The 52,957-nt window shown below is 69.3% G+C and carries 38 protein-coding genes; 21 read left to right on the top strand and 17 right to left on the bottom strand.

What is annotated here, in order from left to right:
* Nucleotides 1-671 precede the first annotated feature (671 nt).
* Nucleotides 672-3,764 (bottom strand): heparinase II/III domain-containing protein, encoded by a 3,093-nt coding sequence (locus tag HG543_RS56770; protein ID WP_169344963.1) that lies wholly within the window; start codon nt 3,762-3,764, stop codon nt 672-674.
* A gap of 234 nt (nt 3,765-3,998) precedes the next feature.
* On the bottom strand, nt 3,999-5,915 hold the full coding sequence (locus tag HG543_RS12530; RefSeq protein WP_169344962.1) for a DUF6055 domain-containing protein: 1,917 nt from the start codon (nt 5,913-5,915) through the stop codon (nt 3,999-4,001).
* A gap of 477 nt (nt 5,916-6,392) precedes the next feature.
* On the opposite strand from HG543_RS12530, the gene HG543_RS12525 reads away from it, so the two are divergent.
* Entirely contained in the window at nt 6,393-7,154 is a 762-nt protein-coding gene (locus HG543_RS12525; RefSeq protein WP_211193890.1) for a DUF2314 domain-containing protein, read from the top strand.
* A gap of 18 nt (nt 7,155-7,172) precedes the next feature.
* Complete coding sequence (locus tag HG543_RS12520) at nt 7,173-7,529, top strand: type II toxin-antitoxin system PemK/MazF family toxin (protein WP_169344961.1); 357 nt, start codon at nt 7,173-7,175, stop codon at nt 7,527-7,529.
* A gap of 10 nt (nt 7,530-7,539) precedes the next feature.
* Here the strand turns inward: HG543_RS12520 and HG543_RS12515 are convergent, their stop codons facing one another.
* On the bottom strand, nt 7,540-8,793 hold the full coding sequence (locus HG543_RS12515) for a PucR family transcriptional regulator (protein ID WP_169344960.1): 1,254 nt from the start codon (nt 8,791-8,793) through the stop codon (nt 7,540-7,542).
* Between the two features lie 132 nt (nt 8,794-8,925).
* Between HG543_RS12515 and HG543_RS12510 the strand changes: the two genes are divergently transcribed.
* Both HG543_RS12510 and HG543_RS12505 read left to right on the top strand, forming a co-directional pair.
* Nucleotides 8,926-10,449 carry a flavin-containing monooxygenase gene (locus HG543_RS12510; RefSeq protein ID WP_169344959.1) on the top strand — a complete coding sequence of 508 codons (1,524 nt, stop codon included), beginning with the start codon at nt 8,926-8,928 and terminating at the stop codon, nt 10,447-10,449.
* Nucleotides 10,446-11,393 carry an alpha/beta fold hydrolase gene (locus HG543_RS12505; protein WP_169344958.1) on the top strand — a complete coding sequence of 316 codons (948 nt, stop codon included), beginning with the start codon at nt 10,446-10,448 and terminating at the stop codon, nt 11,391-11,393. The genes HG543_RS12510 and HG543_RS12505 overlap by 4 nt, the downstream gene beginning before the upstream one ends.
* Nucleotides 11,394-11,414: 21 nt before the next feature.
* On the opposite strand, the gene HG543_RS12500 is transcribed toward HG543_RS12505, so the two are convergent.
* On the bottom strand, nt 11,415-11,828 hold the full coding sequence (locus tag HG543_RS12500) for a toxin-antitoxin system YwqK family antitoxin (protein WP_169344957.1): 414 nt from the start codon (nt 11,826-11,828) through the stop codon (nt 11,415-11,417).
* Between the two features lie 208 nt (nt 11,829-12,036).
* Here HG543_RS12500 and HG543_RS12495 point away from each other — a divergent pair, with 208 nt between their 5' ends.
* Nucleotides 12,037-13,953, top strand: coding sequence for a coiled-coil domain-containing protein (locus HG543_RS12495; protein ID WP_169344956.1), 1,917 nt, complete (start codon nt 12,037-12,039; stop codon nt 13,951-13,953).
* A 196-nt stretch (nt 13,954-14,149) separates the two neighbouring features.
* Nucleotides 14,150-15,517, top strand: a complete 1,368-nt coding sequence (locus HG543_RS12490; RefSeq protein ID WP_169344955.1) for an NAD(P)/FAD-dependent oxidoreductase — start codon at nt 14,150-14,152, stop codon at nt 15,515-15,517.
* Between the two features lie 66 nt (nt 15,518-15,583).
* Here HG543_RS12490 and HG543_RS12485 read toward each other — a convergent pair whose 3' ends face one another.
* Nucleotides 15,584-16,204 carry a glutathione S-transferase family protein gene (locus HG543_RS12485; protein WP_169344954.1) on the bottom strand — a complete coding sequence of 207 codons (621 nt, stop codon included), beginning with the start codon at nt 16,202-16,204 and terminating at the stop codon, nt 15,584-15,586.
* A 409-nt stretch (nt 16,205-16,613) separates the two neighbouring features.
* On the opposite strand from HG543_RS12485, the gene HG543_RS12480 reads away from it, so the two are divergent.
* The 7 genes from HG543_RS12480 to HG543_RS12450 all read left to right on the top strand — a co-directional run bounded on the left by HG543_RS12480 (nt 16,614) and on the right by HG543_RS12450 (nt 27,376).
* Nucleotides 16,614-18,908 (top strand): patatin-like phospholipase family protein, encoded by a 2,295-nt coding sequence (locus HG543_RS12480; protein WP_169344953.1) that lies wholly within the window; start codon nt 16,614-16,616, stop codon nt 18,906-18,908.
* Nucleotides 18,909-18,946: 38 nt separating this feature from the next.
* The gene (locus HG543_RS12475) at nt 18,947-19,414 is read left to right on the top strand and encodes a DUF6232 family protein (protein ID WP_169344952.1); all 468 of its coding nucleotides are present in this window, start codon (nt 18,947-18,949) and stop codon (nt 19,412-19,414) included.
* A gap of 146 nt (nt 19,415-19,560) precedes the next feature.
* A complete protein-coding gene (locus HG543_RS12470; protein WP_169344951.1) occupies nt 19,561-20,160 on the top strand; it encodes a TetR/AcrR family transcriptional regulator in 600 nt (199 codons plus the stop codon).
* A 134-nt stretch (nt 20,161-20,294) separates the two neighbouring features.
* Nucleotides 20,295-21,407 (top strand): efflux RND transporter periplasmic adaptor subunit, encoded by a 1,113-nt coding sequence (locus tag HG543_RS12465; RefSeq protein WP_169344950.1) that lies wholly within the window; start codon nt 20,295-20,297, stop codon nt 21,405-21,407.
* A gap of 45 nt (nt 21,408-21,452) precedes the next feature.
* Entirely contained in the window at nt 21,453-24,581 is a 3,129-nt protein-coding gene (locus tag HG543_RS12460; RefSeq protein ID WP_169344949.1) for an efflux RND transporter permease subunit, read from the top strand.
* A 246-nt stretch (nt 24,582-24,827) separates the two neighbouring features.
* Nucleotides 24,828-26,129, top strand: coding sequence for a TolC family protein (locus tag HG543_RS12455; RefSeq protein ID WP_343073335.1), 1,302 nt, complete (start codon nt 24,828-24,830; stop codon nt 26,127-26,129).
* 14 nt (nt 26,130-26,143) lie between these two features.
* Entirely contained in the window at nt 26,144-27,376 is a 1,233-nt protein-coding gene (locus HG543_RS12450) for a POTRA domain-containing protein (RefSeq protein ID WP_246356966.1), read from the top strand.
* Nucleotides 27,377-27,616: 240 nt separating this feature from the next.
* Here the strand turns inward: HG543_RS12450 and HG543_RS54455 are convergent, their stop codons facing one another.
* Nucleotides 27,617-32,413, bottom strand: a complete 4,797-nt coding sequence (locus HG543_RS54455; protein ID WP_211193889.1) for a hypothetical protein — start codon at nt 32,411-32,413, stop codon at nt 27,617-27,619.
* 279 nt (nt 32,414-32,692) lie between these two features.
* On the opposite strand from HG543_RS54455, the gene HG543_RS12440 reads away from it, so the two are divergent.
* Nucleotides 32,693-33,742 (top strand): hypothetical protein, encoded by a 1,050-nt coding sequence (locus tag HG543_RS12440; RefSeq protein ID WP_169344947.1) that lies wholly within the window; start codon nt 32,693-32,695, stop codon nt 33,740-33,742.
* A gap of 22 nt (nt 33,743-33,764) precedes the next feature.
* Here HG543_RS12440 and HG543_RS12435 read toward each other — a convergent pair whose 3' ends face one another.
* Nucleotides 33,765-37,247: a DUF924 family protein gene (locus tag HG543_RS12435; RefSeq protein WP_169344946.1), complete on the bottom strand. Its 3,483-nt coding sequence runs from the start codon at nt 37,245-37,247 to the stop codon at nt 33,765-33,767.
* 159 nt (nt 37,248-37,406) lie between these two features.
* A complete protein-coding gene (locus HG543_RS12430; protein ID WP_246356965.1) occupies nt 37,407-38,645 on the bottom strand; it encodes a hypothetical protein in 1,239 nt (412 codons plus the stop codon).
* 687 nt (nt 38,646-39,332) lie between these two features.
* Between HG543_RS12430 and HG543_RS12425 the strand changes: the two genes are divergently transcribed.
* Together HG543_RS12425 and HG543_RS12420 are read left to right on the top strand one after the other, a co-directional pair.
* On the top strand, nt 39,333-40,073 hold the full coding sequence (locus HG543_RS12425) for a dienelactone hydrolase family protein (protein WP_169344944.1): 741 nt from the start codon (nt 39,333-39,335) through the stop codon (nt 40,071-40,073).
* 97 nt (nt 40,074-40,170) lie between these two features.
* Nucleotides 40,171-41,886 (top strand): SEL1-like repeat protein, encoded by a 1,716-nt coding sequence (locus HG543_RS12420; protein ID WP_169344943.1) that lies wholly within the window; start codon nt 40,171-40,173, stop codon nt 41,884-41,886.
* Between the two features lie 31 nt (nt 41,887-41,917).
* On the opposite strand, the gene HG543_RS12415 is transcribed toward HG543_RS12420, so the two are convergent.
* Nucleotides 41,918-42,610, bottom strand: a complete 693-nt coding sequence (locus tag HG543_RS12415; RefSeq protein ID WP_169344942.1) for a TetR/AcrR family transcriptional regulator — start codon at nt 42,608-42,610, stop codon at nt 41,918-41,920.
* Between the two features lie 146 nt (nt 42,611-42,756).
* Between HG543_RS12415 and HG543_RS12410 the strand changes: the two genes are divergently transcribed.
* Entirely contained in the window at nt 42,757-43,965 is a 1,209-nt protein-coding gene (locus HG543_RS12410; protein WP_169344941.1) for a hypothetical protein, read from the top strand.
* A gap of 162 nt (nt 43,966-44,127) precedes the next feature.
* Here the strand turns inward: HG543_RS12410 and HG543_RS12405 are convergent, their stop codons facing one another.
* The gene (locus HG543_RS12405) at nt 44,128-44,694 is read right to left on the bottom strand and encodes a hypothetical protein (protein WP_169344940.1); all 567 of its coding nucleotides are present in this window, start codon (nt 44,692-44,694) and stop codon (nt 44,128-44,130) included.
* A 43-nt stretch (nt 44,695-44,737) separates the two neighbouring features.
* On the bottom strand, nt 44,738-45,316 hold the full coding sequence (locus HG543_RS12400; protein ID WP_169344939.1) for a hypothetical protein: 579 nt from the start codon (nt 45,314-45,316) through the stop codon (nt 44,738-44,740).
* A gap of 264 nt (nt 45,317-45,580) precedes the next feature.
* Between HG543_RS12400 and HG543_RS12395 the strand changes: the two genes are divergently transcribed.
* From HG543_RS12395 to HG543_RS12380, 4 genes are read left to right on the top strand one after another with little or no spacing between them, the layout of a single operon-like run.
* Nucleotides 45,581-45,919, top strand: a complete 339-nt coding sequence (locus tag HG543_RS12395) for a metalloregulator ArsR/SmtB family transcription factor (protein WP_169344938.1) — start codon at nt 45,581-45,583, stop codon at nt 45,917-45,919.
* The gene (locus HG543_RS12390; protein ID WP_169344937.1) at nt 45,906-46,472 is read left to right on the top strand and encodes an SRPBCC family protein; all 567 of its coding nucleotides are present in this window, start codon (nt 45,906-45,908) and stop codon (nt 46,470-46,472) included. The genes HG543_RS12395 and HG543_RS12390 overlap by 14 nt, the downstream gene beginning before the upstream one ends.
* A 20-nt stretch (nt 46,473-46,492) precedes the next feature.
* Nucleotides 46,493-46,906 (top strand): DoxX family protein, encoded by a 414-nt coding sequence (locus tag HG543_RS12385; protein ID WP_169344936.1) that lies wholly within the window; start codon nt 46,493-46,495, stop codon nt 46,904-46,906.
* Nucleotides 46,907-46,942: 36 nt separating this feature from the next.
* Nucleotides 46,943-47,404, top strand: a complete 462-nt coding sequence (locus HG543_RS12380) for a DUF1801 domain-containing protein (protein ID WP_169344935.1) — start codon at nt 46,943-46,945, stop codon at nt 47,402-47,404.
* A gap of 193 nt (nt 47,405-47,597) precedes the next feature.
* On the opposite strand, the gene rnk is transcribed toward HG543_RS12380, so the two are convergent.
* The 6 genes from rnk to HG543_RS12355 form a co-directional block, all read right to left on the bottom strand.
* Nucleotides 47,598-48,008: a nucleoside diphosphate kinase regulator gene (gene rnk / locus HG543_RS12375; RefSeq protein ID WP_169344934.1), complete on the bottom strand. Its 411-nt coding sequence runs from the start codon at nt 48,006-48,008 to the stop codon at nt 47,598-47,600.
* A gap of 60 nt (nt 48,009-48,068) precedes the next feature.
* A complete protein-coding gene (locus HG543_RS12370) occupies nt 48,069-48,539 on the bottom strand; it encodes a CBS domain-containing protein (RefSeq protein WP_169344933.1) in 471 nt (156 codons plus the stop codon).
* A 402-nt stretch (nt 48,540-48,941) separates the two neighbouring features.
* Nucleotides 48,942-49,067, bottom strand: coding sequence for a DUF421 domain-containing protein (locus HG543_RS55215; protein WP_216673641.1), 126 nt, complete (start codon nt 49,065-49,067; stop codon nt 48,942-48,944).
* Complete coding sequence (locus HG543_RS12365; protein WP_169344932.1) at nt 49,046-49,240, bottom strand: hypothetical protein; 195 nt, start codon at nt 49,238-49,240, stop codon at nt 49,046-49,048. The genes HG543_RS55215 and HG543_RS12365 overlap by 22 nt, the downstream gene beginning before the upstream one ends.
* Before the next feature lie 191 nt (nt 49,241-49,431).
* Entirely contained in the window at nt 49,432-50,943 is a 1,512-nt protein-coding gene (locus tag HG543_RS12360; RefSeq protein WP_169344931.1) for a DUF8189 domain-containing protein, read from the bottom strand.
* Between the two features lie 249 nt (nt 50,944-51,192).
* Entirely contained in the window at nt 51,193-52,476 is a 1,284-nt protein-coding gene (locus HG543_RS12355) for a LamG domain-containing protein (RefSeq protein ID WP_169344930.1), read from the bottom strand.
* Between the last annotated feature and the right edge of the window lie 481 nt (nt 52,477-52,957).

The following is a 52,957-nucleotide window of genomic DNA, read 5'->3' as shown; positions in this document are numbered from 1 at the left end:
GCTGGGAGGGGATGGGGGCCTCGGAGGACCTGTACGAGATGAACGCTGCGCGAGTCGGCGGCGAAGCGGTCCGTGCGCGGCTCCGGGCATGTGCGCGCCGAGGAACAGGCGAGGACGGGGAGGATGTCGGTGGGCAGCTGCTTCCGGCGCCAGGACAGCAAGGCGGGCTACGCCCAGCAAGCAGGTGCGCCAGGAGGCCGAGGGCGACATCCGCCGAATCGCCTGGGGGACTTCGAGAGGGAGCTGACGCGTCCGGAGAAGCACCTGGCGTGGTGCGCGACGCGGAAGCGCTTCCACTTCACCTTCGTGCACTGGCATCCGGACTCGCCCCGGCCGGAGGCGTTGGGCGGTCGGACAACACGTCAGTCGCCGCGGGAGGTGCTGGCGCACGCAGAGCGCGTGGGGCGCGCTGGCACCGGGAAGCGTGCGGGTGGGTGAGGAGCTCATCTGGGGAGAAAATCAATCCCATGGGCGGGTGCTCAGGACGGCGCTGACGGCGGGGGGGACGCCGGTGCCGAGGCGGGCGAATGCCTCCGCCCGCGGGGCCTTACGACGTCCTGGCTGAATCAGGCGCGACGTTGTGCAGCCCGGCTTTCACTCCGCTGCCGCGGGACTCCTTCCATGACGTCGCTCGTCAGGCCCTGACCCGACTTCGCTGAAGGAGGTTGGCGTCAGCGGGCCGGCACCAGCACCACGCCCTGCGCGGAGCTGCGGTACGTGCCGGTGGTCGAGGGCGTCAGCGTCACCTGGCTCAGCGAGGTGTTGATGATGAGCTGGACGTTCAGGGCATAGAGCGTGTTGGGGAGCAGCCCCGTCACGATCATCCGGTTCCGACCCAGCCCCTCGATGCGGAGGCCGTGCGAGCTCTGCTGGAGGCCGCGCTGGGGGAAGACGACGACGAGCGAGTTCCCCAGCAGCACCGCCTCGGTGCCAGCATCCGCGGTGAGGCGGCGCGCCGGGGGCGGAGCCGTGACACCCTCGTCCGCCACGCTGATGACGTGGAGGAACTGCGCCGTCTCCTTGCCCTGGGTGTCCACCACCTCGACGCGCCAGGCGCCCACGTCGGGGTCCTGGGCCAGGGTGGCCTCGCTCTTCGTGGTCGCGAAGTTGCTGAACGAGGCCGTGCCGCAGTCCTGCGGGTTGGAGGACACGGCGAAGCGGTAGTCCGGCCCGTTCGGCGTGAAGCCGCCAATCTTGCAGAGGCCCGGCGCCGCCGGCAGCAGCGTCTGGAGGAAGGCGACGGCGCCGCCGTTGCGCACCTCGGTGACGGGTGTCACGCCCGGCGAGACGGCGAAGACGCCGGGCACGTTCGCGAGGTGGCCGTTGACGCGGGGCTCGTTGACGCTGTGCCAGAGCACGCTCTTGCGCAGCCCCTGCTTGCCGGCCGCCACCTGGACGCTGTCGTAGACGACCGTCACCGGCTTGGACCAGAAGCCCGGCTGGCGCAGGAACAGCACGTGGCGGAGGAAGCCGGACGGCTGGGCGAGCTTCGCCTTGGCATAGGCGCGGCTCGCGTCGCCCACGGAGAAGGTGAAGTCCGCGCCATGCTCGTAGCGCACGATGCCCGCCAGCGAGTTCACGCCACTCGGGCGGATCTGCTCGTAGGTGGGGTAGTGCACCTTGCCATCGGCGTACCACTGGCCGCCGTCGTTCGCCCGGTCGGCCCCCATGTAGAAGCGCTCGGTGGGGTCGAACACGGTCAGGGTGTTATGGGCCACGCTGCGCGTGTAGTAGTTGTGCCAGTGCCCGCTGCCGTAGCTGTCGTAGTAGCCGCTGTCGACGAGCAGCGGCGCCCGGTAGAACAGCGACAGGCTGTTCTGGTCCAGGTGCTGGTGATTGCTGCTGGTGAAGGCGGCGGAGTGGAACTCCAGCAGGGTGGTGGTGGGGGCGAACCGCCAGCTCTCGCGCATCACCACGTGGCCGGTGGGTCCGAAGCTGCGCGACAACGGCAGCGCATCCGGTGACTGCCGGGGCCTGCCCGGGCGCCACAGCAGCAGGTCCCACAGGCCGCCCCCCGAACGGCGAGGCAGGATGTGGTCCTCGTAGAGCCACTGGGCGACGGGCGCCGTGGCCGTCGAGCCGTGGTGCGAGCCGTACAGCGCCGCCACGGCGAGCGTCTCGTCCCACTCGCCCGCGAAGGTGTCGCCGGCCTTCGGGAAGGACGCCGGGGCATTGGTTCGCATGCCGTAGAGCCAGAACAGGAACTGGCGCTGGGCGAACGTGGGCACGGGCGGAGGCGTGGCCCACTTGAACGCCGTGCGGAACACCTCGGACGCCTCGGAGTTGCTCGCGCCGTAATACCACCCCATCTGGTGGCCACCCTCGGAGCCCACCCACTCGCGCACCCGATTGAAGCCCTTCTCGAAGTGCTCGTACGCCATCGACAGCATCGGCTGGACCTGCGAGTGCTCGGGGGCGATGGCGGCGAGCGCCAGGGCAATGGCCGTCACGTTGCCCCGATGGTGGCCGGACAAATAGAAGGGCGCGATGGTGGGCTTCGAGCCATGCACCGCCGGATCCCAGCCCTCCATGATGGGCGCCTCCTGGCACTTGAGGCCGGTGGTGACGCCGCTGAGGATGGGCTGCCTGCCGCAGAAGGTCTCTCCCAGCGGGTAGAGACCGTCCGTGCCCTTCGCGGTGATGGTGCCGATGATGGCCGCGGCGAGGTTCTGCGTGTAGCGCCCGGTGAGCCCCGCGCCCCGCACGTCGTTGGTGGACATGGCCCCGTACATCCAGTCATACAGCACGCCCATCGCGGCGACCCGGCCGCGCATGGAGTACTCGCCGCCCTCCAGATAGGGCACCTGCAGGAGCTTGCTCGCGTAGTTGAGGCCCGCATCCCGGAAGCGGGCCTCGCCCGTTATCAGGTGGGCCAGGGACAGGGCCTCGGCCACGTCCTGCACGTGGGAGGGGTGTGATGGCTCCGTGCCCGTGAGCACCACCGGGCTGGGGCAGGTGTTGGGGTCCGTCTTGACGGTGCACTGGTCATAGAGCCTCTTCGCGTAGCTATCCGCGCTGGAGCGCAACATGAACCAGGCCCGGTGCAGGTTCGCGTCGATGGCGGGGTAGCTGACGGTCGTGTTCAGCGCCGCATCGGTGACCTGGACGCCGGTGACCTGCTCTCCGTCGCGGCCGCGGAACTCGAGCCGCTGGCCATCCGGCCACCATTCCACGAAGGCGCCGGTGCTGCTCAGCCGGTACCAGCTCAGGTTGATGACAGGGCGGCTGTCGACCTGGACGCTGGCGGTGTGCGCCACGGCGTCCCAGCTGATGCGCAAGGTGGCGGGCACGTTGACGGGGAGGTCGACGCTCGTCACGGCGACGTACTTCCCCAGGGCCTTGAGCTCCGCGTACTGGGGCAGCCGTTGGTCCACCTGGAATCCAATCTGCAAGCCCACGGTGGGCGGGGACGCCGACGGCTTGTCATAGCTGGAGACGTGGCGGACGAAGATGCTGTTGCGGTCCGTGGCGTAGCTGTCGAAGAGCTGCACGGCGACGGGCTGGCCCGTGGTGTCGATTTCTGGCGGGGACTGGGGGGAGAGGAAGCGCGGCGTCACGGTGAACTGCAAGGAGCCACGGGTGGGGAACGTCCGCCGCGGGATGCTGTTGCGCAGCTGCGCCAGCCGCTCCGGAGTCAGCATCACGTGGGGGTGGGTGATGTGAACAGGCGGGAGGCCCACCGTGCCGGCGTCCGTGGTGCCGCCATCGGCGAACGGGGTGACGACGTCGGTGACCGCCTCCGCGGGAGTGTCCACGTCGGACACGTGCCCGAGGTCATCCCCTGGCTCGCAGCCGGCGAGAGCGAGTGCGGACAGCAGGAAGGATATGAGTTTGAGGTGGCGCATGAGGACCCCTGACTGCCTGTTTCAGCAGTGCGGCGGTAGGTGCCATCCAGGTGCGGAGGCGTAAATACGACCCATGGCCGCGCGAGATGCAACGGGGCGGACGCCTCATGCAGTCGTCCGCCCCGCGTGACATGTTTCAACTTCCCGGTGGCGCTACGGACGCCACGTATACGGTGGCGCGATAGTTACATCCGTCGTGTTCGATGCGGACGGCGTGCTCGCGTCGACGAAGCCGTAGTACGTGCCGCTCGACTTGTTCAGGCCGACGCCGCGGTACTCGATGTCACCGATGAGTCGCGCCGTTCCCGACACCGCCTGCTGGCCCTCGTAGAAGCCCAGCGGGTAGAAGGTCGCGGCCACCCGGGCCGAGCCGCTGACGCTGAAGCCATTCGTCAGCACGGAGAGGCCGGTGACGGTGCCGCCGGAGACGTTGCCCGAGAGGACGGTGGCGTGGTCCTCGATGCGCGCCGTGCCGCTCACGGTGCCGCCGAGCACCTGCGCGTAGGGGCCCACGTACACGCTCGTGGGGACGCCGCTGACGACGCAGCCACCGCCGTTGGAATGACGCTGCGTTCCCGAGGGGCAGGCGGCCTGTGTGCCATTGACGAACCCTTCGGGCCAGGCGTTCGCGAGCTGCACCATCCACGGGTAGCGGTGAATGGTGTTGTAGGGCTGGTCCCAGACAATCTGCTTCTGCACCGACGGGGTGCCCACCACGACGAGGAACAGCGCCTCGCCGGGGGTGACGCAGAAGGTGAGCTCACCGTCCGCGCCGCGCTGCAGGGGGCTGTAGCGCGGCGTGGTGATGGCGCTGTCCGTGGCGACCAGGCCCCAGCGCCAGTCGGAGTCCGCGCCGGTCTGCGTGACGCCGCGGAACGTCACTGTCACGCTGGTGGCGCCCGCCTCCGGGTAGAGCCGCACGATGTTGTAGCCCCAGCGCTGCGGCGCCCAGGCGGACGGCGTCACGAAGCGCCGGTTCGTCGCGTAGCTCGCGTCCAGCGGGTCGAGCTGCGTCAGCCGCAGGCGCCGCTCGGGCCGCGTCTTGCTGGTGATGGAGCCGTACCGCGAGCGGTACGTCGGCCCCTGGTTGCCGCCGGCCGTGGGAGGCGGGTCCTTGTAGTCCCACGTCACGTTGTGCATGGCCCACTCGCCGAAGAAGTCGTTGAGCTGGCCGATGTTCCAGCCTCGCGTCTTCATGATTTGCGAGAACGGGTCGTTGCTCGGGCTGGCCGTCCAGATTTCGTTGACGGCGCTGTAGCAGTGCTTGTCCTTGAGGAACTCCATGAACTGCCAGTTGCAGTAGCGGTCGCGCGTGGAGCCCAGATAGACGTGCGGCGCGTTGACGGCCATCTCCGAGCAGTGCACCTCGCCGCGGTACTCGGGGAGCTGGTGCGGCATGAAGTTGGCGTGGCTCTCGTAGATCCACCCGCAGGTGTTGGACTGGTTGCACGTCATGCCGCCGCTGACGCTCTGCACGGCATGCATGAACTCGTGCGCGAGCCCCCAGCGGTCAGCGAGCGCGCCGGGGCCAATCCACATGCCCATCCGCGTGGAGCTCCAGGCGCCGCCGGAGAGCCCCCAGCCGGAGTGCACGTGCACGCTGACCTTGGTCTTGTTGGTCAGGTTGCAGAGCGGCTCCTTGAAGAAGATGGGCGACCCGAAATAGGTCTTCCAGATGGTGTTCTCCAGCGTGTCGAGCGCGGCCTGCGCCGTGGTGCTGGAGATGCTCTCATCCGAGTAGATGGCGAAGTGCGCGGACTCGCGGACCAGCCGGAAGTTCTGATGGTCGGGGTCCGGGCCGCCCGCGGTCCACGTGCCCGCGGTGCAGGGCGGGGGCGTGGTGGGGCAGCTCGTCGCCCAGGCCGTCGTCGTGGTCCCTGGCTCGCACGCGGCCGCCAGCGTGGCGTCGCGGGTGCCTTCCGCCTCGCCGCTGGTACATCCGTCGCCGACACATCCGCTGGAGACGCTCTCTTCCTCCGCCAGCGCTCCGTCCGGGTGACATCCGGTTCCGAAGACGCCCATCGCGAACAGCAGGGCGGAGAGAGGCAATGCCTTGCGGTGTCTCATCATGGTTTCACAATCCTTGCCTGGGGGGATGGCAGTTCGAATCCATGGCGCACCCAACCCACGCGCGCGCCAGAGGGGAGGCGCGCGCCCGGAACCGAGAGCGTGTTGCAGGTGCAACACGCTCTCTGTACAGCGCACTTGCGCCGAATTCAAATGGAAACCCGGTGAATGCTTGTATGTCTATATTTTAGATGGAGCTGAAATCAGCCCGACCCGGAGAGCCTGGAGGGCTATGAGCCCGCGCTCGTGGCTTCCCTGCGGCGTGCCCCTCGCTGTTCGGCGTCATGATGCTCGGGCGCCTCCTCGACACGGACCTGGAGCCGGCTCGCGGGGCCGAGCTGAGGAGCGTCCTGGACGAGGTGGCGCGCAACACGCTCGCTCCCGCCGCGGTACGGAAGGAAGCAAGGAAGCAGCGGACTGGCTCGGGAACACCTCGGTGCTGTAGAGCATGGGCCTGGGCGACGAGTGACGGAGAGCCACATGGCACAGGTGCACTTCGCTTCGGGCAATGACCCGGAGATGCAGCGGGCGATGGAGCAGGCGCGAAAGACGTTCCGGTTCTTCTGGCGCGAGCTCGCCTGGGAGCAGCGGCGCATCGTCCCGGCGCTGGAGCTGTCGGCCATCAAGGTGCCCTTCCGCGACCCGCCCGGGCCCCAGGAGACCGGAGCCGACGTCGAGGAGATGTGGGTGGGCGAGGTCGACTTCGACGGCAGGACGCTGACCGGACTGCTCCTCAACAGCCCCCACCGGCTGCGCACCATCCAGGAGGGGGACCGCGTCGAGGTGCCGTGGAACCACATCTCCGACTGGATGTACGTCATCGACGGGCGCGTCTACGGGGCGTACACCGTGAACCTCCTCCGCTCGCGGATGCCGCCCGAGGAGCGCGAGGCCCACGACGAGGCGTGGGGCTTCGACTTCGGAGACCCGGGGAACATCCAGGTGGTGCCCGCGAGCCATCCCCCGCAGCCCGCCGAGCACCCGATGGCGCTGAACATGGGGCCATCCCTGCGGGACTACCTGAAGGCGGACCCCCAGCGCGTGGCCGCGCGGAACGAGAAGGGCTTCACGCTCCTGCACGACCTGTCGCTGGCGGGGACGAAGTCAGGGGTGGGCATCGCCCTGGAGCACGGAGCGGACCCGAACGCGCTCACCGGCCACGGGATGAGCCCCCTCCAGCTCGCGAACGCGCTGGGCTGGGAGGACGTCGCCGCGGAGCTGAAGGCCCGCGGCGCGCGCTGACCTCCCCACGAGCGCACCATGACCATCAACCGTGGTGACATCTTCTGGATTGCCGCCGATGACTCGCGGGGGCCCGCGCCGAGCTACTCCCATCCCCACGTGGTGGTGCAGGACGACGTCTTCAATCACTCACGCATCACCACGGTGGTCGTGTGCGCCCTGACGTCCAACCTGCACCGGGCCAGCGAGCCGGGGAACGTGCTGCTCGACCCCGGCGAGGGCAACCTTCCCAAGCAGAGCGTGGTGGTCGTGTCGCAGATTTCGTCGGTCGACAAGGCCCGCCTGGGTGAGCGCATCGGGTCGCTGTCCGACGCGCGGGTGGAGCAGATTCTGGCGGGCCTGCGCTTCCAGCAGGTGTCGTTCTTCAATCGCTAGCGGCGCCCGTTCATGCGCCATGGGTCCGCCAGCGCAGCACCTCGAGCGCGACGGCGACCTGCACCCGTTGGTGTTCGAGCGGGCGGGGGAGGAGCTCCTCGGCACGCGAGAGCCGCCGGAGCAGGGTGTTCCGATGGGTGTGGAGCCGCTCCGCCGTGCGGGAGGCATTGCACCCTTCGTTGAGGAACGTCAGCAGCGCGCGCCGGAGCTCCGGGTCGGCCGACTCCAGCTCGCCCAGCGTGTGCTTGACGAACTGGTCCGCGCCCTCGGCGTCCTGGGTGACGAGGGAGACGAGCCGGACGTCATCGAAGCTGACGATGCGCCGCTCGGAGCCCAGGCGGGCCACCATCCGCTGCGTCGTGAGCGCATCGAGGTGGCTCCGGCGGAAGCCCTCGACGCCGCGGCCGGTGGAGCCAATCGCCATCCGCACGGACGGCGTTTGCTGTAGCGCCAGGCCCACCTGCTCCAGGTCGGGCTCGGCGCCTCCGGGCACCCAGACCCAGAGGGTGGCCGCGCTGGCGACGACGGAGAGGGGGCGCTGCACCCGCGCGGCGCGAGCGAGCGCGTCGGCGGCCCCTTCGAGCGCGCCAAGGTCGGACTCGGCCGCGTCGCTCCAGATGACGGCGGCCCGGTGCACCTGGTCGAGCTCGTACCCGAGCCGCCGCGAGGCGTTCTGGGGCTGGATGGGCGCGCCGTCGAGGAGCAGCGAGACGACCTCCCGGCGCTCGGCATGGGTGCCGCGGGTCAGCTCGTCGCGCTCCGCGTCCATCTGGGCGGAGATGCCCGCCACTGTCGCCTCGATGAACGCGGAGATGGAGCGGGCCGTCACGTCGAGTAGCTCGCGCAGCTCGTCGGGGTCGGACGTCAGCTCGAACGCAATCGACATCCACCGCAGCCAGGCCGCGTTCTGCCCGGTGCGGTACGTGTGCAGCGCGGACTCGTTCATTCCCCGCCGCACGAGGTCCCGCGCGATGGCGAGCGGCTCGGGGCCCAGGTTCGCCGGGACGGGCGCCCCCGGGTCCTGGATGTTGGCCGCCGCCCAGTGCAAGAGGTTCGCTCGGTTCGTCCGGCGCGCCGCCGCCGCGAGCACGGGGTCGTCCGCGATGGCCCGCATGTGCTCGGTGGACAGCGTCGCCGCGTCCAGCTCCTCCAGCCACTCCGGCGGCGCGTTCAGGGCGCGCTCCGCCCCGCGGCGGATGAGCTCACGGACCCGCTTGGACGGGCGCTCCCACTGCCATGAGGCATTGCCACGCTGGTGCACCATGCACCATGGGTAACGCACTTTTGTGCAGTCTGCACCTTGTGCCCTGGCTTCGTGCCCGCAATGTTGGGTGTTGTCTGTACGTGTGGGGCCGGCCCCGCCTGTTCCCTTCCCGCATCTTCACGGAGCCCAACCATGTCCACCCAGCGCGGCTCAGCGCCCACCGAGAACGTCGACGTGCTCATCGTCGGCGCGGGCATCTCTGGTATCGGCGCGGCCTGGTATCTCCAGAAGGAGCACCCCTCCAAGTCGTACGCCATCCTGGAGGCGCGCGGCGCGACCGGCGGCACGTGGGATTTATTCCGCTACCCCGGCATCCGCTCGGACTCCGACCTGCACACGCTCGGCTATGCGTTCAAGCCCTGGGTCAAGGAGCAGGCAATCGCGAGCGCGGACGCCATCCTCGGCTACCTGCGTGAGACGGCCGCCGAGAATGGCATCGACCGCAAGATTCGACTGCACCACAAGGTGCGCGGCGCCTCCTGGTCGAGCGCGGATGCCCGATGGGTGGTGGACGTCGAGCGGACCGACACCGGCGAGCGCCTTCAAGTGAAGTGCCGGTGGCTGTTCTGCGCGAGCGGCTACTACCGCTACGACGAGGGCTTCACGCCGCGGTTCGAGGGCACCGAGCGCTTCGGAGGACGCATCGTCCATCCGCAGCACTGGCCCGAGGACCTGGACTACCAGGGCAAGCGCGTCGTCGTCATCGGGAGCGGCGCCACGGCCGTGACGCTCGTGCCCGCGATGGCCGGAACGGCCTCGCATGTGACGATGCTGCAGCGGACCCCCACGTACATCCTGCCGGTCGCCTCCAGGGACCGGATCGCCAACCTGCTGCGCTGGCTGCTCCCCCGGAAGTGGGCGTACGCGCTCACGCGGCGCAAGAACATCGCCGTGCAGCGGGCCTTCTGGCGGTTCTGCCGGGCCTGGCCAGGCCTGGCGCGGCGGCTGATTCGCTACGCCAATGCGAAGCAGCTGCCGAAGGGCTACCCGGTCGACGAGCACTTCAGCCCGCCGTACAACCCGTGGGACCAGCGGCTGTGCATGGTCCCCGACGCGGACCTCTTCCAGGCGATTCGCAAGGGCAGCGCGTCGGTGGTCACCGACAGAATCGAGACCTTCACCGAGCGCGGCCTCAAGCTCGCGTCGGGGCGGGAGCTCGAAGCAGACATCGTGGTGACGGCCACCGGGCTGAACCTCCTGGCGCTCGGGGGCATCGCCTTGACGGTCGACGGCGTGCCGGTGCACCTGCCTGACAAGGTGGCCTTCCGGGGGATGATGCTCGACGGCGTGCCGAACTTCTCGCTCGCGGTCGGCTACACGAACTCATCGTGGACGCTGAAGATTGGCCTGCTCTGCGAGCACTTCTGCCGCTTGCTCACGTACATGGACAAGCACGGCCACACCATCTGCCGCCCCGAGCGGGGCGAGACCGACATGCCAACGCGGCCGCTGCTCGACTTCGCCGCCGGGTACGTGCAGCGGTCCCTCGGCGAGCTTCCACGTCAGGGCATGCAGGCCCCCTGGTTGATGTCCATGGACTACTACTCCGACACGAAGCTCCTGAAGGAGGACTCGGTCGAGGACCCGAACCTGCGGTTCTCCTCGCACGTCCGCGAGGTCGTCACGTCCGAGCCGAAGGTGGCGGTGGCGGTATGAGCGCCTTGCAACCCACTGTCACTCCGGCCGCCACGGATGACCGGTTCTGTGAGCTGCCCCATGGCCTTCGCATCTGCTTCCGGACATGGGGGAGCACGACGGGCGAACCCCTGCTCCTGCTGGCCGGGCTCGGGCTGCACCTGACCTCGTGGCCGAAGGCCCTGGTCGACACGCTCGTGCGCCAGGGCTTCTACGTCGTGGCGTTCGACAATCGCGACGTGGGCCGCTCCTCGCGTGCGTCCGTGCCGCCCCCGGGCAGGTTCCGGCAGTTCTTCCGGATTCCCCGGGACGATGGCTACGACCTCGGCGACATGGCGGAGGACACCGTGGGGTTGCTCGACCACCTCGGCATCGCGAGCGCGCATCTGGTGGGCATGTCGATGGGCGGCATGATTTCCCAGACCCTTGCCGCGCGGCATCCGGAGCGGGTCCGCACCCTGACGTCCATCTTCTCCACGACAGGGGCACGGAGCGTCGGGCAGCCCGCGTTCTCGACCATCCTGCGGCTGGCGAAGCCTCCCGCGAACACGAGCGAGGAGTCGGCGGCGAACTATCTCAACATCGTCCGGCACATCGCGGCGACGGGCTTCCCGTTCGACGACGCCGTCATCCGCGAGTACGCGCTGGAGGCGTGGGAGCGCGGAGATGGGCGTACGGCCCATGAGGGTGTCGCGCGGCAGATTGGCGCCATCATGAAGTCGGGAGACCGGACGGCCGAGCTTCGCCGCATCACCGCGCCGACGCTCGTCATCCACGGAGACAACGACCTCATGGTGCATCCGAGCGGCGGAGAGGCGACGGCCGCCGCCATCCCCGGGGCCCGGCACGTCACCATTCCCGGCATGGGCCACCACCTGGCGGACGGAGTGCTGGAGCAGCTCGCCAACCTGACGGTGGAACACGCGCGACGGAGCACGCCGCACGCGGGAGCCGGGAGCCGCTGATTCGATGAGACCGGAGGGAGCCTACGCGGAGCTGGGACCGTAGACCTTGCGGCTCTGCAGGAGGCGCTCGTAGGCGGAGTCCGTCTCCTTCAGCCGGTACTCCTCCACGAGGGTTCCTTTCTCGTCCCACTTCCGCTTGGAGAGGACAATCCCGTACTCGCACTCGGTCTCCTCCTGGAGGACTCCCTCGGGAGACCACTCGCGCGAGACGCCGTGCTTGACGTCCTGGAAGTAGTCGGCCTCTTCGGCCAGGGCTCCATTCCCGTGCCAGGCCCGGCTGTGCCCCCAGAGCAGCCCCTCGCGGAACTCGGCTTCGCTCTCCAGCGTCCCGTCAATGAACTCTCCGCGGGCGATACCGGTGAAGGGCTCTCCCTCGAAGTAGGTGAGGCCGTCGTCGGCGTCGTAGGAAAGCTCCCCCCTGGGAACCCGCTTCATCCTGGCCATCCTCTCGCAACCCTTCGTGTGGAAGGGAAGCTGGTTCTACAGCGGGGAACGTCTCCGCGTGCGTTCCGCTAGCGCCCCGCCTGAGGTACGTACGGCGGTACCGGGGCAATGTGCGAAGAAGAACCCGGCCTGCCCGCCCGGATGAGGAGCAGGCTGGCACAGAGGCGGGAGGAGGAAGCTGGTGGTAGAAGGCAGGGGGATGAGCGCTTCCGACGCGCTGGTGCGAACCGCTCCACTCGCGCGTACCCAGACCGATGCCGAGAACGCCGTCGCCGAGGCCGAGCGGCGGCTGCTCGCATTGCTCGATGAAATCTCCATGCTCGACCTGGAGGTGGAGACCCTCGCCTCGGAGCTGGCCGCCTTCTCCGCGCGCTACGAGCACGAGCTGTCGGCCGCCTTCGCCAACCTCGAGCGGCATGAGCGCCTGGTCCGGCGGCTCCAGGCGCTGCAGGACGAGCTGGCGCGGCTCGACGCGGAGCTGCGCGCGCAGCAGTCGAAACCGAAGCCGTCCGGCCGCAAGTCGCGCAAGCCCAAACGCTCGTATCGGACCGTGTGGGAGGAGGCGGACGACGCGGCGGAAGGCGAGCGCCCCTGGACGCCCGGCGCCACGCTCGACGACGGCGAGCCCGAGCCGCTCTCGCCCCCTCCGGACCTCGCGTCCGAGGCGCAGACGCTCAAGCGGCTCTATCGCAAGCTCGCGCGACTGCTGCACCCGGACCTGGCCCGGACGGAGGAGGAGCGGCAGCGGCTCCACCAGATGATGATCCAGGTCAACCTCGCCTTCGAGCAGGGTGACCGGACCGCGCTGGAGCTGTTCCTCGTGCGCGTGGACCGGGGCGAGATGCTCGACACGGCCCTGTCCGCGGACGAGCGGCTCGCGCACCTGGAGAAGCGCATCGCCGCCCTGGCACCCGTCCGCCGCTCGCTGCTCGCGGACCTCGGCCGGCTGCGCGAGTCGTCCACCTTCCGTCTCCACGCCGAATGGAAGGGGCTCGAGGAGCTGGGCCGCGACTACTTCCAGGAGACCCTCAAGGAGCTCGCCGAGGACGCCGAGCGCACGATGCGCGACGCCCTGGCGCGCATGGGCCGGCTCGACCGGGCGGCCCGGGAGCTGACCGCGTTGAAGAACTCGCTCACGCAGGCGAAGACCGAAGGGGCGCTGCGGACCTTCGACCCCATCCTCGAAAGCCCCCTGGTGCGCAAGGGCGCGGAGCGGCTCGAGCGCCAGCGGGCCTCGTCCGAGGCCCGCGTGCTCGCGCGGACGCTGGAGGAGGCGGTGGAGCATGCTCCGTGGGAGGCCACGCTGGTGCTGATGGCCTTCTTCGCCGAGCGCGCGGGGCGTCCCCCCGACTCGCTGTCGAACCGGGAGGGCTGGGCCGAGCGCTACGCCGCCGTGGCCTCGGAGTGGCCGGAAGCTCCGTCCTTCGAGGAGCTCCTCACCCGGCTGCCGCAGCCCCTGGAGCTCGGGCTGCGCTACCAGGGTGGAAAGGTGCGCTTCGGACTCCAGCTCAAGTCCGTGGAGCTGCTCGCCGGGGTGCCCATCGCGCTCGAACGCCAGACCGTCGCGATGCTGGCGCAGCGGGTGCTCGCGCACCTCGGTCCGCGCGAGCAGTGCAAGGGCTGTGGCGCGGAGGCCTACCTCGTCCACCTGATGCGCACCCGAGGCCTGGATGAGCTCAACGGGCTGGTGTGCCCGCACTGCGGCCACGTCGCCAAGAGCTACTTCCTCTTCAACTGGTCCGAGGGCCAGGAGGCGCTCTTGCCCTTCGCCCTGAAGGTGGGCCTCGTCGACGAGGTGGTGGTGAAGCTCGCGGGCAAGGGCATCGCCTTCCAGCTCGTGCCCGTGTCGCGCGAGGCGCTGACGGTGGGAGCGCTGAAGCAGCTCTTCACGGACCTGTACCTCAAGCCGTACGGCATCGCGGCGGAGCACGCGGACCTGGTGGTGAAGGCGGGGACCCGCGTGCTGAAGGACGAGGACCCGGTCGAGGCGCCCGTGCTGTCGCTCGGCATCCGCAAGGCGGACCGGGACTCCCTGGCGTCCGAGCTGGCCGAGGGTGAGAAGGAGCTGGTGGCGCTGCTGCGCTCGCGAATCGAGCGCCGCTTCCGGCCGGGCTAGCGCCACGCGGGAGGCGCGGTGTACTGGCCCAGCTCGGCCCTGGTACCCCACCGGGCCAGCGCCGCGGGGCCGGCCCGCGCATCAGCCGCGCTGCTGGTGTGATTCAGCCGGAGAATTGCTCCGGAATGCGGAATATCCCCCGGCCCGCTAGATAGGACCCACTGACTTCAGGGTCCTGCACGGGGGTTCCACGGCCATGATGCACGTCACTCCGTCACTTCAGGCCGGTGAGAAGCACGTCATCGTGATTGGAGGTGGCTTCGCGGGGCTCAATGCCGCGAAGGAGCTGGCGCGGCACCGGGAGGTGCGCGTCACCTTGATTGACCAGCGCAACCACCATCTCTTCCAGCCGCTGCTCTACCAGGTGGCCACCGCGGGGCTGCGGCCTTCGGACATCGCGGTGCCCATCCGCGCGCAGTTCACGGGCAATCCGAACGTGTCGGTGCATCTGGCGCAGGTCCGTCAGGTCGGGCTGAAGGAGCGCTGGGTCGAGGTCGGGGACGACAATGGGAGCTTCGCGCGCGTGGGGTACGACTACCTCGTCATCGCCTGCGGAGCCCAGCACAGCTACTTCGGCCGGAATGACTGGGAGCCGCACGCGCCGGGACTCAAGACGCTCGAGCAGGCGACGGAGATACGCCGACGCATCCTCTCCGCCTTCGAGAGCGCGGAGAACGAGTTCGACCCCGAGCGGCAGCGGGCCCTGCTCAACTTCGTCGTCGTGGGAGGAGGCCCGACGGGCGTGGAGCTGGCGGGGGCCATCGCCGATATCGCCCGCACGGTGCTGGTGAAGGACTTCCGGCGCATCAACCCGTCCAGCGCGCGCGTCGTCCTCGTGGAGGCGGGGCCGCGATTGCTGCCGGCCTTCTCTGAGGAGCTCTCGCTGCGCGCCACGAAGGACCTCACGGAGCTGGGGGTGGAGGTCCGCACCTCGGCGCGTGTCACCGGCGTCGACGCGGAAGGCATCCAGCTTGGCGAGGAGCGCGTCCTCGCCCGCAGCGTCTTCTGGGGCGCGGGAGTGGAGGCCGCGAAGCTCACCCGCATGGTCGGGGCCGAGCTGGACAGGGCGGGCCGGGTGAAGGTGTCCGAGGACCTCTCCATCCCGGGCTTTCCCGAGGCCTTCGTCGTGGGTGACGCCGCGCACATCGACATTGGGGGCCAGGTCGTCCCGGGGCTCGCGCCCGCCGCCATCCAGACAGGCAGGTGCGCGGCACGCAACATCGTCGCGTCCATCTCGGGCCGGCAGCGCACGGCCTTCCGTTACCGGGACAAGGGGACGATGGCGACCATCGGAAAGCACAGGGCCATCGCGCAGACGGGGGCGCTGCGCCTGACGGGCTTCATGGCGTGGGTGGCCTGGCTGTTCATCCACGTCCTGTACCTCATCGACTTCAAGAACCGCGTGACGGTCTTCCTGGAGTGGACGTGGAGCTACCTCTTCGCGAAGCGAGGCGCCCGGCTCATCACCCAGCGAGACTGGAGGCTCGACACCGAAGCGTTGAAGCCGAACGGCGGCGCGGCATCCTCCCCGTCAGGAGACCGCGCCATGGCCGCCAACGGCTGACCTGACGAGGAGACCGGGTGCCCTGGGTGCCCGGCCGCCTCTCGCGTCTGGCCCGCATGAGCGGCGTCAGGGCGTGCCGGGACGGCAGTACTCGGCATGGCCGGGAATCGATTCCAGGCGCCGCAGATAGCCCTCGACGGCGGGCAGCCGCTCGTGAGCGATGGGCGTCATGCGCCAGCGGTGAACGGACAGCGCCAGCACCACGTCCGCCAGCGTGAAGTCGTCACCGCAGACGAACGCGCCCGTCCGGGTCAGCCGGCCGTCCAGGATGCGCATCTTGCCGTTCCAGTCACGCGTGCTGTCAGCGACATCGTTGGCATCGAACCGGTCGCTGTGGCGAACCAGGGCCATGAAGGCGGGACGCCACGCGGGGTTCAGTTCCGTTGCCTGCCAGTCCATCCACTGTTCCACCCGCGCCCGCCGCAGTGGGTCGGCTGGCAGCAGCGTGCTGTCTCCCTGACGCGCCACCAGGTAGCGGCAGATGGTGTTCGACTCCCACAGCACCGTGTCGCCATCGCGCAGCACGGGGACCTGGGCGTTCGGATTCAGCGCGAGAAACTCCGGCACGTTCGGGTCGCGCACGCCGCTGCCCCACGGCTCCAACTGCCAGCGCAGGTCCAGCAGACGGCATGTCCACAGCACCTTGCGGACATTGATGGATGTCTCCTTGCCCAGAATCGTCAGCATGGCGTCTTCCTTTCGCCCGGCCTCTTCCGCATCGGGCACGCTATCGGGACTTGCCGCGTGAACCAGCTCTCGGAGTCGGGCGCCTGGGGCCACCCGCACGCACGGCCTGCTCCGCGCTGAGTTCCGCGCTCCATCATGGTCGCGCCATCAGGCGCAGCTTCGGACGCTCGCTTCAATGGCCGCGAACTGAAACACCTGGAGACTTGCCTCGACCAACTGACCCGTTTAGTATTCCGGTCACAACACGCCGCAGCCCCAGCACTGAAACACCGCAGGAAACCCACGCCGCGCTCGGGCGGTAGGGCATTCGTTTGCCCACGACTGACCGGGAAACCAAGCCAGTCACCGGGTTTGAGCCGCCGCGAAGGCGCCCGGCCACGAAACGAGGAACGAAGTGACGAAGCCTGGCATGAGTGGGAGACGGGCACCGCGCACGGGCCCGGGTCGCGGCGCCGCACTCGCCGCGCTCCTGCTCATCGCGGGCATGGCGAGGGCCGAGGCTCCCGAGGAGCCCGCGCTCGGTCCAGGTCCCGGTGCCGCCGCGTACTCCCTCACCGTCAGCGGCGGGGTGGCGCTGGGCGCCTACGAAGCGGGCTTCCTGGAGTACGCCGTCGCCACGTCCCGCGCCGTCGGCATGGAGCGACTGCGGCTCCTGACGGGGGCCTCCGCCGGCAGCCTCAACGGCCTGCTGGCCGTCCTCGCGGCGTGCGGCGACGAGGCACCCGGGCCCACCCAGTCCCTCTTCTGGGACACGTGGATTCCCGTGGGCTATGGCCGCCTCTTCGTCCCCGAGGACGTGACGCCCCTGGGCGTCTTCTCCCGTGCATGGCTGGAGGCCCAGGCGCGCCGGCTCGAGGCGGCGTGGAACCGCGGCCTGTCGCCCACCTGCGACGTGGTGCTGGGCGTGTCGGTCACCCGCGTGGAGCCGCGCCTCGTGCACGTGGCGGGCGGGCGCCTGCCGCTGCCGCGCATGGAGGAGAAGTTCGCCCTGCGCATCCAGGGCCGCGGCCCCGGCCAGCCGCCGCGCGTGACGAACTACACCGCCCCCGGCAGCACCCGGCGCGAGCCGCTGCTCGTCACCGACGCGCGAGGCGAGGTGGCGTTCGCCCAGGTGCGAGACCTCGTCCTCGCGTCCATGGCCTTTCCGGTGGCCTTCCCGCCCAAGCCGCTCGCCACCTGCGCGGCGGGCGCGACGGCCCACCCCGGCGTGTGCCTGCCCACCGAGGCGCACGAGGCCGACTACATCGATGGTGGCATCTTCGACAACACGCCGCTGCGCCTGGCCGTGGGCCTGGCGCGTGACGGACTCACGCCCGCGCCGAAGGGCGGCCCCATGCGCTGGCGCGACGTGCCCGAGCCCGGCCGCCGGAGTTCCCCCACCGACGTCTTCTTCGTCTTCGTGGACCCGGACGCCACCGAGTACCCGGCCGCACCCGGACCGGTGGGCCCCCGCGCGGCGGCGCAGCTGCCGCGAATGCTCGGCGGCGTGGTGTCGGCCTTCATCGACACGGCGCGCTCCAAGGAACTGGCGCTGCTCGTCGAGGAGGAGCCGGAGATTGCCCAGCGCCTCAGCCTGCCGCGCCGGCACTTCCCGGCCGCGAGCGCCCCGCTGGCCGCCTTCCTCGGCTTCTTCGAGACGGCCTTTCGCAGCTTCGACTTCTACCTGGGCATGTACGACGCGCGGGTCATGATGCAGGAGGCGGCCGCGGCCGGCCTGGGGCGCTTCGAGCCGCCGGAGGGAGCGGGCGCGGACTGGACGCCCCTGAGATGCATGCGCGCGGTGTACGACGGGCTGCCGGGAGCCGAGGCGGCCTGCGCTGGCGAGGCGCTGGCGGACTTCCGCGCGCTGCTACAGGTGTCGCTCGACCGGCTGTACTCCGTGTGCCGGGACGCGAAGGCAACCCCGGGTCCGCGCGGCTGGCGCAACGCCCACTGCGAGCGCGCCACGACGGGGCAGACACCGCCGCGAGTGCCGGGCCTCGCGCCGAAGCGGTGGCCGGACTGGCGGCAGGGCGCCCAGGAGACGGAGCTCGCGCACACCCTGCGGCTGCTGGGCGCCTATGGCTTCCACTTCCGCGACCTCGGTGCGCCCCCGGGACGTGACGACATCGCGCTCATGCGCATCCGGCAATCCTTCGGGAGCGCCCTGCGGCGGCTCGCCGACGCGCAGCCGGACGATGGCGGCGGGGCGGTGGAGTTCGCCGGCAAGCTCCTCGCCGACAGCGTGGCGGCGTACGCGCCCCCGCGCACCTCGCTGCACCTGGTAATGGGGCCCACCCTCACCGAGCTGGGCGTGAGCCTCGGCACCGACTCGCCGGAGATGCCCCGCGGGCTGCGGCTGTCGGGCGCATTGGGCCTGCGCGGGCTGCAGCGGGTGTTCTCCTCGGCGGAAGGGGAGTCCTTCGCGCTGGCCGCCGTCGCGGGCCCCGAGTTCCGGCCTCCCGCGCTGCAGGCGGGGCTCGTCCAGGGACGCCTCGCGCTGCGCGCCGGCTGGCAGTTCAGCACGCGCAACCGCTCGGCCGGCGAGGACTGCCACTCCGCGGGCGTGAGCGCGTGCTCGCGCCCCGTGGTGCAGGGCCTCCTCGGCGCGACGTTCCTCGAGCGCCTGCGCGTGCAGGTGGTGGGCGAGTGGTACCCGCCCTCGGGTGGACACCGGGGGCTGTGGACCATCGCGCCGGGCCTCGGCGTGGAGCTCCACCCATGAGCCTTCCGGCGGGGAAGCGCGGGACACGAGGTGACGGCATGCCAGACGCTCTACATCCCCAGGACGAGGTGCTCTTCGACGGCGACGGCGTGCGGGTGACGAACCGGCGCGTGGTGGTGCACGGCCGCGCGTGGGGCCTGGAGCACGTTCGCGGCGTCACCGTGCTGCTCCAGCCGCTCGCGGACCGCCTGCTGCGCGCGCAGGCCGTGCTCGTCGGAGCGCTGCTCCTGGGCCATGCGCTCGTGCAAGGTCCGCTGGCGGCGTTCGTCCGCGAGGGCGGCCCTGGCGGCGTGGCACTCGGCGTGGCGGCGCTCCTGGGCTACGCGGCCCTGTCCTGGCGAATCCTGCACTCCGAACGCACCTACATCTGGCTGCACACCTGGTTCAGCTCACAGCTGGTGTACCGGGGACGTTCCTCGACCACGACCCGCGCGCTCGCCGAAGCGCTGCGCGTAGTCCTTCAGCAGCAACGAAGAACGGACGAGGCCCGGAGGGACGCGGCATGAGTGAGCTGGCGCCCGGCCCAGGCCATGGAGTGGCAGGTCCAGCAGGCAGGGGAGCGCCTGTCGGATTGTTCAGCAGACCGGGCAGGGGAGCCCGAGCCCATACGAAGGCTTGTGCCGACCGACTGACCCGTTTACTATTCTGGTCAATGAGTTCTGACCCACGCACCGCCATCCTTGAAGCCGCCGGCGAGGTCTTCGGCCGGTACGGCTTCAAGAAGGCCTCTGTTGAGGATATCGCCCGCCGGGCGGGCGTCGGCAAGGGCAGCATCTACCTGCACTTCGAGAGCAAGGAGGCGCTGTTCGATGCCTGCGCCCGGCTGGCGCATGCACGGAGCCTTTCCGAGCTCCAGGCGAACGTCCATCGCGCCACGACGCCCGAGGCCCAGGTCCGCGCCTACATCCGCTGCAAGCTGGAGCAGTTCTCCCGGCCTCCGGCCGGGGAGCGCATGGACCTGGTCACCCTCGTCGAGCTGGGCGCGCAGATTCCCCACCTCTTGCCCCAGATGCTGACGGATGAGGTGGCGGTCCTGACGCGCATCCTCGAAGAGGGGGTGACGCAGGGGGTCTTCAACGTGGCCTCCTCCCAGCAGGTGGCTCGCGGCTTCGTGGAGCTCCTCTCGAATCTCGCCGGCAGGCTGATGACGCAGGGGCTTGATGACCAGTTGCACCAGTCACTGGACGCCTACTTCGACGTCTTCATCCGCGGCCTCACATCCAATCCCAGCCCTCCGAGGCACAAGCGCTGAAACACCGCATGGGCTCCACCCCGCGCCCGGGAGGTGGGGCTTTCGCACGCCCGGGACTGACCAGAAAACCAATTCAGTCACTCAGTGCCGGTTTCCAAGAAAACGCCCGGCCCACACGAACGAGGAACGAAGCAATGAAGAAGTCCTTGATGGCAGCAGCGGTCGCGGTGGCGGTGGTGGCGGCGGGGTGCGGCGGCAACAAGCCCGTCACGCCTCCGCAGGCCGCCGCGCAGGTCGTCCAGAAGCCGGTGGGCGTGCGCGCCGTGACGCCGGCCGCGCAGCTCGAGTCGAGCGTGCTGCAGGCCACCGGCAGCGTGCGCGCCAGACAGGCGGCGACGCTGAGCGCGCAGGCCTCCGGTCCCCTCACGCGCGTCACCGTGGACGTGGGCGACAAGGTGAAGCGCGGCCAGGTGCTGGCGCAGATTGACGCCTCCAACGCGCGCATCGCCGCCGACCAGGCACGTGCCTCCAAGGCCGCGGCCGAGGCGGCGCTCGACGGCGCGACGACGGAGGTGGAGCGGGCGCGGACCCTGGCGCAGTCCGGCAGCCTTCCGCGCGCCTCGCTCGACAAGGCCGAGGTGGGCTACCGCCAGGCGAAGGCCCAGGTGGAGCAGGCCGCGGCGGCCCTCGCCAGCGCGCAGGAGGCGCTGCGCGACGCCAGCCTCACGGCTCCCTTCGACGGGGTCATCACCAGCAAGAGCAAGAACCAGGGTGACTACGTGTCACCGGGCACGGCCATCTTCGGCCTCGTCAACACGGACGCGCTGGAGGTGCGCGCGGCCGTGCCCGAGGCCTTCGTGGACCGCGTCAAGATGGGCACCCTCGTCAAGGGCACGCTCAACCCCTCCGGCGCTCCCTTCGAGGCGAAGGTGAGGAGCCTGGGCGCCACCATCGACGAGCAGACGCGCACCGTCGAGGTGCTCGCGGACGTGCTGCCAGCGAAGGACGAAGGCGCGCGGCTGCGCGCGGGCGCCCTCGTGGAGCTCGACTTCTCCGCCACGCTGGCCTCCGACGATGCGCAGGCGCAGGCGGGGCTCTTCCTGCCCGCGCAGGCCGTGAATGCCAAGGGCCAGCAGGGCTTCGTCTGGGTGGTGCGGGACGGCAAGGCGCAACGCCGTGACGTCAAGGTGGAGCGCGTGCTGCCCGGCTTCGTGCGCGTGGTGCAGGGGCTCGGCCCCGCGGAGCGCGTCGTGGCCGACGCGAGCCTGCCGCTCCAGGACGGCACCGCGGTCCAGGTCGTCCAGTAGCCCGGCCACTCTTTCCTCATCCTCTTTCAGCCGTACGCCATTCACATGCTCAAGACATTCATCAAACACTCCGTCTTCACCGTCATGCTGATGGCGGCGGTCGTCGTCTTCGGCCTCTACGCCTTCCCGCGCATCGGTGTGGACCAGTACCCCAACGTCGACATCCCGGTCGTCACCGTCACCACGCTGCTGCCGGGCGCGGACCCCGAGTCCATCGAGAAGAATGTCTCCAAGCCCCTGGAGGAGGGGCTCAACACGCTCAACGGCGTGGACGAACTCAACTCCATCAACCTGGAGAACGTCAGTCAGATTACGGTCAGCTTCAAGCTGGGCACCAACGTGGACGTGGCGGCCCAGGACGTCCGCGACCGCGTGCAGGCCACGCTGCGCCAATTGCCGGACGACATCGAGACGCCCGTCGTCGAGAAGTTCGACATCGGCGCGGCGCCCATCCTGACGCTGTCCCTCACCGGCTCGCTGCCCATCGAGGAGCTGACGCGGGTGGCCGAGGACGTGGTGAAGCCCTCGCTGCAGAGCCAGGCGGGCGTGGGCAGCATCGACATCGTGGGTGGCCGCAAGCGGGAAATCCAGCTCGTGGTGGACCCGCAGCGGCTGCGCGGCTACGGACTGGCCATTGGCGACGTCAGCCAGGCGCTCCAGGCGCAGAGCGTGGACCTGCCCGGCGGGCGCGCCACGCAGGGCGGCCGCGAGCGCATCGTCCGCCTGACGGCCGAGGCGCGCAGCGTGAGCGAGATTGGCGACATCATCGTCGCCAGCCCCAATGGCACCCCGGTGCGCGTGCGTGACGTGGCGGCGGTGGTGGACGGCCCGCAGGAGGCGCGCGGCCTCGCCCGCTCGGACACGGGCTCCGCCGTGGCCCTCGTGGTGCGCAAGCAGTCGGGCGCCAACACGGTGCAGGTCGCCGAGAGCGTCAAGGAGTCGCTCTCGGAGCTCAACGCCGAGCTGCCCCAGGGCGTGACGGTCGCCACCATCAGCGACAACTCCACGAGCATCCGCGCCTCCATCCACGCGGTGCAGGAGGACATGCTCATCGGCGGCGTCCTCTCCGTCGTCATCGTGCTGCTCTTCCTGCGCAACCTGCGCTCCACGCTGGTGTCCGCCGTCGCGCTGCCGGTGAGCGTCATCGGCACCTTCGCGGTGATGGCGATGCTGGGCTTCACCTTCAACATCATCACCATGCTGGCGCTGACGCTCTCCATCGGCCTGCTCATCGACGACGCCATCGTGGTCATCGAGAACATCGTCCGTCACCTGGAGGAGGGGAAGACGCCCATGCAGGCGGCGCTGGAGGGCACCCAGCAGATTGTCATCGCGGTGCTCGCGGTGACGCTCGCCATCGTCGCCGTGTTCATCCCCGTGGCCTTCATGGAAGGCATGGTGGGCCAGTTCTTCTACCAGTTCGGCGTCACGGTGGCCGTGGCGGTGCTCATCTCCTACGCGGTGTCGATGACGCTCACGCCCATGCTCTCCAGCCGCCTGCTGAAGGGGCATGGCCACGGCTCCACCAACCGCGTGAGCGCCGCCATCGAGCGCGCGCTCGTGGGCATGGAGAACGGCTACCGCCGCCTCCTTGGCAGCGTGCTGAATCGGCGCGGGCTGGTCATCGTCGCGGCCGTCGGCGTGCTGGTGCTGACGCTGGGCATGGCCCGCTTCCTCAAGTTCACCTTCGTCCCGCCCTCCGACACCGGCACGGTGCGCGTGACGCTCGAGCTGCCCGTGGGCTCCACCCTGGAGGGCACCGAGCGGGAGCTGGCCACCGTGGCCGCGCAGGTGCGCACGATGGAGGGCGTGAAGGAGACGTTCAGCACCGCGGGCGGTGGCACGCTGGAAGAGGTGCACAAGGGCGAGGTGCTGGTGAACCTCGTGCACCGCACGGAGCGCTCCTTCGACCAGGAGGCCTTCAAGGCGCGCCTGCGCGACGCGCTGCCCCAGCTGCCCAACGTGCTGCTCTCCGTGCAGGACGCCTCCGGCGTCGGCGGTGGCGGCCGCAACCAGCAGGTCCAGTACGTGCTGCGCGGCTCGGACTGGCCCCAGGTCACCGCCGCCAGCGAGAAGCTGCTCGCCGCGATGAAGACCAACCCCGGCCTCACCGACGTGGACTCGACGTACCGCGCCGGCAAGCCGCAGTACGACGTGCGCATCGACCGCGAGCGGGCCGCGAAGCTGGGCGTGCCGGCCGCGCAGGTGGGCACCGCCCTGCGTGCCTACCTCGGCCGCGACGAGTTCATGACGTACCGCGAGGGCGGCGAGACGTACGACATCAAGCTGCGCCTGCCCGAAGCCACGCTCGCTTCGCAGGAGGCGCTGGGCCAGCTCACCGTGCGCACCACGGGTGGACAGCTGGTGGAGCTGCGCAACGTGGCGAACATCATCCCCTCCGAGGGCCCGGTGCAGATCGACCGCCAGAACCAGAAGCGGCAGATCACCCTGCTGGCGAACCTCGCGCCCGGCTACACCCTGGGCGAGGCCATGGGCTTCGTCACGGCACAGGCCGAGAAGGAGCTGCCCCAGGGCGTGGTGGGGAACTTCGCCGGCAACGCCAAGGAGCTGAACAAGACGGCCGTGGCCTTCGCCACCGCGCTGGGGCTGGGCATCCTCCTGCTGTACATGATTCTGGCGGCGCAGTTCGGCAGCTACATCCACCCCTTCACCATCATGCTGTCGCTGCCCTTCGCGCTCATCGGCGCCATCGGCGCGCTGCTGCTGTCGGGCCACGCGCTGTCGATGATTGCCCTCATCGGCGTCATCATGCTGATGGGCCTGGTGGTGAAGAACGGCATCCTCCTCGTGGACTTCACCCAGCAGCTCCGCGACGCGGGCCGGAGCGCGCGCGACGCGCTGCTGCAGGCCGCCCCGGTGCGCCTGCGCCCCATCCTCATGACGACCATCGCCATGGTGGCCGGCATGATTCCGGTGGCGCTGGCCAAGGGGGATGGCGCCGAGACGCGCGTGCCCATGGCGCTCGTCATCATCGGCGGCCTCATCAGCTCCACGGTGCTGACGCTGGTGGTGGTGCCCGTCGTCTACTCGCTGCTGGATGGGCTCTCCGAGCGCTTCAAGCGGCGCAAGGGGGATGCGCACGACTCGGACGCGGAGGTCGCCGTGGCCTCCGGCGCGGCGAGCGGCCAGCTCCTCGAAGAGGGCTCCCACTGACGGCGGGGACGAGGGGCCGCGCCTCGTTCCCGCCCGCTTCACCCGCAACCCGACCCGCGAGGTCAACGCTCCGGTCCCCCCGAGGGACCGCGACGCACCTCGTGTGTCCCCACTGACACATCCACCTCGGTCTTCATCATGCTCATCCGTGCTCTTCTCTCCGGGGCCTTGCTGGCCCAGGCCCCCAGCGTCCCTGACGCTCCAGAACGTGCCCCCGCGGCCCAGACGGCTCCCGCCGACGCACCCGTGAAGGACTTCGCCTCCAGTACGCCGGCTCCCAGCGCGACCGCGCTCCCGCTGCTCTCCTTCGAGGAGGCCATTGCCCTCGCGGAGAAGCAGAGCCCCAACCTCGACGCCGCGCGCGCCCGGCTCCAGCAGTCCCGGGAGCTCGGCAACAAGGCCTGGTCCGGCTACCTCCCCACCATCACCGCGAGCGGCTCGTACATCCGCAACCCGAAGGAGCTGACGTTCGAGTTCCCCGGCGCTCCGCAGCCCATCACCCTGCAGCAGCAGAATCAGCTCTCCGGCCAGCTCTCCGCGCAGCAGGCGCTGATCGTCCCCAGGTTGTGGCCCGCCATCCACAATGCCTACGTGGGCGAGCGCGCGGCGGCGCTGACGGCGGAGAACACCCGCCGCGAGATTCTCTTCACGGTGGCCCAGGCCTATCTCGGCGCCGCCAGCCTGCGGGAGTCCCTGGCCGTGCAGGAACAGCTCCTCGAGGTCCGCCGCGGCTTCGAGAAGGATGCCCAGACGCGCTTCGAAGTGGGCGACGCGGAGCGGCTGGCCGTCCTGCGCGCGACGCTGGACCGCAAGCAGGCCGAGCAGGAGGTGGTGCGAAGCCGCAATGCCTACGCGACCGCGAAGAGCGCCCTCGCCGCGCTCCTCGCGCGGCCGGTGGACTTCGAGGTGGCGCCGCCCCAGGCGGCGGCGGTCGCGCTCCCGTCCGAGGAGGGAGACGTGGCCAGCGCGGAGAAGACGGCCATGGACCAGCGCCCGGACGCCGCGGCCGCGCGCCTCAACGTGGACCTCGCGCGCGGCGGCCGCCGGGAGATTCTCTTCGGCTACCTCCCCAACCTGTACGCCACCGGCAACGCCTCGGCGACGAACACCGCCGGGCTCACCGGACAGTCCACCATCTGGACGGTGGGGCTGGCCCTGTCGTGGACGCTGTTCGACGGCGGGCTGCGCGAGGCCAACCTGCGTGAGTCCTCCGGGAAGATCGCCGAGGCCCGCGCCAACCTGCGCGGCACCGAGGAGAAGATTCGCGACGAGGTGCGCAAGGCCCGCAACGAGCTGGAGAGCGCGGAGGCCAACCTCACGACGGCCGAGGAGCGGGTGAAGCTGGCGCTGGAGAGCGCGCGGCTGGCGAAGCAGAACTTCGACGCCGGGGCGACGACGTACCTCCAGGTGACGGATGTCAACGCACAGCTCGCGGGCGCCCAGCTGTCCGCCGTGGCCGAGGCGCTCAACGTGCAGCTGTCACGCCTGGCCCTCGCGAGGGCCATGGGCCTGTTCGACCCGACCGGCAACTCCCTGGCCCCGCGGTGAGGAGAGCATCCGTCATGAACACGCCGCTGAGCCGTGTCCTGCTGCTCGTCGCGGTGCTCCCGTCCGGGGCCCTGGCCCAGGAGCCACGGCCCCAGAAGCCCCCGGAGGCGGCTCCCGGCGGATTGACGCTCGAAGCCGCCGCGACCGAACCCGCCCCCGAGCCCGAACCCGAGGTGCTGACGGGGCGCATCGAGCGCATCGACATCCAGGGCAACACCCGCACCCGGGACTCCGTCATCCGCCAGGCGATGCGCCTGGGCCCGGGCGACATGCTCACCCGGGACGATGCCGCCGAGCTGAAGCGACGCCTGCTCAACCTGAAGCTCTTCAAGAGCGTGGACGTGCTGACCCGCCCCGAGGGCTCGGGCGTCGGGCTCCAGGTCACCGTGGAGGAGCGCTGGACGCTGCTGCCCATTCCCGTCTTCTCCTCCAGCGAAGGACGGTGGCAGGCGGGCGTCTTCGCCGCCGAGAGCAACCTGTTCGGTCTCAACAAGACGCTGGTGTTTGGCGGCCTGTGGGGCAACCGCGGCGGCACCGTGCTGTCGATGTACCGGGACACGAGCATCGGCGGCAGTCGCTGGACGGGCGTCGTCTCGTTCCTGTTCTCCAAGACGGACAGGGAGAGACGCATCAAGAACATCATCGTGGACGAGTACACCGACCGGCGCTTCGACATCTCGGGAGCGCTCGGCTACCAGGTGACGCCGGAGCTGAACCTCAGCGCGGGGCCGTTCTTCCTCATCAACAAGCCGCTTGCCGCGAACAAGGAGGGCGCCCAGACACCTCCCCCGCGGGGAGAGGTACACGGGGTGAGCCTCTCGGCGGAGTACCTGGGCCAGGACTTCCACTTCTATTTCAACGAGGGACTGGTGGCGCGGGCGAACTATCGCCAGGGACTGGACTTCCTGGGCTCGTCGCGGGAGTCGCGTCAGCTGTCGCTCTTCACGAGCTATACGCTGCCTGTCTTTGGCAATCATGCGCTGACACTGACCGCCATGCATGGGCAGGTTCGAGGAGACGCGTTCCTGGACGCGCAGTTGCTGGGCGCCCGCACGGGGAGCCGGGGGTTCGAGACCGCGACCTTGTGGGCGGAGACGGCGAGCTCGGCGACGCTGGAGTATCAGGTGCCGCTTTGGAGCCCCCGTTTGATGACCCTCACCGCGCATGCCTTCGTGGATGTCGGCCGGGTGGAGTGGAAGAACTCGGTGCTCCGGTATGCCTCCCCGGGCGTGGGAATCCGGGCCTAAGTGCGCGACGTGGCCATTCCGGCGCTGGGCGTCGAATTGGCGCGTGCTCCGGAGACGGGAGACCTCATGCCCGTCATCGCGGTGGGGTTCGGCCTCTGAGGGGAGGGCCCTGGGGACCTTTCCGGTCAGCAGCCCCCATGCCGCCGCGCGTGCGCTGGCGGCGGGACTCCAGCACACCGAGTGCACCATGGTGCGCTTCTGCCTGGCGACAGGGCCGTTCCTCCACCCGTGAGCGGCGGGCTACCAGTTCTTGTCCTTGAAGAACTGGTCGAGCAGCGCGAACCGGTTCGGCATCATGGCGCGCAGCTCCGCCTCGTGCGGCGTGCCACGAACCTGGTCGTAGAGCTTGACGGCCTCGCTGAAGTCTTCCTGGAAGTCGTCCCTGGCGTAGTGGGAAGGAACCATCAGGTCCTGCTTCATCGCCTGATTCCAGGACTCCCAGTCCTTGGCGGTCCGCCATGCCTTCTTTGAAACCGTGTGCGCCAGCTCGTGGACCAGGGTCCCATCAATCTGGTCCTGACTGCGCCGGTCCTCGACGGGGTGGATGGTGACACGCCCGTTGGCATCAGCCGCCATGAAGGTCCGGAAATCATCCCGCCCAGTCTCCTTCGCCTTCTTCTTGTCCATGGGATGACGATTCTCGGTCGTTTCGACGGAGGTGATGGATTCACGCGCCCAGGCGGGCAATGCGGCAATCGCGTTGGCGACCTCCGAGATGTCAGGAAGGTGCAACCCCTCGGGCAGGTTCTTCGTTGGCCCCATCTTCACCTTGATCGCCTTTCCATCGACCATCACCACGTGTTCCGTCGGGAAGGTGGGGTCCGACTTCTCGGGTGTCCACGACACGTCCAGGCGACGCGAGTCATAGGTTCCCTCCACCGTGGGAACCTTCATGGGCATTCCAGGACGTACGGCCGTCCCCTCGTTCGCGAGGAACGACCGCAGGAAACGCGCCTGGTCGTCGGCGCCGTTGAACTCATCGGACTCGAGGTAGCCGCGGTCGACGTTATTGAACAACGCGTCGCGCATGGGCTGTGACAGCTGTGGATTCGTACCGCCCACGAGACGGAACAGGACCTCCTGCTCGCGCGGAGCCAGTCGTGAGAATCCCTCGCTGTCGAGCAGGGTCTGCAACCGCTGGCGATCCTCCGGGCGCTCCAGGTTGTGCCACGCCGTGTTCACGGCGTTCTGGACGGAACCGGGGAGGGGGCGTCCATTGGCGGTGGTGGGCGGAGTCCGGTCGTCGTGCTCGGCGACGTAGCCATTGCCCCTGGCCAGCGAGTCCACTTGCGCGGCGTGCGTGCGCAGCTGGTTCTCGACGCTGGCGATGCGCCGCTCCAGCTCCGCACGCTGTGCGTCCGTCCGTGGCGTGTTGGCGCCCGTCGCGCCCCGGATGTCCGAGTCGAGCTGCGCCTGGGTGGCCTGCAGGCTCTTGAGGATGTTGTTGAGCTTCTGGACCTCCAGCCGCGACTCGAAGCCCTGGGTGCCGTAGCCCGGCATGCCAGTGAGGGCCTGCTTCACCTTGTCGATGAGCTGGCGCACCTTGCCCACGGCGCCCTCGTAGCGCTGGAGCACGCGCGCCGTCTCCATATGCGCCTGGATGTCCTCCGGCGTCGCGTCCGGACCCGCCTCGATGCGAACCCGGCCGTCGTCGTAGCGCACGTGCGTGGTGCGCCCCGGGAGCTCGGGGTTGCGCACCACTGGCACGGGCGGGCGGCCCGTGTTGTCGGTGCCCTGCTCTGGCAGGGTGGGCCGCGTCGGCGCCGTTCCCGGCTGCTCCGTGCGCGGGCCCTGGGGCCGTGCCGTCGGGATGAGCTGCCCCGTGGCGGGATTCACCCGGAACTCGTTCGGGGGCAGCCGGTTGCTCGGCGGGCTCGCCGGCGGACGCGCGGCCTGCTCCTGCCCGGTCGTCGTCCCAGGCTGCCGCGCATCGCCAGTCGCGGGCCTGCCTCCAGGCCGCGAGGCCGGGGTCGTCCCACCCGTCGTTCCGGTGCTGCCTGTCGGCTTGTCGCTCCCGGACGTCCCATTGCTGCCCGACGGCTTGTTGCCGCCGGACGTCCCGTTGCTACCCGACGGCTTGCTCCCGGACGAGCCGCTGCTCCCGTCGTTGCCCTTGTTCTTCTTGCTGCCGCCCAGGTCGACGGTGGTGCCACCATTGCCGTTGGCACCCTCGGCCGTCACGTCGCGGTGGCGCCCGCTCAGCTCGAAGTCCACCACGCCCAGCTTCGCGCCGACGGCCAGCTCCCGGTCCTTGAACGAGCCCGTGGTGACCTCCGCCTTCACGTCCACGTCGTCGAAGGCGTTCGCGAACTTCCCTTCCAGCAGCTTCTTCGTGACGTCCTGCATCTCCTCGCCACTCAGCCCGCTGATCTCCGCCGAGAAGAACCGGCCCTGCGTGCCGGCGTCCACGGAGCCCTCCACGGAGATGGTCGTCTCCGCCGGTCCCGAGAACATCGCCGTGGTCGGACTGGCCATGAACGCCAGCATGTCCTTGGCGTCCACCTTGCTCGCGTCCAGCGGAATCTTGGTCTCCACGCTCACCGAGCCCGACACCTCTCCGCCGAGGTCGAGGCCCGCCTTGTCCTTGAAGCCCGCGGCGATGTTCGCCGCGCCGGAGCCTTCCAGCTCCATCGTGCGCACCAGGTGCGTCGGCTTGCCGTTCTCGAACTCCACCCGGTAGCTCATCGTCGCGCCGATGCTGGCCGACAGCTCCGCGCCGCTCGGTCCGAACTTGCCACCGAAGCCGGCCTCGGCCTCTGCGCCGACGTTCACCTCCATCGCCGACAGGTGGCTGAGCAGGAACTTGTGGTCCTCGCCACCCGACGCGAGCGCCGCGGGGCCCTTGCCCAGGATGACGGCCGCCTTCGCCGCCTCCTCCGGGGTGTCGAACGTCATCTCCATGCGGCCACCGGCCGACCCGGACGCCGAGCCCAGCAGGCCCACGCCCACGTCGGCCGTCACCTCGGCGGAGAGCTGGTACTTGCCGTCCGCCGTCTTCTCGATTTCGACCTCGCCCTCGATGCCGGCCTTCAGGCCGACCTTCACGTCCAGGTTGCCGCTCAGCGTCAGCGTGTCACCCGCGCTGTCGAGCTTCTTGATTTCGTCCGCGAGCTTGCCTTCCAGCGGCGCGGTGAGCTGGTCGATGGCCGCGTCCACCGGCTTGAGCACCACGTCCTTGGCGAAGCTCAGCGCGTCGCCGGCGAGGTCTCCGGCCGTGTCCGCCAGCTCCGACAGCCCGTCGAGCGCGAAGTCCTTGAGGTCCTCGTGCCAGGGAAGCTGCCGCTCCTTGTCGAGCCGCTTCGGCTCCTGGCCCTTCACCGGCTTGCCGTTGCCGTCCACCTGGAAGCCGACGTGGTCGTACTTCCAGCGGTTCTTGCTCGCTTCCTGGAGACTCTTCACCTCCATGGGCTGGTGCTTCAGCTGGAGCTGGCCCTGGGCGTCCACGGTGCCGGAGGCCTGGGACACCGTCTGGGTCCGGCTGGCGTGGCCCCCCTGGAAGGTGGAGCCATCCGGGTCATACGACGTGGCCGTGGTGCGGCTGGTGACGGTGCCCGGCGTCTTCGACGACACGGCGGGCAGCGAGTCGGTGGACACCGCGTCCTTCGGCCCGCGCGTCACCTCCTGCTGGCTGCGCACCACCTGCACGCCGTTGCCATTCTTGTCCTTGGGCGCGGCCTTGAGCTCCACCGAGTCCGTCTTCTGCGTGGAGACGGCGGGCTCGCCCTGGGCGTTGTAGCGCGTCTCCTCGGTGATGGTGAGGCTCGAGCCCCCCTGCTTGAGGGACGTGGCGGGGTTGTTGGCCTTGTGGTGGTCGGCGCCCTTGGAGGCGTTCTGGAGCGCATTGCCCTGGGCGGCCTCGAAGTCGCTGACGGCCTTGGCGTCATAGCCCGGCGTGTGCACCTCCGTCGTCTGGACCTTCTTCGTCGGGATGCCCTGCGCGTTGTACTGCGTCTCGGACCTCACCGTCGCCGGGCCCTGCGGCGTGCCGGGCCGCCGCGCCAGCTCGGGCGGGGGCCGCTCCATGCGCACCTCCTCCGTGCGCGACTTCAGCAGGGGAGGGGACTTCGTGGCGTCGTAGGAGGTGGTGGTGGAGGAGGTGGTGGCGCCCGTATCCGTGCGCTGCTCCGTGGAGCTCTTCTGGGACTGGAGGCTGGTGGGCCGGCCCTGGGCGTCCACCGTCTTCGTCCACGTCGAGTCGACGGTGCCGCCCGCCTTCGTCTTCTCCTGGGACTTCACCGAGGAGGTGTAGCTGCCGTCCGGCTTGACGGTGACGGTGTTGCCGCTCTTCGGGTCCGACAGCACCGTGTCGCCCGTCTTCGCGTCCTTCTTCACCTGGTACTTCGCGCCGGAGGACGGGTCGGTATACGTCTGCCCGTCGGGCAGCTTGCGGGCCGCCTGGAGGTCCCCGGCGTCGAGCGCGTCGAGCGCCCCGGGCGGCGTGTCGCCCTCCACGGGCTTCACCTTGGGTGGCGCCGTGGTGCCCAGCAGCTTCTCCAGCTCCGCCTGGCGGCTGGTGCCGTCGAAGGCGGAGACGAGCTCGTTCTTCTTCGGCTTGACGCTGTCGATGTCCTTCTGCGTGAAGGGCGGCGTCTTCTTCTCCTGGGTGGCGAGCGTGTTCGCCTTGCCCATGGCCTCCTCGGCCTTCTTCGCCGTCAGGGCCACCTTCTCCTCGGCTGCCTGGAGCGCCTTGTTGGCGGAGGCCAGCGTGTCCTTCGCCTTCGTGTGGGCCGCCTCCGCCGCGTCCGCCGCGGCCTTCGTCCGCTTCGCGCCCTCGGGCGTCTGGCCCGGTGCCTTCGCGGCCTTCTGCGCATCCGCGGCGGCCTTCTGCGCGGCGGCCTGCTGCTGGCGCGCGGCCTCGGCGGCCCTCCGCGCGGCCTCGGCGGCCCGGCGTGCCTCTTCCGCCGCCCGGCGCGCCTCCTCCGCTGCCCGACGCGCGGCCTCGGCCCGTTGACGCGCTTCCTCCGCGCGCCTCGCGGCCTCCGCTGCGTTGATGCTCGAAGCGCCAGAACCACCACCGGCGGGTGCGACACCGCCCATAGGAGTGCCCCCTTCCAAAAAACAGGTCTCTCTCGACTAGAGAGAGGAGGGGCAGAACCGTCCCAGGAATTTGCTCCTTTTCCCGAGAAGGTTGCGAATGACGGCACCGAGAGGCATCCGCTAACGGCCTCCCTTTGCAATCAACTTGCAAGGATATGGCGCTATTGGAATGGCTTCGCCGGTCAGCTCGACGACGAATTTTCAAGACGGCCGCCCTGCCGGGACCCTCTTGCAGGGTGGAGCCTGGATTCCTCAACCCCTCGCCCCCCCAAGGTCCTCATGAATCCCAGAGTCGCGGTGCCGGTGCTGGCCTCCGTCTTTCTGTTCGGCTGCGGAGAGACGGCGTTGCAGGACCCGCCGGAGCCCGGCGCGCTGGACACGCTTTCCCAGGGCGTCTCGGTGAACACCAACCCGGGCTTCCTCGTGGTCTACAACGTGAACTACGAGAACCTGCCCACCGCCGAGGAGGCGCCGTGCGCGGGGGACTGGAAGGACCTCATCTATTACATGAAGGACCAGACGTACTCGCCGGACGTCCTCATCGTCCACCAGATGAGCGGCGCCGGGCAGGCCGCCAACCTCGCGCAGTTCATGCAGGAGAACCTGCCCGGGCTGTATGACTTCGTCATCGCCGAGGCGAACCCGGAGCCTCAGGCCAGCCCCTGCGGTCCGCCGAAGTTCTACCAGACCAACGCCATCATCTACCGTACGGGCCGCCTGCAGCCCATCACCGGGACGAGAGACACCTGGCAGGTCTTCAAGGGCGCCAATGGCTCGTGCGTGATGAACAACCAGTCGCGCTCCATCGGCGTGCGGATGGCCTTCACGGACCTCATCACCCACAAGAAGGTCATCCTCGGCTCGTCGCACTGGCCCACCAATCAGGAAGGTCCGAGCTCGGACCCCGGGTGCGCGGAGGCGAACATCGCACGCACGGACGCGAAGGTGCGGGGCACCGGCACCGCCGACCTCATCATCTGGGGCGTGGACTCCAACGAGTCGGACCGCGCCGCCAGTGGCGACTTCAAGCAGTGGTACAGACAGGCCAACAGCCGGATTTCGGGCGCCACGACCTACCGCTGGAACGACCCCATCTACGAGGCCTGCGGGGGGGGCCGCGCCTGCCTGGACAACAACGGCACGGTCGGCCCCGCGGACGGAGCCCGCATCGACTTCCTCTTCTTCAACGCGGCGGCCAGCTCATCCACGGGCCACACCGTCTCCTATGACGAGGGGGACGCCGCCGCCCGCCAGTTCACCGGCGAGGACAACGGGGCGCTCCACTACTCCGGCCACCGCGCCATCCGCGCCCGCATCCACTATCCCTGACGCCTGGTGCCCACGCCCATGCTCACGAGTGCGTGCGGTAGACGCTGTAGATTTCCTTGATGTGGTCGGGCAGGTCGAGCTTCGCGACGTGCTCCCGCTGGTCGAGCGGGATGCGCTGACGGTTGCGCTCCAGCGCGGCGCGAATCTCCTCCTTGCCCGGCTCGTTGTGCACGCGGCCGAACTGCGTCAATTGCAGCGTGACGAGCGTGCTGTTGACGGTGAGCGCGTCACGCAGGTGATTGACGCCAAGCTGCGAGATGAAGTTGTGCAGCAGGTCGAGTGAGCGAAGCGTCGTATTGCCCTTGAGCATCCGCGCGAGCGCCCGCGCCCCTTCATCACCGATGAAGTTGCCCAGCTCCCCCACGGCCGCCGTCGCCTTGGTGAAGCCGAGGTCGAGCAGGGCAATCGACGGATGCCCGGCCAGCGCCTCCGCCAGCGCCGTGGCCCCCTGCGGGCCCACGCGATTGGACGCCAGCGACACGCGGGTGATGGAGCGGTTGGCCGCGAGGCCCTCGGCAATCAGCGCGACGCCCTCGTCGCCGAGGCGGTTGCACGAGAGATAGAACGACTCGAGCGCGCAGTCCTCTCGCAGGAACCGGGCAATCAGGGGCGCGGAGGCCGCCGTGATTCCGTTGGTGCCGAGGTACAGGTGCTTGAGCGTCTTGTTCGCCCCCGGCCCCATCAACGCGCCGAGCAGGACCTCGAGCCCCTCGTCGAGCAGGCCGCAGTTGACCAGGTCGAGCACGGCGAGGGTGCGGTTGCGGCGCAGCAGCTCGGCCAGCGGCCGCATGCCGGCGGCCTTGAGCGGGTTGCGCTTGAGCCACAGCGACGTGACCTTGGTGTCCTCCATGAGGGCGTCGCACACGTGCGAAATCCCCTCGGGCCCGATGTGGTTTCCGGCGATGTACCAGCAGTCCAGCGGCGAGTCCTCGCGCTCGCGCAGGAACTCGGCGATGGCCGCCGCGCCTCCGTCACCGACGATGTTGTTGCCGAGCAGCAGGCGCTTGACGTGCCGCGTGGAGCGCATCGCCTCCAGCAGGGGACGGATGCCGCCAGGACCGACGACCTGTTTGCACAGGTCGAGTCGCCCGTCGGTCGTCAGGGTGCCCTTGCTGAACGCGGTCTGCTGATGGACGCCGAGGTTCTCCCGCAGGTGGGTGAGCAGCGGGCCGAGCTCCACGAGAGAGCAGGGGACGACGGGCTCGGGCTCGGGCTCGATGACCGCCTGGGAGAGGGGCAGGGTGCGCCCGGCGATGATGTGCTGGGGCGAGTACTCGCGGCTCGACCGCAGCTCGTGCAGCTGCTCCCGGGTGCGGCCCGGGTCCATGGTGGCGAGGACCTCCGCAATCAACGACAGCACCTGCCGGTAGCGCTGATACGACAGGCGCCGGGCGAACGTCTCCTGGTCATACGGCTGCAGCCGGCGCCGACGCGCGGGATTGTCCTCCACTCGCGACGGAGGGACGCTGGCATCGCCGCGGGCGAGGCGCTCACGCTCGACCTGGTCGATGAAGGCCAGCATGGCCTCCTGGCGGAACATCTCCGCGGCGATGTCCTTGGCCAGCCGGCAGCGTTTGTCGGCGTGGTTGTTCACGCGGGGTGCCTCGCGGGCGCACAGCGACGGCCAGTGCCCGGAGCCCGTGGCGCCATTCGCCTGGAGCACGCCATGGGACTCGAACAACCGCAGCCACTGCGCTTCGCGCTCCGACGGACCCGCGCCCGGCCGCGTGCGGAGGATGTTCGCGGCCACCGCGAGGTCCGCGGTCAGCTGCCGCGCGAACAGCTCGACGATCTCCTCGTGGACGACGACGAGGTCGGATGTCTCTGGATGGGCCTCATCCTCTTCGCGCCGCAGCTCATGCGCGTGCACCGCCAGTTGCCGCAGCTCGCGCCAGCGGCCCTGGGTGGCCATCTCGTGCAGGAGGTTCTGCACGAGCGGCACGTCGATGGGCGAGCGCGGCGACCGTGACGCGGCGGCCAGGGCCTCGCGCGCGTGGCCGAGCAGCGGGCCACCGTCGTCCGGCTCCGGCTCCGGCTCGGAGACGGACGGCGATGCGGCCACGGATGGCGTCTCGACGGGGACGGTGTCGTGGCGGACGAACCGCTCCACGAAGGCATGGATGTCCGGATAGGGCCACGCGCTGGGAACGAAGTGGCCTCCGGGGTGCTTCAACAGCGTCGCCGCCGATGGGTCGAAGGTCTCGAACAGCTGGAGCGAGCGGTCCGGGGTGACGAGGATGTCCCGGGTGCCGACCACGTGGAGCGCGGGCACCTGGATGCTCCGCGGCTGCACGTACTTCGCGTGCGCCCGGGCCCGCGAGGGGAACGCCGAGATGCAGATGGCGAAGCGGATGGAGAGGGTCGGATGCGGCTGCATGGCCGCGAGCACGGCCGCGAGCGTGCCGCCCTGGGCAAACCCCACGACACCGTCGAAGGGCCCCTGCTCGCGGAAGACAGTCTCCAGATAGGCCACCGAGGCGTCGAACCCCTCGTACACGCTGTTGTCCTCGGAGGACATCCACCACACCCGCTGCGTGGGGTACTCGGGAATCGTTCCGAAGGCGGCGAGCGTGGCGGCGCGCGTCTCTCCTTGAGGCGAATAGACGTGCGGCGAGGTGACGAAGGTGAACTCGGCGATGTCCTCCAGCGCGTGCCGCAGCTTCCGCGTGCGGGCCCGGAAGACCTCGCCGTTCTGCCGGAACCCGTGGAGCGCGAGGATCTTCAGCTTCGGCCGACGAGGGCCGGGCGCGGCGCGCGCCTGCTCGGCGCAAGGCTGTGCAGAGGCCGCCTCGGGCTGGGTCCGCGGCTGCTGGGAGCGCATGAAGAGCGCGGTGAACTCGGGCCGGGCGAGGAAGGCTTCCTCCTCCGGCGTGCTGGTGCGTCCCAGCGCCTGGTTGCGGTGGGGATAGCGGCCGAAGCGCTCCAGCACGTCGATGTGCTTCTGCGTCCCGACGCACCAGCCCCGAGCGGTCCGCTGCTGGGAGCGCGAGCAGCGGGTGCCGAGCTCGGTGATGCCCTCGAGCGCCCGGCGGACGTCCGGGAGGTGCTCGGAGTGCGTCAGCGCGAGGAAGAAGAAGAGGGACTCCGCGGGCGAGAGGTGGCGATGGAACCCGCGCTCCAGCGCCTCGTGCGCCAGCGCGAGCGCGCGCGCGTCGTGCGCGAAGGCCGCGGCCGTGCCCCGGTACATGTTGCGCGGGAGCTGGTCGAGGAGCAGCACCAGCGCCAGGCACTCCCGGGGCGTGTCACGCCAGCCATCGAGCTCGCCCCGGGCGGCCTGCTGGACGAGCGGCTCGAACAGGGTCCGGAGTTCAGCGTCCAGCTCCGGTCCCGCATGGAACCAGAGCCGCTGGTTCAGCTTGTAGTCGTCGGCGAAGGGGTTGTGGACCGCGTGGGCGGAACGCGAGAGGTCGCGGTGGGAGAACCAGTAGTTCCACACACGCGCTGCATCACCGCTGCGGAAAGGAAGCGACAAATCAGGGATATCGGTGATTGTTGATGCAGTCATGCGCCTCGCCACTCCAGAGCCAACGATGGAGGACGTCGCCCGTCCTGTAAACCTGACGGGGCGCCGCATGACCTCGCACTCTCCGAGTACCTCGTTCACCTCCTTGCTCGCCCTCCTTCCGCGCCCCCGAATGCTGGCATTGGCGAACGCGGTGCTGGCTCAGGGGAGCCGGAAGACGCGCAGGTTCTCCTCGCCCTTGCGCACGTAGACGAGGGCGTCGTGCGTCGCGAGGTAGAAGAAGCGGTTCTTGACGAGCTCGTGCCACCCGCCGAAGGCGCCAGCCTCCCATTGCGGCGCCTCGCGGAGTTCGAGCTTCACCGGGTCCACTTCGAAGGTCCGGTACTCGCGCCGCCCGTCCCCGTCGCGGTCATACGGAAACGCGGCGATGTAGCGGTTGAGCGGTGGCACATACGTGAAGATCATTCCCTCGAAGTAATCGGTGTAGATGCGAGAGACCTCGAGGTCGTGCTTCAGCTTCAGGTCCCCCCACTTCGCCGTGTCCATGTCGTACGTGATGAGCCTCGGAGGGAAGGTTGGGAAGGATCCGTGCTCGGCCTCCGGGTAGGGGAAGCTCACCAGCGTCCGACCGACCCTGACCATCTGGGCGAAATGCCAGGCGGGGGGAGTGATGGTCTCCCAGTTCCAGGACTGGTCGTCGGTGTCGAAGGACCACCAGCGCGAATAGTTGTAGTTCTCCGTGGGGCCGAAGAGGTAGCGGTGCTTCACCTCGTCCCAGAACGTCCAGCCCTGCGAGCCACCGTATCCGGTGGCTCCGTTGTAGGAGGCTCCCGGAGTGTTGAAGGGATTGTGGCGCTTCCAGGTGCGCGTGGTCAGGCTGTAGCGCCACATGCGCCGGACACCAAAGGCCACCTCCTGGAGGTCCGGGTTGTAGACGAGCCCGTTGTACGTGTGGCGGGCCACCGGGTTTCCGGTCGACGCGGCGGGCCGGTCCGGGTCGAAGAACTCGTCATTGAAGACGTCGCTGTCCGGGTGGGCCTTCGCGTACGCATCGGCGGGTGGGTAGAAGCTGTACGTGATTCCATAGGTGACGCCCGTCCAGTTCGCCGAGTTGTCGGGGAGCTGCTCGATGCTCCAGCGCATCTTCGCCATGTCGAAGCGGTAGAGGCCGTTGTTGGAGCTGTCGGCATGCCCGCCACCGAAGGCCCACCAACGCGCACGAGGCGCGTCGACCGCCACGCCGGAGTAGGCGTTGATGACCGCGGCAATCCCACCGGAGCCGAGGTCCCGGAAGCCAGGCAGCGCCGCCTTGACCGCCGCGTCGAGCGACGTGAGCGGCGTGCCCGCGACTTCGATCCACCGCCCCTTGGGGACGAGCTCCCACGACGCCGCGTTCACCAGCCCCTCCGCGTCACGCCCGGGAGTCCACACGTTGCCCACGAGCGTGCCGGTCTCCGTGCCGTTGCCCCAGGTGAATGCAGGGGGCGGTGGTGGAGGAATTCCACCGTCGGTTGGCGGAGTCCCCCCGTCAGGCAGCGGATTCCCGCCGTCGGTTGGCGGAGTTCCTCCGTCAAGAGGAGGGTGCCCTCCGTCGGGAGGAGGACTTCCCGCGTCGGGCGAAGGACTTCCCGCGTCGGGCGAAGGAGTCTCTTCGGGCGGGTCCTTCTCCGACGAGCCGCAGCCAGGGAGCACTCCCGAGATGGAGAGTGCCAGGATGAGAACCCAAGATGATGAACGTCGGCCAAGACTGACTGCGGTCATGCGCCACTCCTCGCGAGAACTGCTGCGAATCGCTGCCCGCGTCGTGCGGCCCGAGGGCATCCACGGTCGCCTCGCAAGCCATGTGCCATGGGAGTGCTTGGGCGAACCCACCTGGAAGCGTGGCGCATGGGCGCGCCATGCGCCCCGGATATACGAGGAGCCAACCCCACATCGTGTGGCCCACGTGCCCCACAGGCGTCTGCCGTGACAACACGGAGGGGCTGTTTCCGCTTCAGGAGCCGGCCACATTCGCAACTGCATTGCCCAAGCCACACCAGTGCGATGATGGGGTGTTCGTGCTCCACCGGAGACATCTGGCGAGCGCGGGGCTCCCCAGACCGCACCGGAGAAGGGCAGACTCGTCCCATGCCCGACGCACACCGCTTCCGCGTGGATGGTCACATCCCCGTCCTCAAGGTGCACTACGAGCCCCGGCCCGGCCCCGCCGTCATCGTGCTGCATGGGCTGTTCTCGAATGCCGACGCGCAGCGCTTCGAGCTGGATGCGCTCGCGACGTGGGGCATGGCCGCCGTCGGCATGGACGCCCCGCACCATGGCGCCCGGCGCGACGGCTGGCTCGACGGGATGCCCTCGCTCGGCCCGACCGACTACCACGCACGCCTGCTCTACTTCATCCGCGAGGCCGTCCCCGAGGTCTCACGCGTCATCGACCATGTGGTGGGGGAGGGACACTGGCCCATTGGCCTCGCGGGCGTGTCGTTCGGCGCGTACACGGCGCTGGCCGTCGCGGCCCATGACTCCCGCGTCCAGGCGACGGTGTCCATCCTCGGCTCGCCGGATTGGACACCCCGGGATGGCCATGTCACCGACGAACTGCGCTGGCTGATGCAGGACGCGCCCGTCCACCGTCCCCGGGACTGCGCGCGCCACCCGCTGCTCCTGCTGAACGCGGGGAAGGACCCGCTCGTCCCCGCGCATCAGGCCCGGGACTTCGCGCAGCGGCTCTGGAGGGAGTTCCCCCGGCTGGGCTCGCACGTGGGACACTACGAGTACCCGGAGTCGGACCACTACATGCGGGCAGAGGACTGGAACGACGCCTGGGGGCGGGCGCTCGGCTTCCTGCGGCGCACCCTGTATCGGGAATGACCCCCTCCTTGTGCGCCCCCGGAGCACGCCGTTAGATGGCCTGATGGGTGCCCGGTTCGGAGTCCGTGGGGGTTGGGGAGCATGGCTTCTCTCGCTGGTGGTTCTCTTCGTCCTGTCGGGCTGCGAGGCCTTCGACAGCGGCCCCACGCTGGATACGAAGGCGCAACGGGCCGAGGCCGAGAAGCAGCCCGCGGAGGCGTTGCGGCTCTACACGCGCGCCTGTGACAAGGGCGTCCTCACGAGCTGCCTGCGCCAGGGACGGCTTCTCGCCGAGGGAGTCGGGACGGAGAAGAACGAGGCCGAGGCGATGAAGCCGTGGCTGCGCGCGTGCGATGGCCAGGTGGCGGACGCGTGCGCGGCGGCGGCCTCCGTCCTCGCGCGGACACCCGCGGAGGTGAAGCGCGCACAGGAACTCGACAAGAAGGCATGCGAGCTCGGCCGGCAGGCCTCGTGTGTGGAGCAGGCCTTGCGAGTCATCGATGGGCTCCAGGGGAAGCTCGACGACGCCCCCATGGCGGACAAAGAGGAGTACGGCCGCGCGTTCGATGCGCTTCGGAGCGCGTGCGGCGCCGGGGACTCCCGTGGGTGCGAGCTCGTGTGCTCGAAGACGAAGGGCCTCGATACGGACAGCTGCCGCTCGGCCTGCGACAAGGGCGCGACGCGGACGTGCCACTTCGTCGCGCAGTCCTACCTGGCGCAGGAGAAACGCGACTTCAAGCAGGCCCAGTCGCTCGAGGAGAAAGCCTGCGAGGGCGACGAACCCGTGGCCTGTCTGACGCTCATACGTCTGGGGCGACGGGGCTGGTTCAAGGGCGTGAAGCAGGCGGCGCTCGCGAAGCGTGCCTGTGAGCTGGGGGACTGCTCCGCCGCGTGCGAGCTGGGGGATGCGCAAGCGTGCGACACCGAGGCACGGCGGCTCGCCGCGCAGGGAGACGCGGAGGTCGCGAAGGCGTACGCGGTGACGGCATGCCGCCGGGGCCTCGCGTCCTCATGTTCCGAGCTGGACGCGGGCAGCTCGGGCACCGCCGCTTCGGAGGAGGACGCAGGCACGGATGTCCCCGAGGAGGACGTGGGCACCGGCTTCCCCGCCCGGGTCACGGAGGATGACACGCGCTGGGAGTGGATGCGCCTCGTGTGCGGCGTGGAGCCCGTCTTCAACCGCTCCGAGGTGTCGGGGCATGAGTGGCTGTCCTGTCCGCGCTGTCCGCTCGGTTTCATCGGAAACGATGCACGCGCGCCGTCCCTGGGGGAAGTGGCCGAGGGCTCCTTCGTCGAACCCGGCAGGCAGGAAGCCTTCATCGCGCTCGACGGGTGCGAGGGGTACGAGTTCAGCGGCATCTCGCGCGGTACGTTCGGCCGGCGGGTGCTCCTGGCCGAGGTGGACGGCCAGTGGAAGCTCGTCCGCTACTACCCGACGAACGCGCCCAGCTTCATGGAGGGCGCCGTGCGCCTGCGCGCGAGTGACGGCACCGACGTCTTCTTCAGCAACGAGGGCTCCGGCTGTCGCATGGGCGGGTGCTCGACGGCCCTGACGCTGACGCGCGTGACGGAAAAGCGCATCGAACAGCGGGGGGTCCTCACCTCCGACATCGACGAGGAGCGGTGGTCCTGGAGCAACCCCACGGTGAGCGACGACGGCACGGTTCGCGTCATGCTCCTCCCGCAGCAAGAGGATGGCGAGTACATCGTCGAGTGGAAGTGGGACGGCGACACGCTGTCGGTCCAGCGGGACGATGTCACCACGCTGAAGAAGCGCGGCGTGAGCGCGAAGCGGGTGGACCGCGACTGGCGCCCGGCACGCTCCTTCGACTGAGCAGCCTTCTTCCCGCGCCATGCCCGAAAGGTCAGGGCAGCTTGTCCTTGGCGGAGCGCCGAGAGGTTCCAGGCGGGCGGGAAGGCTCGGAGCGCAGGAGCCCCCGCTCGAAGACAGCCAGCGCCTGCTCGGCCACCGCGAGCGGAGATTCCCCGCCGAGCCCCAGCCGCGCGAAGTGGCCCTCCACGTACATGCGCCCCAGGCCGTAGACGAAGGCCCGCGCCGCCAGGTGCACGACTCGGGGATCGCCGGGCGCGACCTCGCCCCTTTGCTGTCCCTCGACAATCAAGCCATCGAGCGCGTCCAGGGTCTCCTGGTTCTCCTTCTTGAAGAAATCGCTGTCGAAGAACCCGAGCTCACCTGCCTGCGCGAACGCCCGGAAGTAGGCAGGCTCTCCGAGCGCGAACCGCAGATACGCCACGGCCATCGCGTGAATCTGCGAGGAAGGCGCGGAGGGCGCCGCGCCGAGCGCGGTGACGACCTCGTGACGGAAGCGCCGCATCGTCTCCTCGGCCACGGCCGCGAGCAACGCGGCCTTGTCGCGGAAGTGCCGGAACGGGGCGCCGGGTGACACCCCCACGAGCCGCGCCGCCTCTCGGAGGTTGACGTCCTCACCGCCACCAATGAGCCGGAGCGCGGCGGCAATCAGCGCCTCGCGCAGGCGACCGTGGTGGTACGCGGATGCAGGCTTCTTGGCGATGGGCCGTCGGCGCTCGGCGGACATGGTGCGGCGAGCATAGGTCTCCCCGCCGGGCCTCGCAACGCGAGGCCGGATGTAAGCGACGCTTATTTTGTTGCGCGAGGCCCGGGCCCGCGTCTATCCATGCCAATGTAATCACCGCTTACTTTCCACGCAAACGCGGAGGTCGCATGTCGGCATCACGAATCCCGGGGCTCGTCGTCCTGCTGGCGCTGTTCGGTTGTCCCAAGGACGTCCCCGACGAAGGGCCCGGAGGGTCCCCCGACTCGGGCACGCCTGCTTCCACCCACGCCGGCACCATCTCCATCCAGGACCGCAAGCTCCTCGGCGCCCCGCAGCTCGGACACGGGTTGTCGGTGCTCGTCGACCTGAGCACCGCGACGCGGGCGCCCGACTACGACGAGGAGCCCGGACAGCTCACGGGCTGCAAGGTCTGGGTGTATGACGTCGAGTCCGACCCGCCGCCACGCGCCGCCGGTGACGTGGGCACGCTGTCCATCGAGGGGCCGAGCGCGAGCCTGGGTCCGGGCTGCGTCTTCCAGGACGGAGCGGGGTACGTCTGTCCGACGGCGGCGGGGCAGGGCGAGGTCGTGCTGGAGCACGCCGCGGGGACGGGAGCCCCCCCCAACACCGCGCGGGTCTCCATCAGCGGCGCGGCGTTCGGGCCGGATGATTCGGGCCGCTATCTGCAACTGCGAGGCGTGCCGGGGGCGAGCGGCAGCTTTCCCATCGTCGCCGTGACGAGCCCTACCGAGGTACGCATCGCCAAGGCGCCGGGCACCGACCCGGCCCCTGCTGCTGGCACCTACCAGGTGCTCGCTGGCGCCGGGCCCGTGCCAGGGACTCCCGAGGACGAGGCCCCTGGAGATCCGCTCCGCGACTCCGACCACGTCCGTGTGCGCATCACCCCCGGTAGCGACACCCCCTTCCACTTCCCGGAGACGACGGTGGAAGACATTGGCAGGGCCTTCACGCCCGACCTGGCCACCGCGGCACAGCTCGACCATGTTCCCCTCGACGGCCGCACCTTCCGCCTCGGGTGCGCTGGTGAGGGAGGAGTTTGCGGGGCCGCGGAGTTCACCATCATCCAGCTCCAGACGACGGATGGACCGACGGCGGGCCTCTCGCCCTATGCGCTTCCACCGGCGAAGAAGAAGCAGGTCGTCCTCACGTGCGTCGAGCCGGGTGAGAGCGGCTTCGTGGACATCCCCGCTGAAGCCTCCGCCCTGCTTGCCCAGGCCCACGGCGCGAGTCCCATCACCCGCGTCCGCACCGCGTTGATGCGCAATCGTGCCGTGATCACGAAGAACCCGACGCCGCCGGACAACACCGTCCGGGTCGTCGCGGGTCACCAGATCATCGGGTTCACGAACCCCTGAGCACCGCGGCCACACCGGAGCGCCATCAGCGCTCCGGGTCCGGATTCCGCCGCCCCATCCCTGGAGAGCCGGGACGCTGCGTCAGACGATTGATTCCTGGGCCTGGGAGTTCTTCTCGGGCCTTCGGGGAGAGCCGATGCAGCGTGCGCGCAGCACCCAGGCTCACACCTCGTCGGGAGAACAGAGCGTCCGCACCAACTGCTCCGCGGACATGTACTCGCGGCCGTCCTGTTCCGTGGCGGCGGCCGTGACTTCACGGACCGCCTGCATCACGAATGCCTCACCGAGCAGGTGATGGAGCGTCAGCATGGCCACGGCTCTTGCACCCTCTGGCTCGAAGTCGCCGAGTGCCGCCGCGACCATCGCGAGATGGATGCCGCCGCCGGACGAAGGCGGGGACATCCAGAACCTGGCGTCCCCGAGGTCCACCTCGGCGATGGTGCCGACGAGGGTCAGCGCATCGCTCCAGGAGCGTGCGCGCGGCCTGCGCCCCAACACCCGCCACCCGGGAAGAGCCGGCGCCCGCGCGACGAGTGCGTCAACGACACGCGCCGCCTCTGCATCTCCTTCTGGAGTGAAGATGAGCAGGACGGTCGAATCCGTGTCCGCGGTGAGGTCGAAGGCGAGGTCGAAGCCCGCCCCTTGGAGTGCCTGCTCCACGGCGTCGAAGATGCTCCTGGGAGACGCTTCGAAGCCGGGCCGCAGCGGCGCCACGCGAGCGACGAACACACTCCAGAACTGCTCTGCCGCGGCTTGAACGGCCCAGGGAGCATCACGCATGGAGGTCGCAGGCTATCGCGCCGGGGCCTGGAGAACAGCACGACCCCATCAGCGGGCCCGTCTTGGTGCCCCGCACCGTCACCGTGGTGCCGTCGCTGTTGATGGACACCTGACAGTCGGTCACGTTGCCCGCGCCGTACATCACCACGATGCTGTGCTCGCGCACGAGCGCCATCGTGGCCGGGTCATACTGGCGCACCATGCACTGGATGTTGGCCGAGCCGCTCGGCGAGTACTTGTACGAGTAGCTCGTGACCACGCCCAGGTCGTTCGCCGCGAGAGAGATGGGCGGGTTGGTGTACGACACGCCAATCACCTGCTGGGCCGCGGCATACGCACACGTCGCGGAGGCGGAGCGGCGCAGGTAGATGTTGTAGTACGGCGGCGAGAGCGGAACGTTGAACTTGTCGATGGCGAACCCGCAGCCATTCGACGTGCCGTTGAGGAGCGCGCTGGCCTGCTCGTCCACGGCGCCAGCCTCGGGCGAGGGCTGCTGGGATTCCTCCAGCCCGCCACAGGCGGACAGGGACACGGCGGCACGAAGCCAGACAGCACGCGGGGAGAGAGACATGGATGGAACTCCTGAGACGGGGAGTCCCAGACCTTGGTTCAAGCTCTATCCCATACGAACCAGAGCCCTGCTTGGAACAACAACCACAGGAATTGACCCGGGTCCGCGCTACTCCTTGGGCGGTGCGTCAATCCAGCGGCAATTGCCACCGAGCGGTGTTTGCCGCCGATGCACCCGGCCGCCCACGGTGAGGGCAGGGGGGCCCTCCCATGGACCCCGTTATATGACTTGACGGGCATATGACCAATGGGTCATATACGGGGCGTGGAATCATCGTTCGCAATCATCGCGGAGCCGAACCGGCGGGCCATCCTCAGCCTGCTGGCGTCGTCGGAACAATCCGTCGGCGAGATCGAGCGCCAGCTGCGGATGCCTCAAACCTCGGTGTCCAAGCACCTGCGCGTGCTGCGCGAGGCAGGCTTCGTGGAGTCGCGCGTCGAAGCCCAGCGCCGCGTCTATCGGATTCGGCCCGAGCCGCTCATGGAGATCGACGCCTGGCTCGCGCCCTTCCGGCGCTTCTGGGAGGCCCACGTGGATGCGCTCGAACGCCATCTCGACCGCATGGAGCAGGCAGCAGGGAAGGGAACCGATGAGAAACCGTGAGCAGTATGTGCCCGGCCCCGCGGCCGGAGCCGAGGTCCAGAAGGACGGCGAGAGGTGGACGCTCGTCCTCGTCCGGGACCTCCGTCATCCGCCGGCGAGGGTGTGGCAGGCGCTGACCGAGCCCGCGCACCTGTCCGAATGGGCGCCGTTCGACGCCAACCGGAGTCTGGCCAGCGCGGGGCCGGTGCGGCTCTCGACGGTCGGGACACCGACACCGCAGGTCTCCGAGTCCACCGTGAGGCGGGCCGAGGAGCCGAAGCTGCTCGAGTACACCTGGGGGGGCAACGACCTCCGGTGGGAACTCGAGCCGCGCGGAACCGGCACGCGCCTCACGCTCTGGCACAACATCCACCGCGGCTTCATCTCGTGGGGCGCCGCGGGCTGGCACATCTGCTTCGACGTCCTGGAGCGGTTCCTCGCGGGCGAGTCGATTGGACGCATCGTCGGCGGCGAAGCGATGAAGTCCGAAGGCTGGCAGCGATTGACCGCCGAGTACGCGAGGCAGTTCGGCGTCGAGTCCCCCGGTAGGCCGTCCAACACCCCGAACCGTTGAAGCGTGGGAGAAAGAACCTCATGGAATCGACCCTGCGGAAGCCGGACCTCGTCGCCGCCCAGGCCACCCCCAAGGCCAAGACCCTCGTCTATTGGAGCGTCACCGCGCTCTTCTGTCTGCAGATGAGCTTCACCGCCTACGCGCAGCTGAGCCTGCCGCAGGTGGCGGCGGCGTTCACCCACCTCGGCTTCCCCGATTACTTCCGGGTGGGGCTCTCGTGGGCCAAGTTCCTCGGCGTGTTGTTGCTGCTCGCGCCGGTGCCCGCGCGGCTCAAGGAGTGGGCCTACGCCGGCTTCGCCATCAACCTCGTCTCGGCGTTCATCGCCCACCTCTCGGTGGGGGATGGCCCGGAGGCGTGGGGCTGGGTGGCGGCCACCGGAGTGCTCTGGGGGCTCTCGTACTTCTTCTGGCGCCGCCGGTTGCTGGGGCGTTGAGCGTAGCGAAACAGGTGCAAGCGTTTGGGAATGTCTATGAAAAAGCCCGTTCCGGTGGAATCCGCGTCTGCATTGATTGACGAGAAGATCATGGAACTTGGCGACTGGCGCGGGAAGACGCTCGCGAAAGTCCGCCAGCTCATCCACGCGGCAGACCCTGAAATCGTCGAAGAGTGGAAGTGGGGGACTCCCGTCTGGTCCCACGGCGGCATCGTCTGCACGGGCGAGACGTACAAGGCCGCCGTCAAGATGACGTTCCTCAAGGGAGCGGCGTTGGAGGACCCTTCAGGTCTCTTCAACTCCAGTCTCGACGGGAATGTCAGGCGCGCCATCGACATCCACGAAGGGGACAAGATCGATGAGGCGGCCTTGAAGGCGCTCATCCGCGCCGCGGTCGCGCTCAACCTTGAGAGCAAGAGCAAGAGCAAGAGCAAGCCGAAGCCCCCGCGAGCGAGCAGCAAGCGGGCCGGCTCGCCTCAGCGCAAGTCCCGGACATAGCTCCTCTCCCGGGGAGGAGCTTCGGGGCATGCGCCGGACAATTTGCGTTTTGATGGCACATGCATCTGCCGCGAGGAGCTCCGGAACGGGTGAGCGGCTTGGGCGGAATACGCACGGTTGGAGAGGGGCGAGCCGCTTCCGGTGCCTCCGGCGGGGGCGGGGCTGCCCGCGCCGCCGCACCATGCCCCGGACATCAGGCCGCCGGCCGCTCGGAGGGGAGGGGCTGCTCGGGAACCGCGAGGATGCGCAGCCGGCGGCGGCCCCCCGGGACCTCCCAATCGATGCTCTGCCCCACGGACAGCCCGAGCAACGCGCTGCCAATGGGCGCGAGGACGGAGATGCAGCCCTCGTCGGTGCGCGCCTCCCGCGGGTAGCAGAGCTTGACCTGACGGCGCGTACCCGGCGCTCCCTCCTCCTCGAAAATCACGGTGCTGTTCATCGCCACGACGCCGGGTGGCACCAGCTCCACCACCTCTGCTCGGGCGAGTTCCTGGTCGAGACGCTCGACGAGGGGCGCGTCACGCCCATCCCCCTGCTGGTCGATGAGTCGCTGAAGGTGGTCGAAGTCCGAACGGCTGACGAGAATTCGTGGGTTGCGGCTCATGATTCGTCCTTTCTTCGTGGGTGCTGATTCCAGGAAACGTCGTTGAAGGGCAGGGCGGGCTCAGCCGGCCAGGGTGCCAGTCCAAGCGGGTGCGTCGCTTGCCGGGAACGAGTCCGCGGACGCGAGGTCCACCGCGCGAAGGCGCTTCTGCCGGCACCGCTCCGCGCGCGCGAGCTCCAGGGTGGTGAGGACGCCGGAAGCCTGCCCGTCCTCGCTGATGACAATGGCGCGACGGACGCCAGCACGCACCATGCGCGGGGCGAGCTGCGTGAGGCGCTCGTCCTCGCGTGCGAGGACGAAACGCTTGCTGACCAGGTCACCGACGCCATGAATGAGGTGCCCCTGGGCAGCGGCCTCGGCGCCCAGGATGAGCCGGCGCATCGTCACCAGCCCGTGGATTCGCTCCGCGTCCGCGATGACGAGGAGCCCCCGGCCCGAGCGCTCCATTCGCGCCGCGGCCTCTCGCAGCGAGGTCCGGGGGACGAGCACGGCAACGTCATCGAGCATGATTTCGCGAACGAACGTAGGCATGGAAACCTCCTGTGGGAAAAAGGGATGGGAGCGTGGCGCGGGCAGACCTCGGCCGGGCGTGGCGGGCCGCGCACGCGAACGTGGGTCATCCAGTGCGGTTCGGCCGTCCGCGGCTCGCGGCTAGCGAGATGCGGCGGCCAGCGTCCCAAGCCAGGCGGCGGCCCTGTGCATCACGGAGCGAGGCGCACCCGGTCCCCGGCCGTCCGAGCGGATGCTGAACGAAGCGAGGGGTGGACACGTGCGCACGTCGAAGCTCCTGTCAGGTCGAAGAGGCCTGTGTTCCGCAGGCAGCGGACCGCCGCGCCGGGCCTCCCCGTACAACACGCGGGGGGGGCGGTCTGTTCCCAGCCTCGGCCGCGAGGCCCGGCCGTTCCTCCCCAGCGGCTCCCGCGCCGTCGAGCGTCAGCCCATGACGGGCGGCTTCGTTGACGCGTCGGGCGCTTTCCGGTCCGCGCGGATGACGCTGATCATCCCGCTCGGCTCGAGGTAGGCGCGGGCGACGTCCTTCACGTCCGTGCCCCCGTGCATCCGCAGCTCCGCCGCGCGCCCAGCGCCACGCTCCAGGCGAAGAGGGTGGCGACCCGCAAGAGGCTGTCGAGCAGCCCCTTTGACTCTCCCGTCAGGCTAGGCGCGGTGGCCTGCGCCACGAGAACGACGACGAGCAGGTCCGTGAGCGAGTGCGCGCCGGACCTGCTCGTCATAGGGAATCGCGCGCCCTGTTGCGGGGAGCAGGCATGGGAGCGGTGTACGGGCGGGATGGGGTCCCTCGTGCGCGCCTCGAGGAGCGCGGCTAGAGCGGAATCGACATCCAGCACGTACGTGATGAACTCGGGCTCCGCGTCGCAAGCTTCCTGGGAGAGGCGCGCGCGCTGTTCAACGTCGGCTCAACCGCTCACCACCCGTTGTTGTACCCGGAGTGCCGCATCGAGCCATCCGGGGCGATGTAGAAGAGATCCACCTGGCCCGCCCCCTTGCTCACGGCATCTGGCGCGGAAGCCAGCTCACCGCCGAGCCACTGCCACCCGCTCCAGCTCGAGCCATTCCAGCTGTTCATCCACAGGCTGTTGTCCGAGCTCCGGGCGAACACGTCCAGCAGGTTCGCGCCCCGCGAAGCCACCGCGGGAGAGGAGGTGAAGTTACCGCCCAGCGACGACCAGCCGCTCCACGCGGTTCCATTCCAGTACTTCTGCACGATGGAGTTGTCCGCGCCCCGCGCGAAAACGTCGATGCGGCCGAGCCCCCAGCTCACCGCCGCCGGGTCCGACGCCAGGTTGCCGCCGAGCGGGAACCACGCGTTCCACGTGGTTCCCGTCCAGTACGCCTGCCACAGCTGGTTGTCCGTGCCCCGGACGAACACGTCCATCCGGCTCGCGCTCCACGAGGCCACCGCGGGTCCCGAGGCGAAATTACCGCCCAGCGATGACCAGCCACTCCACACGAGTCCATTCCAGGTCTTCTGCATGATGGAGTTGTCCGCGCCCCGCGCGAAAACGTCGATGCGGGTGGAGTCCCGGCTCACCGCCGCCGGGTCCGACGTCAGGTTGCCGCCGAGCGGGAACCACAAGTTCCACGTGGTTCCTCCAGTCCAGTACGCCTGCCACAGCTGGTTGTCCGTGCCCCGAGCGAACACGTCCAGCCGGTTCGCGCCTCTCGCGGCCACCGCGGGCCCCGAGGTGTGATTCCCCCCCAGCGAATCCCAGGGAACACCATACGTCTGCTGCGCTCCCTGTTGGTCCGTGACGCTCAGGTTGCCATTTCCGTTCCACTGCGGATTGCAGTAGTTCATCACCGAGCTCAGGTCCCACGGGCCGATGATCAAGTCACCCGAGGAGCCCTGCGGGGGCTCGGTACAGGAGGACGGCGTGTCCGGACGGTTCTGCTCGTGGGCGTAGCCCATGGCGTGGCCGAACTCGTGCACCGCGATGGCTTCGATGCAGTACTGGAGCTGGCTGCGGCACGACGTGCTCCAGTTGTTGAACGTGAAGTTCAGCACCATGCCCTGGGCCATGCCGTTGAGCCCGTTGCCCAGCGCCTTCACATGCGGGCCCGTGTCGCTGATGTTGATGCGGATGCCCGAGGACGCCGCCGCACAGGTGCCCCAACCGGTGAAGCGAACACCCGAGCGGGCTTCCCACGTACGAGCCACCGCGTCGCGCACCCACTGCCGCTGCACGCCATCCAACAGCCCCGGGTTCTCCCAGCACACGGCCACGGTCATCGGCCGCCACAATCGCGCGGAGGCCACATAGAGGTCCGCCTCGCTGCCGCGCAGGGTCTCGGCGGGCGACGCGTCTGGCTCCGCGGACTCGGACAGGTCCGCGTTGACGCCACAGCCGAGCAGCGCCCCCAACTCCAGAACCGCGAGCAACACCGTCCCGCGGCGGAATGCAATTCCAATCGACATGACGTCAATCTCCATCCTTCATCACCGGCCGGGGGCGGAATACCCCCTCCATCCTGGTGAGGAACTGTCTAAAGCCTTGCCAGACACCCAGTCACACCAAGGCAAACAATGAATGTCGGAGGAGCTCTGGCTTGTGTGGATGTTTCCTGCGTTGTCGTGCGCACCGGCCCGACACACAGCTCGGAGGGCCCCCTCGTCAGAGGCCCTCCTCGCCCTCTCTGCTCCAGCCCGTCACCGCGGCCCCGGTGGCTAGGGCGTCGTCATCGCGGCGACGTCGCAGGCGGAGAGCTCGCGGCTGTAGGTCCGGACATCATCGAACGAAGCCGGAATGCTGGAGAAGGTGCTCAGGCAGGTCGGTAGCCTGCGGCCGATGCGGAACGAATTGGCGCCCGTGAGGTTCGTCGGCGCGGCGCTGGTGGCGGAGCCGACCAGTACGCCGTCGATGTACACCTTGAGCGAGGTCCCGCTGCGGGTATAGGCGACGTGGTGCCAGCTGCCGTCGTTGAGCGGCGATGGAGAGACGTTGACGCCTGCACCGTTGGTGCCTGCCGCGTTCTCGTACATCTCGAGCGACGCTACCGAGGTGCCGCCGTTGAGCCTTGCCGAGAGGAAGTTGCCTGCGCTCCCCTCCACCCGGTTCCCGATGAGATCTCCGCTGCCGGGGGCGTTGAAGGTCGTCTTCAGCCAATAGCTCACGGTGAAGGCGTTCGTCCCGAATTGCCCGGGCGCGAGGCCGAAGTCGACGTGGGCGTTGAGATCGCACTGCTGGGTGGGCGTGAGCGTGATGGCGCCGGAGCCGTCGAAGCTGACCGTCCGCGACGTCGAGCTGCCGAGCGTTCCGTTCGACGTGCCCGCCGAGTCCAGGGCCGTGCTGCCGCCGGCCTCGTCGAAGGTCCACCGGTGGGCCATGTTGCTGGTCGTGTCGGCTGCCGGGGTGCCGGTGCAGACCCCGCCCTGGCAGGTGTCCGGCTGGGTGCAGGCGTCGCTGTCGTCGCACGCCGTGCCGTCGGGAGCCACAGGATTGGAGCACAGCCCGGTCGACGGATCACAGGTGCCCGCGGTGTGGCACGCGTCGAGAGGCGCGCAGACCACCCCCGTGCAGAGGTCGACCTGGCAGGTGCCTTCCCTGCAGGTGAGGCCGTCGCAGCAGGGCACCATGGGGCCGCACGGCGCGTTCTTGGGCAGACAGCCCTGACCCTGGCACGTGGGGTCGTAGAGGGGGGAGCTCGGGTCGGTGCTGGTGACGTAGTCGCCGGGGTGGCCATCGTGCCCGTCGATGCACGCCTGTTCGCTGAGCCTGAGGACAGTGTAAGGATGATTGGCGGAACCGGTGGCGTGACAGATCTGCACCTTGCCATTGACCTCGAAGTACTCACATTGCCCTTCCGTCAACGCGGAATCGGTCGAGCCGCGGGGCTCGTCGTGCGAGTCGGTGGGCGCCGCGACGCAGCCCATGGCCACGGCACCCGCCGACAGGGAGACCAGGACAAACATGGAGAAGCGTGTCGATAAAGATGAGCTGATGTGGCGCATGGGTATGGGCATCCTGTTCCCTGTGTGATGAAAGCCCGCGCCGCGCCCGGGAACAGGGGGCCTCGTCTCGTGGATGAACCACGGCGTGCTGCGGGGCATCAATCAATACCGTGCTCAGACCAACAGTGTCAGACGCTGTTTGAAGCGCTCACGGCTTCTGCTGTAAACGTCTCTGGCCAAAGCAAGGACTGCCAACGTCAAGCAGAAGGCCTGACGTAAGAACGGTAGGCTTTCCATGCGAAGTGGCTCTGGGTTCATGCCGGGAAACACCCAGACGGCCAGCAACCCGAGGAGGTACCGGGTCACGTCAGTGCGGCTACTTCTACTCCGAGTGCCGGCGCATGGATATTGGACCTAGTACCTCAGCACAGAGGTTCTGACCGATTGGCTTTGGGCCTGCTCAGCGTAGGACGGGCAGAAGTTCCGGGGCCAGCAGCAGCTCGATGCTGCGGGCCTGTCCGGCGCTGCGCCGGATGAGCCC

Origin of the sequence: Pyxidicoccus fallax, assembly GCF_012933655.1 — a bacterium.
Taxonomy (GTDB): Bacteria; Myxococcota; Myxococcia; order Myxococcales; family Myxococcaceae; genus Myxococcus; species Myxococcus fallax.
Note: the sequence above shows the minus strand (reverse complement) of the source record. Positions and strands in the feature narration are given on the sequence as shown.

Excerpts from the sequence above, each read along its gene's own strand:
- HG543_RS12365 (WP_169344932.1), bottom strand. The coding sequence starts at position 49,240 with ATGACGAGCAGGTCCGGCGCGCACTCGCTCACGGACCTGCTCGTCGTC.
- HG543_RS12500 (WP_169344957.1), bottom strand. The coding sequence starts at position 11,828 with ATGAAGCGGGTTCCCAGGGGGGAGCTTTCCTACGACGCCGACGACGGC.
- HG543_RS12380 (WP_169344935.1), top strand. The coding sequence starts at position 46,943 with ATGAAAAAGCCCGTTCCGGTGGAATCCGCGTCTGCATTGATTGACGAG.
- HG543_RS12530 (WP_169344962.1), bottom strand. The coding sequence starts at position 5,915 with ATGATGAGACACCGCAAGGCATTGCCTCTCTCCGCCCTGCTGTTCGCG.
- HG543_RS12490 (WP_169344955.1), top strand. The coding sequence starts at position 14,150 with ATGATGCACGTCACTCCGTCACTTCAGGCCGGTGAGAAGCACGTCATC.
- HG543_RS12450 (WP_246356966.1), top strand. The coding sequence starts at position 26,144 with ATGAACACGCCGCTGAGCCGTGTCCTGCTGCTCGTCGCGGTGCTCCCG.
- HG543_RS12415 (WP_169344942.1), bottom strand. The coding sequence starts at position 42,610 with ATGTCCGCCGAGCGCCGACGGCCCATCGCCAAGAAGCCTGCATCCGCG.
- HG543_RS12470 (WP_169344951.1), top strand. The coding sequence starts at position 19,561 with ATGAGTTCTGACCCACGCACCGCCATCCTTGAAGCCGCCGGCGAGGTC.
- HG543_RS12495 (WP_169344956.1), top strand. The coding sequence starts at position 12,037 with ATGAGCGCTTCCGACGCGCTGGTGCGAACCGCTCCACTCGCGCGTACC.
- HG543_RS12480 (WP_169344953.1), top strand. The coding sequence starts at position 16,614 with ATGAGTGGGAGACGGGCACCGCGCACGGGCCCGGGTCGCGGCGCCGCA.
- HG543_RS12515 (WP_169344960.1), bottom strand. The coding sequence starts at position 8,793 with ATGGTGCACCAGCGTGGCAATGCCTCATGGCAGTGGGAGCGCCCGTCC.
- HG543_RS12425 (WP_169344944.1), top strand. The coding sequence starts at position 39,333 with ATGCCCGACGCACACCGCTTCCGCGTGGATGGTCACATCCCCGTCCTC.
- HG543_RS55215 (WP_216673641.1), bottom strand. The coding sequence starts at position 49,067 with ATGCACGGGGGCACGGACGTGAAGGACGTCGCCCGCGCCTACCTCGAG.
- HG543_RS12410 (WP_169344941.1), top strand. The coding sequence starts at position 42,757 with ATGTCGGCATCACGAATCCCGGGGCTCGTCGTCCTGCTGGCGCTGTTC.
- HG543_RS12440 (WP_169344947.1), top strand. The coding sequence starts at position 32,693 with ATGAATCCCAGAGTCGCGGTGCCGGTGCTGGCCTCCGTCTTTCTGTTC.
- HG543_RS12475 (WP_169344952.1), top strand. The coding sequence starts at position 18,947 with ATGCCAGACGCTCTACATCCCCAGGACGAGGTGCTCTTCGACGGCGAC.
- HG543_RS12360 (WP_169344931.1), bottom strand. The coding sequence starts at position 50,943 with ATGTCGATTGGAATTGCATTCCGCCGCGGGACGGTGTTGCTCGCGGTT.
- HG543_RS12525 (WP_211193890.1), top strand. The coding sequence starts at position 6,393 with ATGGCACAGGTGCACTTCGCTTCGGGCAATGACCCGGAGATGCAGCGG.
- HG543_RS12400 (WP_169344939.1), bottom strand. The coding sequence starts at position 45,316 with ATGTCTCTCTCCCCGCGTGCTGTCTGGCTTCGTGCCGCCGTGTCCCTG.
- HG543_RS12465 (WP_169344950.1), top strand. The coding sequence starts at position 20,295 with ATGAAGAAGTCCTTGATGGCAGCAGCGGTCGCGGTGGCGGTGGTGGCG.
- HG543_RS12435 (WP_169344946.1), bottom strand. The coding sequence starts at position 37,247 with ATGACTGCATCAACAATCACCGATATCCCTGATTTGTCGCTTCCTTTC.
- HG543_RS12390 (WP_169344937.1), top strand. The coding sequence starts at position 45,906 with ATGAGAAACCGTGAGCAGTATGTGCCCGGCCCCGCGGCCGGAGCCGAG.
- rnk (WP_169344934.1), bottom strand. The coding sequence starts at position 48,008 with ATGAGCCGCAACCCACGAATTCTCGTCAGCCGTTCGGACTTCGACCAC.
- HG543_RS12485 (WP_169344954.1), bottom strand. The coding sequence starts at position 16,204 with ATGCTGACGATTCTGGGCAAGGAGACATCCATCAATGTCCGCAAGGTG.
- HG543_RS12505 (WP_169344958.1), top strand. The coding sequence starts at position 10,446 with ATGAGCGCCTTGCAACCCACTGTCACTCCGGCCGCCACGGATGACCGG.
- HG543_RS12510 (WP_169344959.1), top strand. The coding sequence starts at position 8,926 with ATGTCCACCCAGCGCGGCTCAGCGCCCACCGAGAACGTCGACGTGCTC.
- HG543_RS12520 (WP_169344961.1), top strand. The coding sequence starts at position 7,173 with ATGACCATCAACCGTGGTGACATCTTCTGGATTGCCGCCGATGACTCG.
- HG543_RS12385 (WP_169344936.1), top strand. The coding sequence starts at position 46,493 with ATGGAATCGACCCTGCGGAAGCCGGACCTCGTCGCCGCCCAGGCCACC.
- HG543_RS12460 (WP_169344949.1), top strand. The coding sequence starts at position 21,453 with ATGCTCAAGACATTCATCAAACACTCCGTCTTCACCGTCATGCTGATG.
- HG543_RS12355 (WP_169344930.1), bottom strand. The coding sequence starts at position 52,476 with ATGCGCCACATCAGCTCATCTTTATCGACACGCTTCTCCATGTTTGTC.
- HG543_RS54455 (WP_211193889.1), bottom strand. The coding sequence starts at position 32,413 with ATGGGCGGTGTCGCACCCGCCGGTGGTGGTTCTGGCGCTTCGAGCATC.
- HG543_RS12370 (WP_169344933.1), bottom strand. The coding sequence starts at position 48,539 with ATGCCTACGTTCGTTCGCGAAATCATGCTCGATGACGTTGCCGTGCTC.